This is a genomic window from Novosphingobium sp. BL-52-GroH (assembly GCF_044813085.1).
Lineage (GTDB): Bacteria > Pseudomonadota > Alphaproteobacteria > Sphingomonadales > Sphingomonadaceae > Novosphingobium.
Genome location: NZ_CP171150.1, coordinates 226503 through 284173, shown reverse-complemented (window position 1 = coordinate 284173; position 57671 = coordinate 226503). Strand labels below are relative to the sequence as shown.

Below are 57671 nucleotides of genomic sequence, written 5' to 3'. Positions count from 1 at the left end.
CCAAATGCGCATATCGTGCAGTCGTTTCCGGAAGTGCGTGACCGAGCAGCTTCCCGATGGTCGTGAGCGGAATTGAAGCCGCGATTGCCACCGACGCAAAACTATGGCGAAGGTCATGGAGACGAACATCGGGTATTGCCGCCGAGCGACGCTCACGAAGCCATTCGGGGGCCAGGTTGATAGATCGATCACACTGCTCGTGGGGGAAGACCAGACCTTGTGTCGAATTCCCCTGAAGCGTCGCCAGCACGGTGACGGCGGGTGCGTTCAGCCAGACGGTTTTCGGCCCAGTCTTGCTGTCCGGAAGGCAAAGTCGGTCAGAGCGGACATCCTCCCAGCGCAAACCGGTGATCTCGCCACGGCGCGCCCCTGTAAACAGCAGAAGCCTGATCGCACCCACGAAGCGGTGCGTGGGCCTCCCGTGCCGCCAGCACCTGCCACAGGCGCCGGTATTCAGGCTTGGAAAGGTAGCGCTCGGGAAGCTTGCGTTTGTAGCGTGCGACCCCCTTGCACGGGTTGCTACCCTTAGGCCTGTAGCGCAGCTTTTCCTCGTATCCCAGCATGACCGCCAGCAGCGGAAGGACGCGATTGAAGACGCCCTTCCGCACTGCCAGATCGTCGCGCCAGCGCAGAACGTCACTCCTTTCAATCGCATCCAGTCGCATACAGCCGAATTCAGGGATGAGTTCACGGCGTGCGTATGCTTGGTTGGTCGTGAGCGTCGAGGGCTTCCAGTGGACACCATAGTCGCGCCAGAACTCCGGCAGATATTCGACAAGTGTGGGAGATAATCTCGCCGCCTTCGAGGCATGTACAGACAGACCGGTCAGCGCAGCGCGCTCAAGGAGTTTACGAGCCTGTCTGCGGGCATCGGTAGCCTGCAGACTACTTGAAGGACCGAGTGTGACGAACCTTTGTCGTCCACGATCCTGATACTTGACGATCCAGCTTCTGTAGCCGCTGGGCCGTACTCGAAGGCCGAAGCCTGCAGCTCGGCATCCCATTCGATGGCCGATGACGGGGCGCGACGCCGAGCGATGTTTCCGTCCAGACGTTCCCTGCCAGAAGCGCGATTTTCAGCTACAGCCGGGCATTCGGCCACAGTCAACTGACGCGCGATTTCGACGCCAGAAATGGCAGATTTACGTGGTTTTTTCTTCATAATGCACCCTACCGTGCATAGGGTGCGCTTCGGGCAGCCGCTGCGGTTCCGGGCCGGGCAACGGTTTAAGTTTTCCGGCGGCCGGCCGCTGTTTCCGAATGAAACTGACCATCCGGCTATCCTTAGCCGGAAAATCGGGCCGGTGAAGCGCAGCACGGCTCCGAACGTGATCCTGCGCCGCGGCGCCGTGCCATTCCAAGGCGGCAGGTCAATCCAGGCCGAACAGCAGCGTGCTCTCGATGCGGCTCGCAACCTCCTGCCGGTCAAAATCCACCAACGGTGCGCGCGCATTGCCGCGAGCACAGCCTCCTCAGGCATGGCCAACAGGCCGACATTGAGCAGCAGCTGGTCCCAAAGCAGGCGAACGACCGCCAGCGTACCGGGCGTGGCGAAGTGCGAGATATCGACCGCGGTAGCGGACAGGTAGGAGATGGCTCAAATAGTCAGCGCAGGACCGCAGGAATGGCGACACGGATCGCGCGATGTTTCAAAGCAGTGTCGGCGAGGTGAGGTTGGCGGAAGAGACCTTAGCGCGCTGGCGCGGCTTCGCCCATGGCTCGGTGGTGACGTCTGCATCGAGCGGCCCGTCCCAGATCCGGCATAGCGCGAAAGCCTGCTCGGGCGTGCCATGTAGCCAGGTGTCCCAGGCGTCCCGCCGCAGGATCGTGGGCATCCGGTCGTGGACCTCGGCCATGAACGCGCAGTTGTCGACCATGACCATCGAATAGGCGTCGCCCCATTCGCTAGTCGGTCGCCAGATTCCCGCCACCGCAAACGGTTCGTCGCCGGGTACGGCATACCAGGTTCGGGTCATGCGCCCTTCCTCGCCTTGTGCCTCGGCCCAGGCACTGACCGGGATCAGGCAGCGCCGGTTGACGAAGCTGTCGCGCCAGAACGGGGTTGCCAGCTTGTCCTCGCGGGCATTGTTGACCGTGCGCGGCTTGATCGGAAGCCCGGTACGCTTGCTCTTCATCGCCCGCGGAAACCCCCATGTCATCGATCGGATCTGACCACCGACTACGACGAGGCCCGGATAGCCCGGGTAGATTTCCTCGGCTACGTTGGGTGCAGGCCCGGACCGCGCGGCGAACAGCCCTGCAATCGCGTCGGTCGGCGTGGTCAGGCGATACAGGTTGCAGATGGGCGTGCTCCTCTGGACAGGCAGGATAACCGTCGATTTCGGCTTGGCAATCGGGGCCGCTCCGGCCCCGGGTGATCGCAGGCAGGTTCATCGTCTTAGCGCCTTGGGACCGGGCAGGTCGGATCAAGCGGGCGAGACGCTTCCAACCGATTGCCGTCGCGATGCAGCTTTTGCTGCGAACCCAATCCTTTGCCGGACGTTGATCCAACCATGAAGACCATTGAATTTCCGGATGGAACGACAGTGCCTGCCCTGGGGCAGGGCACATGGATGATGGGCGAGGAGCGCGGCCGGCGGGCCGACGAGATCGCCGCGCTGCAGGCAGGCCTCGATCTTGGTCTGACAGTGATCGACACGGCCGAGATGTATGCCGACGGCGAAGCCGAACGTGTCGTCGGGGAAGCGATCGCGCACCGCCGGGACGAGGTCTTCCTCGTCAGCAAGGCCTATCCCCAGAATGCATCGCGGGCGCGCCTGCGCCAGGCGTGCGAAGCGAGCTGCAAGCGCCTGCGCACTGACCGGCTCGATCTCTACCTGCTCCACTGGCGGGGTAGTGTCCCCCTGGTGGAAACGGTCGAGGCAATGGAAGCGCTGGTCGCAGCGGGGCTGATCGCGCGCTGGGGCGTGAGCAACCTCGACACCGACGATATGGCCGAGCTCGAGTCGGCCGGGGGCCGGGCGTGCATGACCGACCAGATCCTCTACAATCTCACCCGGCGTGGTCCCGAGTTCGACCTGATCCCATGGCTGGGACGGCGCGCGATCCCGGTGATGGCCTATAGCCCGGTCGAGCAGGGCCGGCTGCTGGGACACGGGGCGCTGGCGCGGATCGCAGCCGAACACGGCGTGTCACCGGCGCAGGTCGCTCTCGCCTGGCTGCTGCGACAGCCCGGGATTCTGGCGATCCCCAAGACTTCCTCGCTGGCGCACGTGCGTGACAATCGCGCCGCCCTGGACCTCGATCTCACTGCGGACGACATCACGCTGCTCGACCGAAGCTTTCCACCGCCAACGAAGCGGCGGCCGCTCGAGATGCTCTGAGTGGCGAGCGCCGGGTAGCCTAGCGCCTGGTGGCGCCGCTGCGGGCAGGTTGGGTACCGTCGAAAATCCAGTTCAGGTAAGCCGCGATACGGACACCGCCTTGCTTCAGGCGATCGTCGATCGCGGTCCGGTGCTGGTAGGCATAGTCCCACGAGAGCGCGGGATCGGCCGGATAGATCGTCTTGCGCAAAGCGATGCTTTCGTGGATCCAGACAGAAGGATCGCGCTCATTCCAGGCAATCACCTGCGCGGGCGTGATCGAGCGCGATAGCCACTTGGCGTACTCGGAATACGACAGCGAACGCTGCTCGATCAGCCCCGAATCCCAAACCGAATGCAGGTTGGTCGGCTTGCCGAACCAGGTGACGGCGACGGTATTGCCGCCGCGATCGGTGCCGGCGCCATCGTGCAGCGGCTGATGCAGATCGCCGATGATGTGGACGATGAAGCGCAGCGCCAGGCGCTTGTCGTCCGCTGACGCCTTGGGATCGCGCAAGGTGGCGGTGAAGCGCGACAGCGCCGTCATCGCATCGCCCCCGGCCGGAGTATCGGAGGCCTGGTAGTCGTCGCCCGTCACGGTGACGTAGTGCCAGGGGCTCGCCTGCTTCTGCCAGAAGGTGTCGGGATCGGATTTCATATCGTCGGGCCAGGTCGCCGCCTCGGCCAGGTCTTCGGTCCCGAGCAGCAACCGGACATGGGCGCGGGCAAGCCCGCTCAGGTTCTCGTCGGCGATGGCGCCGGTGATACGGTGGCCGATCGGTCCCCAGGCATAGGCAGGAGAGGCGACGGCGAGCGACAAGGCAAGCAGGATCCGTTTACGCATGCATTTCTCATAGATGAGGCGAGACGGCTTGAAACCCTGCCTGTCGCGGCTTGCCAACAAGGTGCTAGCGATATCGCTCGCAGGCGGACTGAGGATGGAAGGCGGGCTCGCCGTGCCCGGCGTAGATGTCCTGCAGCAGCCAGGTCCGTTCGCTTTCCAGGTCTCCTTCGGGGACGGTCCTGCCCCAGAAGCGCATGGCCGCGTCCCAGCGATAGCCGCGCGCCTTTAAGGCATCCTTGCCTTCGAACGGGGCATCGACGGCGTTCACCCGGTAGCTCGGCCGCTCCGAGCAGGCGACCAGCTTGGCGAGGATCGTTTCGCCGTCCGGGGCTGCATGGCCGAGCAGATAGATGAGCGCGAGGATGTCGTTCTCGGCGCGATGGCCCTCGAAGAACCACCCGCACTGCGCGACGAGGTAGCCGAGAGCCTTCCCGTCGAAGCCCAGCTCCAGCCAGTCGAGTTCGGCCATGGAACAGGCCCAGGGCCGGCCGGCCACCGCCGGGAGCCGGCGATCGACGAAGGGCCGGTCGAAGGCGGCATTGTGGGCGACGATGAGGTCGGCGGAGGCGAGGATTGCGATGGCGGCGGACTCGTCGATCGCCTGACCTGCGAGGTCGTCATCGGTAAGACCGGTGAGCTGAGTGATGCGGGGGTCGAGGGGGCGCTGCGGGTCTTCGCGCCAGACCCGCGGCGTGCCGATCTGGACGATCCGGCCAAGTTCGTCGAAGCGGAAGCGCTGGACGGCCAGTTCGATGATCTTGTCAGTTTCGCGGTCGAGGCCCGTCGTCTCGACATCGAGTGCAATGCCGATCCGCGTTTTCCCCACGGCTGGCCCCGCGTGGAGGTGATCCACCGGCACCAGCCGCCGGAGCACGCGGAAGTCCGGGTGCGCGGCGAGGGCACGCGCGGCGTCTGCGAGCAGGTCGATCGGGGGAGGCGCCATGGGGGCGTGATAGCCAAGCCAGGCGCTGTGTGAAACCCCGCCCCGTTTACCGACGGGAAAACGCGGCATGTGTGGCTAGCGGCGTGCGGGGCGGCGCGGATCAATGAAAATCGTGGCTACGGATCGGCACGAGATCATCCGGGTTTGCCGCAGTGCCAAAGGGCGGCGAGCCCAGTGTCCGGCCCCGCGGCCACGACGGATCACGTGGGTCGGGCCCGCCGCCGTTGCTGGCACCATCGCCGCGCCCCGGCGCCACCGCGAAGTCGGCATGGGCGATCGATCGCAGCATGGCGTCGAGGTCGGTGATGCGGTCGCAGATGACGTGGATGATCTCACCCTCCTTCTGCAGGCGGCCGCGCATCGCGATCATCGAGGCGGACATGATCTGGCGGCGGTAGATCTCGAACTTGTTGGGCCACAGGATGCCGTTGGCGATCCCGGTCTCGTCCTCGATCGTCACGAACAGGACGCCCTTGGCCGAGCCGGGCCGCTGGCGCACGAGGATCACCCCGGCGACCTCGATGTTGCGACCATCAGGGACCAGGCCAAGATCGGCGCAGCGCACGATGCGCATGGCATCCAGTTCGGCGCGCAGGAACTGGAGTGGATGCCCGCGCAGCGACATCTGGAGCGAGCGGTAGTCCTCGACCACCTCGCGGCCTTTGCTCATCGCCCGCAAGGTCACGTCGGGCTCGACGCTCTCGGGCGAAAAGCGCGCCTCGCGCTCGTCGGTTGCCGCAAAAAGCGGGAGCGGCGCATCGCCCAGGCCCTTGACCTTCCACAAGCCCTGGCGGCGATCCTCGGCGATGCACGAGAAGGCGTCCGCCTCGGCAAGCCGCTCGATCGCGGCGCGCGGTACTCCGGCGCGGCGCCAGACCTCCTCGACGCTCTCGAACGGGGCAGGGCCACGCGCCGCGACGATCGAAGCGCCATGGAGATTGGCAAGGCCGCGCACCTGACGAAAGCCGAGGCGGACTGCCAGGTATCGGCCGCGTGCGTCCCGGGCGGGCTCCAGCGAGCAATCCCAGTGGCTGTGGTTGATCGAGACGGGACGTACCTCGACGCCGTGCCCGCGCGCATCGCGCACGATCTGCGCGGGCGCATAGAAGCCCATCGGCTGCGCATTGAGCAGGGCGGCGCAGAACACATCGGGGTGATGGTGCTTCATCCAGCAGCTGGCATAGGCGATCTTGGCGAAGGAGGCCGCGTGGCTCTCGGGAAAGCCGTAGGAGCCGAAGCCCTCGATCTGCTTGAAGGTGCGCTCGGCAAAGTCCTTCGGGTAGCCCCGCGCGACCATCCCGCCGACGAGCTTGTCGTAGAAGTGGCTGACACCGCCGGTCAGCTTGAAAGTCGCCATCGCCCGGCGCAGCTGGTCCGCCTCGGCAGGCGTGAAGCCGGCACCGACGATTGCCACCTTCATCGCCTGTTCCTGGAACAGCGGCACGCCGAGCGTCTTTTCCAGTACCGCGCGCAGCTCGGGCTTGGGATATTCGGCCGTCTCCTTGCCTTCGCGCCGGCGCAGGTAGGGGTGGACCATGTCGCCCTGGATCGGGCCGGGCCGCACGATCGCGACTTCGATGACAAGGTCGTAGAACTTGTCGGGCTTGATGCGCGGCAGCATCGACATCTGCGCGCGGCTCTCGATCTGGAAGACGCCTAGCGTGTCGGCCTTCTGGATCATCGCATAGACATCCGGATCGTCGTCCTGCAGATCGGCCATGCCGACCCGGATGCCCTTGTGCGTCTCGAGCAGGTTGAAAGCGCGGTTCATGCAGCCGAGCATGCCCAGGCCCAGCACGTCGACCTTCATGAACTTGAGGGCATCGATATCGTCCTTGTCCCACTCGATGATCTGGCGATCCTCCATGCGCGCGGGCTCGATCGGCACGAGATCGTCGAGCCGCTCCTGGGTCAGTACGAAGCCTCCGGGATGCTGCGACAAGTGGCGCGGCGTGCCGATCAGCTGGCGCGACAATTCCAGCGTCAGGCGCAGGCGATGATCATCGGCATTGAGGTTCAAGCTCTCGATCTGTTCGTCGCCGATTCCGTCCATCGACCAGCCCCAGACAAGGCCGGTGAGCATCTTGGTCAGGTCGCGAGGCAGCCCGAGCGCCTTGCCCACTTCCGCGACCGCGCCGCGGGTGCGGTAGCGCGTGACGACCGCGGTCAGCGCCGAACGATGGCGGCCGTAGGTGTCGTAGATCCACTGGATGATTTCCTCGCGCCGCTCGTGCTCGAAGTCGACGTCGATATCCGGCGGCTCCTTGCGCTCGCCGGAGACGAAGCGTTCGAACAGCAGTTCGTGTTTGATCGGATCGATCGAGGTGATGCCCAGCATGAAGCATACGCAGCTGTTGGCGGCCGAGCCGCGACCCTGGCACAGGATGCCGCGCCGCCGACTTTCCGCGACGATCGCATGGACGGTCAGGAAATAGGGTGCGTAGCCGAGCTGGGCGATCAGCCGCAGCTCGTGGTCGATCTGCTTGCGGTAGGCCTTGCCAAGCCCGTCGGGGAACATACGCGCAGCTGCCTCCTCGGTCAGGACGGCGAGCGCCTGCTGCGCAGTGCGTCCGGCCATGACTTGCTCGTACGGATACTGGTACTCGATCTCGCCGAGATCGAAGCGGCATTGGCCGGCGATGTCGGCGCTGGCCAGGATTGCATCGGGGAACGCCGCGAAACGGCGCTCCATCTCTTCCGGGGACTTGAGGTTGCGGTCCAGGTACCGCTCGCGCTTGAAGCCCAGCGCGTCGATGGTGGTCTTCTCGCGGATCGCGGTCATCACGTCCTGCAACGGGCGCAGTTCGGGTGCGTGGTAGAGCACGTCACCGGTCGCGACACTGCGGATCCCGGCCGCCCGGGCCAGGGCATCGAGGCCATGAAGCCGGGCCTGGTCGCCGGGCCGGCGGCGCAGCGACAGCGCACAGTAGCCGCGATTCCCGAACACGGCGCGCAGGTCCGCGAGGTGCTGCGCTGTTCGCACGTCCGGCATGTCGGGAAGCAGGATCGCGACCAGTCCTTCGCAACGCTCGGCAACGTCGCTCCAGGCGAGGATACACTTGCCCTTGCCGCCACGGCCCTTGCCCAGGGACAGCAGGCGCGTGAGCCGCGACCAGGCGGCGCGATCGGTGGGGTAGAGCAGCAGCGCGCGCCCGTCGGTCAGGTCCACACGCGAGCCCGCGATCATGCGTACGCCGGTCTCCTTTTGCCCCGCCCATCCGCGCACTACCCCGGCGAGTGTATTATGGTCGGCAAGGCCAAGCGCGGTGTGGCCGAGCGCCGCGGCGGCTGCGAACAGTTCCTCGGGGGCGGAAGCGCCGCGCAGGAATGAGAAGTGGCTGGTGACCTGCAGTTCGACATAGGTCGCCATCAGCCGAACACGCCGTGGAGATACCAGGTGAGATCGCCGGTCGGCGCATCGATGCCGTCGCCACGCCGGAACAGCCAGAAGCGCTCGCCGCCCCCGGTCTCGACCATGAAATAGTCGCGCACCGCCCACATTTCGCGCGCAGACCGCCACCATTCGCCATGGATGCGCTCGGGCCCTTCGCCCGCCGATACTTTGTACGCACTGCCGCGCCACGAGAAGCGGCGTGGCGGATGATCGGGCAATAAGGCGACCACATTGGTGAGCGGCTCGGGCCGATGCAGCAGGCGCACCGGGCGGCGCCAGGCGGGCCAGCCGGATGGCGTCGCCAAGGGGCCCGCCCGCCGCACCGCACGCTCGGGCACGTCGCTCTCGATCGCGCTGAGGCGAAACAGGGCCTCCTCCCCGGCCCGGCCTGCCAGCTGGTCGACGAGCGGGGCGACGTCGGGCGCGCGCCGGGTGTCCAGCAGGCCGCAATTGAGCGCAACCGGTTGCAAATCCTCGACGCGCGGCGCCGCGAGCTGCATCACCTCGATGCCGAGCCCGGGATCGATCCGCTCGACGCGCATTGCGAACATGCGCGCCAGGTGTTTGGCGTCCCGAGTGGCGCGCGCGGTGCCTACGGCGACGCGCTGGTCGATCCCGTCCACCCGCTGGCAGGTCAGCACCGCGGTGCGCAGGCCCAGCCGGCGGCCCTGCAGGTCGTGCACGAGGTCGGCGAGAAGGTCGCCGATGACGTGGTTGATCGCCTCGGCGGTGACGATCGGTTCGAGCAGCCGTCGTTCGGCGCGCGGCACCTCGAAAGGGACCACCGGCACGATCGGTTCGGCAATGAGGCCACGTGCCTGATCGAGTCGCTCGACCGCCTTGAGTCCAAGGCGTTTGGCGAGGGGGCCGCGCGGCATCGCGTAGAGATCAGCAATGCGTTCGAGCCCGAACCGGCTCGCTGTGGCCAAGGTGTCGGCGCAGAGCCGCAGCGCCGCAAGCGGCAGGTCGGCGATCGCCTGTGCTTCGGCGCGGGGCGGCAGGATCGTTATCGCGCTCCCCCCGAAGCGGGCCAGCGCATGTGCAGCACCGGGCGTTCCAGCGATGGCGATATGCGCGGTAAAGCCCAGGCGCTCCAGAAAACGCAGGAGCCGGCGGCAGAAGCGATCCTCGCCGCCGAACAGATGCGTGGTCCCGGTCAGGTCGAGCCAGAGGCCGTCGAGATCGTAGGCACTCGCCATTGGTGTCCAGTGGCGCACGGCGTGAAGCGCCAGACGGTCGAGCCACATCGCGTCGGCATCCTGCTCGGCATCGCGCACGTCGAGATCGCTCACCAGTGCCCGCGCATGGGCTGCAGCCATGCCGGGGCGCAGGCCGAGGTCGAGCGCGACCGGGCATGTGGCGGTCACGATGTCACGCTGGCCGCTGCGCGCGATGAGAATCATGGGCTTGGCCCAGGGATCGGTGCGCGGGCGCGCCACCGGCGATGGCCTGGCTGCACTGGCTGGCCCGCCATCGTCGGGGGCCATCGCGCGAAAAGGGTGATCGGCGGTTTCGCTGCGCCGCCCCATCTCGCGCATGGTCGGGCGCTGGTGCGCGGGTAGGGCATCGATGTCTGACGGCGTCGGCGCGGCGCCAAGCGCGCCTTGCGCCCAGCGTGCGCCAGGGCGCCAGCCGCCGCCACGCGGCACCGAGCAGGGGCCGGGATCGTCGTCGATCGCCTGCGCGAACCGAGGCGTCAGCGCGGCCGCGTCAGGCGGCGCGGATGGCCGCTCGAACCGGCGCAGTCGCTCGATCGGCAGCTGGGGCAGGTAGAGCGAGGCAACCCTGGTCATCGCAGGCCTCGACGCAAAGAGAAAAGGGATTGCCGCCGCGCTGACGGAAAAGCTCGACGGACCATTGCCCGCGGCCGACGCCCGGGTGTGGCAGCGGCAAGGACGGTGCAGTGCCTATGCTCCATCGGGTCATCGCTGCGGACGGCGAAGCGAGGGGGCTGCGCTCGCGCGAGCGATGCCGCCGGTAAAGCAGCATCGGCGTCATCCCATCGGAGGCGGCAAGCTGCAGGCGCCGCGTCACGGTTTGGTCGGCCGATTTGACCTCGGCGATCACGCAGGCCAGCGATCCGTCGCGTAAAGCGTCTTCGGCCAGCGCCAGGACCTCGGCATCCTTGGCCCCTTGCGCGTAGAGCACTTTGTCGGGCCCGAGGCCGACCTGCTCGAGGCCGGGGGCGTAGAGGTCGAAGCGGCTGAGCGCCCACAGCACGGTCATGCCTGCACCGGCGGCAAAGCGCGCGGCGAGGCCGGCAGCGAACAGCGTCGCGGCAGCGTCGTCGCTCCAGCTCGAGCTGGCGCCGGCTATCTCATGAAGTGCGGCAGCGTCGAGGCCGCCGCTGGCAAGCCGGGTGTCGATCTCCGCCACGCCGAACGGCAGCACCGGACCGCGCACGGCCTGGACTTGCGCAATCTGGGCGCGCAGCACGGCGAGCTGCTCGGCGGGCAGCCGCGAGGGAAGGGCGGTGTGCAGGATCATTGGTCAAGGGCGACTCATGTGTTCGCCATATGTTCTTATTTGTACCCTGTTCCGTCAAGGCGTCCGCTCGGACAACTCGGGGGATCGTACGCTAAGCAACGGGCTGAAAACGAAAAAGAATCTTGGAAAGGCGATATGCGCAGTTGTGCGCTCACAGCGGCGAGAAGCGCTCAGGAAGTGAGGCGGACCGGGGATTTCCCTGGTGTTTTGGCTCGCTTGCGCGTCACGGTGCGCTCTGACAGTTCGATGCAGAGCGGCGCATGATCGCTGGTCTTGTCCCAGCCGCGCGGACGCGTGTCGACCTCGGCGGCGATCAGCCGCTTTGCCGCAACCGGGTTGAGCAGGGCATGGTCGATCCTGAGGCCGGCATTGCGCTCGAAGGCGCCGCGCCAGTATTTCCAGAACGTGTAGATGGTCTCGTCCGGGTGCAGGACGCGCACCGCGTCGGCCCAGCCCTGGTCAAGTAGCCGTGCGTAGGCGGCGCGGATCTCGGGTGCGAACAGCGCATCATCGCGCCAGCGCTCGGGCGCATAGACGTCCAGATCGGTCGGCATGACGTTGAAGTCGCCCAGGCACACCACGGGGGCATCCAAACCGATCAGGGTGGCGAGGTGATCGTGGAGCCGTTCCAACCAGCGCAGCTTGTAATCGAACCTGGGGCCGGGGCGCGGATTGCCGTTTGGCAGGTAGAGGCCGCAGACCAGCATGCCATTCACCGCCGCTTCGATGTAGCGGCTCTGTTCGTCCGCTGGATCGCCGGGCAGGCCGCGGCGGGTTTCGTGGATTTCGCCGACGCGGCTCAGGATGGCGACGCCGTTCCAGCGGCTCTGGCCATGCCATATCGCCTCGTAGCCGGCATCGCGGATCGCATCTTCCGGGAAGTTCTCGTCTGGCGCCTTCAACTCCTGCAGGCACACGATGTCCGGCTCGGCGAGCGCGAGCCAGCGCAGCAGCACCGGCAGGCGGCCGTTGACGCCATTCACGTTGTACGTCGCGAATTTCATGACTTTCGCAAAGCGCGCGGGCGCCGATGGGTTCCTCGTGCGTTGAGCGGGGATGGCGAAGCGTCCCCTCAAGGTCTTTCGGACATCGATCGGATTTCACGACGTCTATGTCGCGACCACGAGCCGCAAGGCTGCATTGGAGGCGTGGGGCGCCGGCACGGACCTGTTCGCCAGCGGTGCTGCCGAGCCGGTGTCGGATCCTCGCCTGGCCAAGGCACCGCTCGCGCAGCCCGGCGTCGTCATTCGCGTCGCGCGGGGCAGCACGGCGCAGCATCTTGCGGCGGCAGGAAAGGGGATAAAGCGCGACGCCAAGGCCAATCGCGAGCCGCGCAAGACGGCGGCGCCGCCCGTTACGCCCCGGAAGAAAATGCCAGGACCAAGCCGCGCACGCCTCGCCAAGGCGCGAGCGGCATTGCAGCGCGAAGAGGAGAGGTATGCCGCGTCCGTGGCCGAGATCGACGCTCGGATCGAGGCACTTCGCCGCGAGCGTGATGAGCTTCGCTCGCAGCGGGATCAGAAGGTACGCGAACTTGACGAGCGCCGTGCCCGCGAAGAGCAAAAATACCTGCAGGCATTGGATCAATGGGAAGAGTGAGAGGCAACGGACAACGGGCTTCCGATTTGCTGGTTTTAGGCGTGTCTTGCGGGGGAGTACGTTCGGCGTCCCTGTCGGCGGCCTCTTGAACGTCGAAACGTTCCGCTCCATCTGGCTGGCGTAAGTCTGAAACATGTGAGCCGAAGAGACGATGACGACCGAGACGTTTGCCGCCCCCGAGACCCGCGCCTTCGAGGCCGATGTTTCCAAGCTCCTGCACATGATGGTCCACTCGGTTTATTCGGACCGGGACGTTTTCCTGCGCGAGCTTATCTCCAATGCTGCCGATGCCTGCGAGAAGCTGCGCTACGAAGCGATCTCGCGGCCCGAACTGCTTGGCGACGACCCGCGGCCGCGCATTACCGTGACGCTGGACAAGGACGCCGGAACGCTCACCATCACGGACAACGGCATCGGCATGACCGCGGCTGACATGGCCGAGACTTTGGGAACCATTGCCCGGTCCGGGACGAAGGCGTTCATGGACAGGCTCGCCGCCGACAAGAATGGTGAGGGGCAGCAGCTCATCGGCCAGTTCGGCGTAGGCTTCTACTCGGCCTTCATGGTCGCAGGCAAAGTCGAGGTCGTCTCCCGCCGCGCGGGCGAGGACGAGGCGGCCAGTTGGGCATCCGATGGTTCGGGCACTTACACCATAGCTCCGGTCGACCCCGCCAATGCTCCCGTGCGCGGAACGCGGGTTACCCTGACCCTGCTCGACGAAGCGAAAAGCTATGCCGAGCTTCACACCGTCGAACGGATCGTCAAGGCTCAGTCCGGCCATGTCCCGGTGCCGATTTTCCTGGAGGAAACCGGGAGCGAGGAAGACGCTCGGCAGCTTGCCGACGGCGCAGCGCTCTGGGCCAGGTCGAAGTCGGACATCAGCGAGGATGAGTATGCCGACTTCTATCGCAGCGTGGCGGGGCAGTTCGATAAGCCCGCGATGACGCTGCACTACCGGGCCGAAGGGCGGCACGAGTATTCGGTGCTGACCTTCATCCCGGAGAGCAAGCCGTTCGACCTGTTCGATCCCGACCGTAATGGCCGCATCAAGCTCTATGTCCGAAGGGTCTTCATCACGGACGAAGCCGCGATTCTTCCTCGCTATCTGCGCTTCGTGCGCGGCCTGGTGGACTCGGCGGACCTCCCGCTCAACATGTCGCGGGAGATGATCCAGGAAAGCCCCGTGCTGTCCGCCATCCAGAAGGGCGTAAGCAATCGCATCCTGTCGGAACTCGACAAGCTTTCGGTGAGCGATCCCGATCGCTACGCAGCGATCTGGGACAATTTCGGGGCCGTGCTCAAGGAGGGGCTTTACGAGGACTACGAGCGGCGCGCTCAGTTGCTCGGGCTTGCCCGCTTCAAGACCACGTCATCGAACGGCGAGTGGCGCTCGCTCAAAGATTATGTCGCGGGGCTGAAGGAAAACCAGACGGCGATCTTCTACGCCACCGGCGATGACCTCGAGCGGATCGCGACGTCTCCCCAGCTCGAAGGGTTCAAGGCGCGCGGCATTGAAGTCTTGCTGCTGCCCGACCAGGTTGACAATTTCTGGACAACGATCGGCGTCGATTATGAAGGCAAACCGTTCAAGTCGGTGACGCAGGGCGCCAGTGATCTCAGCTTGATCCCTCTGGCTCACGGCGACGCAGACGCATCGACCCCGGCAGAGGATGTCAGCGGGTTCATCGCCTTTGCCAGGGAAGTGCTGGCGGATCAGGTCTCCGACGTCCGTATCTCCGACCGTTTGACCACCAGCGCCGTGTGCATCGTGGCGCCGGACAACGCTATGGATCTTCAGCTTGAGAAGATGCTCGCCGCCGCCGGCCGAGCGCCCGAACGCGAAAAGCCCGTGCTGGAAGTGAATGCGCGCCATGCGCTCATCGCCAGACTGGAGCAGTCCACGGCGAGCGAGGATGAGCGGCGGGACATCGCATTCCTGCTGCTCGATGAGGCGCGTATTGCCGACGGAGAAGCTCCGGCCGATCCACGAGCCTTTGTCCAGCGGCTGGAGCGCTTGATGGCCAAGACCCTGCGATGATGCAGGGGAGGGGAGCCGATCGGCTCCCCCTTTGTTTAGCGGCGGCATCGAGATTGACTCCGCAGAGCGAACGAAACTGACTCGCCATTGCGCTCGGGACTCGTTGATGCGGCCTTGATTGTCGCGCTTACAGGTCGGCAAAGCGTCTGCCACGCGCACATCCAAGCCCTTCGATTGGGAAATCACCACGGCTCTGAGCTGTCAGTCCGCGTATGACCGGGGTTGGGACCTTCCCGAACGTCGGCTTCTGAGCGGCCGACTCAAGAAACCAGACACTCCCAGCGTTCCGCGTGCTAACAATCCTTGGACGGCGGCCGTCCTGGCGGGTGAAGAGCACGAAGGCATCGGCCACCCCTTCTTTGGAATGCCGGCTTGTCTGGGCCCAGCGAATAATCAGCTTATAAAAATCTCGGACTTCGGCGTAATTTCGGCTGCGGCAGCAGGCGATGACGACCTCGCAAACGTGATCAGCCGGTCCGTTGGGACATAGAGCGGTTACACCTCGAATATCACACCGCACCCGACGCCGGCCTATTGAGTCGCGCCGCAACAAGGTAAAAAGTATGGAAAACGTGAGAAGAATGCGTGATATACTCCAGTATAGACTATTTTTATTTGACATATCGCCGAATTACATAATCATCGGCGTGCCTTATGGGGATGGGCAGGCAGGGGGAATTATGTGGAAGCGCTGCATATGTTTGGTTTTTTTATCGGGCGCCCTAGTGGGCTGCGCGGTCAACGTACCTCACCTCGGAGGCAAGCCAGGATCCGAGAAATCTCAGGAAATCTGGGAAGGCGACCTCATCGAACATGTGGAGTGCGAACTGAAGACCGCCATAGTGGGCACGAGAGCAGAATGGGATGCCCAACATGGCAACACACTCAATAAGACCAATAAGCCGTTCTTCCTTGACGGCTGGGGCGCCAAGGTAAATCTCACGATGCAGGTCGATGTTAAATCGACTACCAATCCTTCGCTTACTTGGACCGATCCACTCCAGAACGCGCTCAAGACATTTCCCGAGAATGGTAACATCACGATCGCCCGTAGCCGGGCGTTCGGCATAGGCATCAACGCGTCTCGGCAAATCACGCGCGAAGAGGTGGTTGGCTATCTATACGACTTTGCGGATTTCAACTGGGCAGCAGCAACGCCGCTCAGTCCGGAAATGCCACCCAGCAAATACATAGCGCAGGAATGCAAGGCGACTGATCTCGTCCCGAACAACGATCTTCGCATCTATGACTTCCTGCATGCCAAGATGCTTCTCGCAGCGCGCGATGGAGCTTTGCCTGCAGCCGATCCGAAATCGAAGTACGAAACCTTGACCTTCCAGGTGAAATTCATCGTGACGCAGTCGGCGAGCATCAACCCATCATGGAAGCTGGTCGAGCTTGCGATAAACCCGGGCAACTCGCTTCTCTACAACGGCCAGCGGGTCCGCTCTAACACGTTGCTGATCACTTTCGGCAAGGTCAAAGCAAAAGAACCGGATCAATCATTGCGCGATCAGCATCTGGCCAACCTGATCGGGCAGGCCGTCGGCGATCAGCTCAAACAACAAAACTGAAGGAATTACAGATGACGGACGTGCCGCAGACTTATGCAGAAGCTCTGGAAAAGGGCTACCAACCAGTTCTTGAACTCCAGATCCTGCAGGAGAAGGACCGCCATTTCAAGTTGAAGGAGTTCCTAGAGGCAAAAGACCCGTGCGCTGTCGGCCAGGTCGGCCCCTGTTTTGACTGGACCTCCCTCGAAGGTGTGAGGACGCTCTGCTACTGCCGTGAAGACGGGAAGTGCAGTGACTGCGTCCAGAAGCACGTCTGACCGGGCAGGAAAACCGCCGGTACCGAACTTCTTTTCGGTGGCAACTTCCTATTCACACGCCGCAAGCTCGCGCATCTGCGATGCGCACCCAGGTGATCTTCTCCGTAAATTTTTTCGCCTTGGCGTGGGACCTTTACGACGGTCCGCTTCGGAGCGCTGGTATAGCTATGGCTGCCTTTGCCCCGCCGGATTCCTTTTTTCTCGTACGCGTACATCTCGGCCAGCCCATTGACGGCTTCATGGCCTACGCATTCGCACTATCGGCGTCTGCTCCCTTTTGCCTGTCGCCCCTCGGGAATGACAAGGACGGCAACGAGAATTGGAATCAGAAACACAATCGTGTCGGTTCACGCGGCCTTCTGGATTGGGGAAATGCCACGGCTGTAGCGGAACTTGGCGGAGGCAAAGAACCCGCCGCATTCGGCTTGGGCATCGCACCCCTCACACTCCGGCATGTATTCTTGCTTCCAGTCGCTGATCGAGCGACGAGAGAAGCGGTGCAGGGACGGTTTGAGGATGCAATGCTGGCTGTTGTAGATCGACACTTTCATGCCGGCGCGATCGAGAATGCCGACCGCGTCGGATAGCTCGGTCTGATAATCGACTGGGTCGATCCAGATCTTTTCAAGGTTGGCGCGCGCAAAACCGGTGAGTTCGAGGCCCATCAGCGCAACATGATCTACAAAAAGCAGGTTGCGGGCGAGAAATCGGGCAAGCGGTACCAATCTCGGAACAGTCTGCTCCTGCAGTACGACCCGGACCTCCACGCGGACACCCTGGGCCTTCAGGGCCAGGATGCCGCGGATCGTCTCGTCGAAGGCGCCATCGGCCTGCACGACGTGATCGTGAACGTGCGCCAAGTCTGCATAGACAGGTATCCCCAGCATGAGGTCAGGGTGCCGCACGGCGCCGAGGTCTCTAGCAAGGGTGCCTGTGGCAAAGCTGCGACCATTCGACAGGACATGCAGGGCCGTGTTCGGGAGATGGGAGCCGGCCGCCTGGACCAGTTCGATGAAGCGTGTTCCCAGCAGCGTAGGCTCACCGCCGGTGAACCCGATTTCTCTCGCTCCGCGATCCATAAGGGACAAGGCTTCGAGAACCTCGTCGACGATCCAGCCGTCATCGACGGCGCGTGGGGGCTGTGAACACATCAAGCAATAATTGTTGCAGCGCTCGGTGAGGAGAAAGTGATTGTAGGCAACTGCCTTGCGGAAGAGCGTGCGGATCGCCCCCTTTGCGGGTTCGAGCCGCACGACGTCCCCATCGCCCAAGTGATGGAAATCCTCGGACAAAACGGCAGCGGCTGCCCCCTCGGGGAGAAGCGCGAGGGTCCCGGCATCCTTGACCAAGTACCAGCCAAATCCATCGGGAACAGGCCCACCACAGTGAATGAACGCCTCGACGCTACGCAGCGGCGCAGGACGGTCTGTGCGATCTGAGAGCCTTAGGATCGCAGGTCCACGATCAATGGCTGGTGGGTTGAATTGGGTCAAGCGGCCGCGCAAAGCTATCATATGATATTGGCCCAGCGTTCGAAAATGTGGCGTACTTCGGGGTTGGCCTCCATCCTAGAGATCAGCCCGCGGAAGAGCGCCATGTTGCGTGTGCAGAAGGAGGATAGAGGCTTCTTGCCTACGAAGTCCCCTTGGGTTGCATGATGAAACACTGGTTCGGCTCCGCACCACGGTTCGAAGGCGCACCACGAGCACCCCGGCACGCTTGCGGCGAACGACTTTTCGAGGGGGTCAAGCAAAGCATCGCCCAGAAAGATGTCAGCGAAATCGTCGTCATGGACGTTGCCGAGAGCAAAGGTAGTGTCGCCCATCTCGGCCAGCATCCGGCTTTCATCAGAGGCGTAGACGACGCCGTCGTAATTGTAGACGACCGCGCCGATGCCGATCCCTGCCGGGCTCATAAGATCAACGTAGCTGGTCTGGAGGGGCGTAAGCATCTTTTTGAGCACCATCGCGGAATAGTGCTCGATGAACTCGAACCCGCTGAGATTGAGCTCGATGATATAGTCTAGGCCCTCGAAGAAGAATTCGAGCCACCTTTTCTGGTCGTACGACGCGTAGGATTTGGTCTTGATGGCGAAGCCATAGGGGGAAAGCGGCCGCAGGAAGATCCCGCCAAAGTCCATGCGGATATATTCGTCGATGATCGCCCTGACCTGCGGCAGGCTTGCCGCGGTCGTCGTCATCAGCGCCCCCACATTGTAATGGCCCAGCGCCGTGCGAGCGCGGGCGATACCTTCCACCGCCTTTTCGTACGAATTCTTGCCGGGCCTTGGCCGGTTGCGATTGTGGAGGTCTGCCGGGCCATCGAGCGACGTCGAAATCAGGATATTGTGCTCGCGTGCAAACTGCAGGATTTCGTCATCCAGCACCGCCAAGTTGGTGGCGATCACGAAGGCAAGATTGCGGCGTGCCGTCTCGTTTCGCCGCAGGGCTTCGGCAACGATGAACCGAATGATCGGCATGTTCAGGGTGGATTCGCCGCCCTGGAACTCGATCTTGATCGCGGTTGAGGGTGAGCGAAAAGTGAGGTCAAGCGAGCGCAATGCCGTCTCCTCGCTCATGTCGAATTCGCGCTTGTCGTCGTTGGCCCGCGACACTTGGCAATATGGGCAGCTGTGCTCACATCGTAGGGTGGTCACGAAGATGTGCAGCCCGGTGAAATTGGCGAGCGGCGCCAACTTCGTGCGGATCTTGAGGCCCAGCAGGTCGATTGCGACCTGGGTGTCGTCATCGATCAGGAAGTGCCGCGACTTCAGCTCATCGTAAATTGGCTGGTCAGGCCGCAATGCGCCGCCCGCGAAATCCGAGACTTCGCTTGCCGACAGCGTGACGTACTCGCCCGCCATATTGGTCGCGACATAACCCTCCTCTTCGAGGAGGGTGAAACGCCATGGCAGCATCGTGTAGGCTGATTGGGCGGACGCATCGAAATGAGCCTGCTCGCGGAACTTAGCCATCCTGGAGGCCTGTGCGCGAAAAGGCGAGGCCGAGTATGGCATCGCGGTAGGGCGCGGTGCGCTCCTCAATGGAGATGCGCAAATCCTGATCAATCACTTCGCGGCGGAAGTCGCGCTCCGCAGTTTCCATCGACACTGTTGAATTTGCCGGAAGCAGCTTGCACACGATGTCGTCACCGATGACAGCCACATCGACATCATAGCGTGCCATCAGGACATAGGCGGCCCGCTTTGCAGCGTCCACGGAAAGGGCGGCCCGGGACAGGGTCACCGTCCGGGCATCGCCAGTGGCAATAGTCATGGTTTTATCGTTCTTTTGAGGCTGGCTCAGTACGCGCTGGAAGAGTGCGAACTGTGGCTCGAGTGCGAGCTGTGGCTGGAATGACTCGAATGGCTACCATGTGCAGCAAGCTGCACGGCCTCATCGGCCTTGGTCAGAACAAGATCTTTCGTATCGTCAGCTTGGTTGGCGAACTGTGCCACGGCAGCCGGAATGGTCATGGGAACGGTCGCGTGCACCTGAGTGCCAGCGACAAGCGTCGCGAGCGATGCTGCGAACGGCTTTAAAAATGAACGACGTGCCATCATAAACCCCTGTTGAGATATTGCTTTTGCCAACCCCTGAACCGTGGTTGGTCGGTTTTTTGGCGACACCGAATTGGTATTCCAGTTAAGTCTTAAAATTCTGTCGCGCAACGACTTTCGCATGCCGTTGGCTGATCTTGGTTTCCCGCGGTGAGTGCCGCCAATCCGACCCTTTTTGATGGATGGCGGCTTTGTCACGATTCGACGATTGTCACCAGGCTGGAAGATCTGCTCGGCAATGGCGTTCGAGCGGTCGACTGAAAGTGCTTCGTCGTAGTCACACGCCCCCCGCGCATCGGCATGTTCTGTGCCGAAGAGAGCTACAGCTGGCGCGACCTTGCGCAAGTTTTCCGGCTATCATGGCAACGAGCACCCGAGCTATAAATCGGCCTCGAAGCGGGCCGCGGCCAGTGGGCAGTCTTGGGCATCCGGTGGGGAAAGCAGACCGGCCGGATCTGGGGATTGAATATTCGCAGCTGAACGCCCAGAAAGGGTCGTTTCGCCGGGATCAACCGCCGGGTCTGGGACGAAGCCGTCGTTCACCAGCGACATGCCGAACGGCAGATGCTGTCAAACGCCGACATTCCGCGCTTGCCACTCTGGCCTCGCGCCCGACAGAGATGTGGCCGCGAGCTGCCGGACAAGCGGACGGTCAGCACCTGGGGACCAGAGATTGACCGCTGAGTGTTTCAAAAAGGGGCGGACTATGCTTGGGCATCCGACTTCAGCGTAACGGCCGCCAGAGCCTGCGTTCTGCCGGTTCCTTCGGCAGGTGATCATCGATCGAGAGTTGAGCCCGATCTCGCTACTGCGCCGTTCGAAGGTGCTGGCTCGAGGGCAGACCTCAAGCAAAGGGCCACGTATCAGGGGTGCTGCGCGCATCCAAGGTTAGTTGCAGAAAGGCAAGGTCGAGCCATTTGCCAAACTTCATACCGACCTGCGGCAGCAGACCGACATGTTTGAAGCCATGCTTCTCATGTAGGCGTATGGAGCCAGTGTTGCCTGCTTCAATGCCTGCCACCATGACATGCTTGCCGATCAACCGGGCGCGTTCGATCAAAGCGATCAGGAGCGCCTTGCCAATGCCGTGTCCGCGTTGATCAGCGCGGACATAGATCGAGTGCTCGACCGTGTGGCGATAGCCGTCCCACGCCCGCCAATCGCCGAAGGAGGCGTAGCCGACCACTGCGCCGCCGCTGTCCAAGGCAACCAGCACCGGATAGCCCTGCCGCTCGCGGTCGGCGATCCACGTCAGCCGGTTGGCGGTGTCTACGCGAATATCGTTCCAGATCGCCGTGGTGTTGACCACGGCGTCGTTATAAATGGCGGCGATCGCTTCGGCTTCGCCCTTAATTGCATCGCGATAATCATGCCTGCTCCAGATTGGTTTCAAAAGCGCACATAGACAGCACTCCGGATCGACGGCACGTTGCCATGGCGTGGGCTTGGTTCATATACTTCGAGGCGCATCCTCTGAGGAGCGGCCGCGTCCTTCTCAATCAGCCCATGAATTTGCGGGCGCCCATACGCTGCACCTGACATTGCTGCACCGTAAGGCCTTGCGCCATGGGGTCATAGTCACCTGCAAGCTGCTTCTGAAGAAAGCGGGCCAGCATCGCCGTCTTGTTGCCAAATGTCTGATCGGCTGCAGCCTCGTCAATGATCGGCAGCGCGACCCTGGCTGCCGGACCGATGTACGTGAGCGCGTTGAACGCCTGTAGGCGGACTGCTTCGGGTTGGTCAGTCGCGGCCAATTGCGCGAGCACGTCCGCTGCGGATGAAGCGTCTCCGACCATCGCGGCCGCTTCCGCCGCCGCAATCCGTACCTGCGGGCAGGGATCGGCATGCATCATATCCAGGAGATTGGCCCGTGCCGGGGCAGCTTCCTGTCCAAGCATCAGAAGGCCCAGCGTGGCCCAGTAGCGGATGACTGGGACGTCACTGCGCAACAAGCTGACGAAACGATCGAGGTTGCGTGCTTCGCGTCGGGCTGCAGCAGAGGCCAGCGTCATCAACCGTCGCAACGGGTACCGGCTGCGGTCGCGGCTAGCGAAATATCCCTCCCCCTCCATTCCTTCCGCAAGGAAGCCATTATCGTTGACCGACACCATGTGGGCGTCCAACGCCCTGCTCAACCGCCTGTTTATTGCACCGGCTTGCGGATTTCCGATCAGGTTCACGACCTCGTCGGGATCGGATGTCAGGTCATATAGTTCCTCATAGGGTTTTTGCTGGAAGAAGCGGTCCTGAGTGGCGGAGAGCGTGCCGGACAGATGCGCCGCCTCCCAAGCCCGATATCCGGCAACCGTCTGCCACTGAAACTGCACATGCTGCGCCCAGCTTCGGTGCGGCATATAGTTGCGGATATAGCGCCAGCGGCCATCCGTGACGGTGCGGATCAAGTCATATCGTTCATCCATTCGGTCGCGGCAGCCGAAGGCAAGTGTCTGCGGCGCGCCGATGTGAAGGCCCAACAAAGCCTTCCCCGTCATCTGCGCAGGTTGTCTGACATCAGCGATCGACAAAAGCGTCACCGGAAGGTCGAGCAAGGTGACAGGCGTTTCGACCACGCTGCCCGGCTTCTGGTTGCTCAGATGCTGCCACTTCGGCGGCACGGAGATGACGAGCGCCACCCGCTGACCTTCCTCATAGCAGAAGCGTTTGGAGCGCGGCAGAACGCCACCATTGTCGGAATAATAGAAAATGATGGTGTCATCGGCCAGTCCTGCGGCCTCCAGCTCCGCCAGATGCGCGCCGATCTCCACGTCCATCTTTTCCATGAGATTATAGTAGCTGGCATAATCCTGCCGTATCTCCGTCACGTCAGGCAGGAATGCCGGGACCCGCACCTGATTGGGCGTAACCCTGCCTGAAACTGGACTGCAAAGCTGCGATTCGTGCGTCGCGCCTGTGTTGATGACGCAGAGAAACGGCTTGTCCCTAGGGGCGTTACGCCAATGTCCTTCAGGCCCCATGACGTCCCAGATCGCCTTTGGATCCACATCGCAATTATAGTCCGTCTTGTAGAGGTTGGTGCAGTGATAGCCGGCCCCGCGCATCAGTTCAGGATAGGTCTTGAGTAGCCTTGGCAGTTCTGCACGGGCGGTCATGTGCTGCGCCGGCGCACAGCTTTCGGCGTTGATGCCGGTCAACATGGCGAACCGCGACGGCGCGCAGACCGGCGAAGTGCAATAGGCATTGCGGTAGAGAATGCCCCGGCGAGCCAGCGCGTCGATGTGCGGCGTATGCGCCAGCTTGTCGCCATAGGCGCCGATAAAGGGATTATTGTCTTCGCTGACCAACCAAAGAATGTTCGGGCGCTTCGACATCACCGTTTTTACGCCCGGTACCGGGGATGCAGCGCTGACAAGCCCCGCACCCGCAGCAGTCAGCATTGCCCGGCGTGTCAGGTCACTGCGGTCGTGGATCATCATTTGCTCCCCGGTCGGAAAATCGCTTCGCAGCCGCCTTGCCGGTATTTCCATGCGAGGCGTCGGTATCAGCCAGTTCGCAGATCGACAGGTCCCTGCCTACGTCCCGGAGAGCTATGCCACTCATATACAATAGGGTATGGCTTGTGGATGCCTGGAACATTCCGTCAGATCCAAATTTTCGCGCTTGTCTGTAATCACGGCAGCGTATCCGCTGCGGCCGAGGCTCTTGGCATTTCCCAAGCGTCGGCCAGTCGGCAAATCAACGCACTGGAGGTGGCTCTCGGCCAATCCTTGTTCGACCGGCGACCCGGCCGCCGCAATGTGCCATCTCAAGCCGGGCGGGCCATTCTCGACCATGCCCTCGCGACAATGGAAGAACGCGCAAAGATGGAGGCAGCACTCGCGTCGTCCGCCCGAACGCTGCGGGTGGGCGCGGATAATATCATCTACAATCTGATCTTCGCACCAGCGCACGCGCATCTTACCGAGGAACTCGCCCCGGATCGGGTGGACTTCACGATCGTGGAAGCTGGAGCCGATCCTTGCGAAGAACTTCGCCTACTGGACCTTGATTTGTTGTATTTCACGGCCGGTCCCGATGAGCAACTGCCGCGCGATGCGACCCGCGTAGCCGTGGGGTATAATGATCTCTTCGCGGCGCCATCGCTTCTGAACAGCCTCGGTGGTGGCGCTGCTCTGCCGATCATTCTTCCCTCGCCATCAGAGCGTGTGCGGCAAGGGATATTGAATGTCATCAACGAACGGTTGCCGATAGCATTCAAGCTGATCGCTGCAGATGTGGATCCGAGCGCATCGATGGAACTCATGATGAGAGGACTGGGAGCAGGACTTGTGAGCCAGCGTCGCGCAGCCCCATATGTGGCCGCTGGCTTACTCCAGCGCGTAGAAGCGTTCAGCGAACCAGTCGAGGTTGGTCGATATCAACTGGCGGGACACGATTATGGATCGGTTGGGGCGAAGGTCGGCGCATCATTGCGTCGTCTGATTGAGGAATGGAGCGCCGACCCAATCGACCGTGAGAAGTGAAAACGGGAGGTGTCGAACTCCTGATGCCCGTCCAGTGCTTCTTGCGTTGATCGGGCAAAACCGGACGGTCGGCACTTGAGAATCCAACATCGGCCTCTGAAGGGCCGCTTACTCCCTGTATATGGCGAACGGGCAGACTTCGCTCGATAATGTCCAGAACGGTCGCTACCCCGATCTACGGCTCCCGAGCTTCGAGGCCTATCTCGGGACGCGCTTGGGATGAGTTTTGCCGGGCTGGCGATTGCCGGCCCGGCGCTTCACGCGAGGCGCGTCAGCCGTCTCTTTCCTCATCGAGCGCGAAGGTCGGCTTTGCAGCCTTGAGCGGTCATTCGATGAGGCATCCGGAATGTCGACAGTTGGTCGACACCTGCCAGGAAAGCAGACCGTCAGCACTTGAGGATCAAAAATTAGATGCTGAGCGACCGATAAGGGTCGGCAGATGCCTCGGTCTCGAACGCCGTGAACTGGGATAAGGCCGTCCTTCCCTGATGCCGTGTCAAACGGCAGGGCGGACTGATTGACTGCTACCATCGAAATGCTATGGTATTCCAAAGTTCCTAGGGGGTTAAGTTCCTGCACGTTCGATAGGTGGGGTATGAACGAGAGGTCGCGCGTCGACACGACAAGCGCAGAAGACAAGTCAATCGGCTTCGACTATCAGTATTATTATTTTCTGAATGAGCTCCTGAACCTGAAAATCGGCCAAACTGCGGGCTACGAAGTGCTGGATGATGTTCACATCGAGCAAGCAGACGGCAAAACATTGCTCGTTCAATTGAAACACACCGTCCAGACAAATGCGCAGGGCGACCCTATAAACCTCACAAAGCTCGACGCCGATCTCTGGAAGTCGATTTCCAACTGGTGCAAGGTGATTGTTGATCCGGCAGACGGGCGGGCAGCTGTGGCTGACCAACTCGCATTTCTGAGAAATACCTCATTTTTGCTCGCATCCAATAAATCTGGCAACGCCCGGAACTCCTTCCTGTCTTCGATTGACGAGTTCTCGAGTGGCACCAAATCGCACGCTGGTTTCATATCGGATATCCACGCGCTCAAGGCCAAGGCCAAAGACGAGACCATCCGAGGATATATCGACGATCTCCTGAACCTTGATCCTGGTGTATCGGAGGCGTTCCTTCGGAATTTATCGTTCGGACTGGGTCTCGATGAGATCATCGCCCGGTGCAAAGCCTCGATTTTGGAAAAGCAAATCCACCCCACCAGGGTCGATGACGTGTTTCACGCCGTGGACTCCAAGCTCCGAGCAAACTCCTTTGCGACGGTGAAAGCGGGAGGAAAAATTAGCTTCAGCTTTGACCAATTCAACGTCGAATACCGGCGAGACTTTGACAAGGCAAGAAGTGCGGGATTTGTGATTAGAGAACTTACCCCAGCCCTGCCTGCAAATCTTTCAGACCAGACCTTCATCAAGCAGCTAGTGGATATCGACGATATTGCGGCCGATGACGTCGAAATCCTGATGAAATTGACCACCATGCGATTGAACTTCCGCGATAATGTCGAACAATGGATCCAGGACGGCGACATAACGCAGACCGATGTCGATTACCTTGAGCAAGAGGCCGAAACTCACTGGGAAAACGCATTCTCGGAGCACTACCCCGGCCGCCGACCACCACCAGATAAGGCGGCGGGGACGATAGCGGCGCGAGGCGTCGTTAAAGAACTCCGCAAAGTCAAACTCCCCCTCGCCACGCAAGAATTGCCCATCAGAATGAGCAACGGCGGCTTTTATGAATTGTCCGATTGGCCCGTATTGGGCTGGCTGCACAACTGGAAAGATCGCTACAATTGAAACTCAGCAGCTTCTATAACAATCTGGGTATTGATGCTTTCGCGATCTCAGCCGTCTTGGAGAAGGCTGAATTTCTGACGTTCCCGCGATTGATGTTGATCTTGCCGATTGTCGCGCATCGCGATATGGTAAGGCAGCTCGCAAATGCCCGATTTCAGGTCGTCAGTTTTGAGCAGTACTTCATCGAGAAAACTCAATACTTCTACAACTTTGCCGAACGCTATCAGGCTTGCCTGGCACCCACGGTCAATGCACTTCAGCTGCTAAACGAAATCGGCTCCGTTGAACTTCACGCCGACGGCGCCGCCATTGCCGCGCCGATGCCGATCACCGCGGCGACGGGCAACCGGGTCGATCGAATTAATCGCGCCTCGTCCAATATCGCCACCCTCATCGCGGGCAGTGCGGACGTTTTCTACCTCAATGCGAGGATCGAACTGTGAAATTCCATATCGAAAGCCTTCATCTATGGCTGGCCAGTGGTGAAACCCGGACCCTGTCGTTCCTTCCCAACAAGGTGAACGTCATAACGGGCGCCAGTCACACGGGTAAAACCGCAATCCTTGATATCTTCGATTACTGCTTCTTCGCCAGCCGGCACCGCATTTCGGAAAGCATCATCAACGAAAACGCCCTGTGGTATGGCTTGAAATTCCATGTGAACGACAAGGTCTATACACTGGCAAGAAGGGCACCTAGCGGCCCAGCTGTCTCAAGTGACTATTTCTTCTCGTCCATTGGTGAGATCCCCAACGAAGCCCCGGAGACAAACATCCGGGAACCGGCCCTGAAGGTGCTGCTCGGCGCTGATTTCGGTATCGATCAGGATGTCAAAATCCCATTCGGCGGGCAAGTCCTGCGAGCGGGTTCGCGAATATCGCTTCGCTATTTCCTGCTGTTCAACACAATCTCGCAGGACATCATCACCCACAGCGAGCAGTTTTTCGACAAGCAGGATCAGCCCCGCTCCCGGGAAGCGTTACCGCGCATATTCGACATCGCGGTGGGGATCGACACTGTCGAAAATATCCTCAAACGCGAAAAGCGCGCGGAGCTCGAGAAGAGCTTGGCGCGCCTGCAGAAGCAATCGGCAAAAACAGAGGAAAATCGCGAGGCGTTCTACGGCGAGCTTGCCGAGACGACCGCCCGGGCAATGTCCTACGGCCTCATCGCCGACAATTCGGATCCTGAGCAAGCGGTGGCGACTTTGCAGCTGATGGTGGCCGAAAGAGAGACGGGTCCGGAATTGTTTGTTTCGGGGCGACACGAGGAGATCTCTGCCGAACTCTATCGGGTTTCCCGAAAGATACGGGGCCTTCGCAAATTCCTGGGCGAATATACCACGCACAAGAATATTCTGTCCGAAACCGCCGACAGCCTAAAGCCGATCGCCTCTCTCCAAGGCAATCACGCGGATACCATTCGCACTTCCGTCTTTTTTGAAATCCTCAAGCGATTGGAAGAGGGCTTGCAGGAGATCAAGACAGAGATCTCCCGGAAAAACCCTCTGGACAGCAATGTCGGAGAGTTAATCAAAGAACTGGAAGGCCAGCGCGAGCAGCTGCAGGGCGAACTTCAAACGCTGCCTTCGGGTAGCGCGGTCTTCGAAAACGAAAAAGAGCGATATATTTTCATTGGCGAGACGAAGGCCAAGCTTGAACTGTTCGCGGGGTCGGATAAGAAAAGTCCGCGCAATTTCGAAGCTGATATCGCAAATCTGGAAAGACAAATTGGCGAACTCACTGTCCCGTCACCGGAGGAACGCCGGAAGCATTTCACCAGCGTTCTCGACGAGACAATCCAGGAATATATCGCCTTGTCTAACGTGGCTCTGGGCAATTATGGCGAATATCGTTCTGCATTCGACTACAAGGAAAAGAAGCTTCACCTAAGAAAGCCAAAGACTGCGTTCATCGAAAACGTCGGCAGCAGCTCAAACCACATGTTCCTTCACCTGTTTCTTTTCCTCGGATTGCACGAGGTCATTATGGCGAATGGAGGGCAACATGTGGCGCCATTTCTCATCATCGATCAGTTTTCCAGGCCATACTGGGGAGATGACGAGAACGGCGGCGCGAAGAGTGAGCAGCCCGATGACGGGGATCGGGACGTTAACGAGAGCGACGTTGCCAAGGTCCATTCCGCCCTCAAACTGCTCAACCATTTCATTTCCCAAGCGAGCAGTATGGGCAAGGAATTTCAAATCATCCTGTTCGAACACATTAATCCGAAATATTGGGAAGGTCTTGAGAATTTCCATCTCGTCGAGATATTCCGGGACGGCAATGCGTTAGTTCAGGGCGTGCAAGCCATCAGCTAAGTTAGCGCTGCCTGCTATTCAGTCTACGCGGCTGTGAAGCTGCCGTCCCGGATCGTCCAACCGAGGTGTCGAGGATTGCCGTCCCTGAACGGAAGTCCGCTCTGCACGGTCTGGGCCTTGGTCCGGAAAGTCGCCAACATCCGACGCAGCGGTCTCGACATCCTGCTCCCAATGCCGAAATGAATCCCATATTTTCGGCTACTTAGCTCTAAAAAGGTGGCGTTTCGCGGTCAATTCTTTCAGTCCCTTATGGGATGGAGTGTAAAAAGTCTTCGGGCACGGCGCGGCGCCCTCTTCACCGAGCCGACCGCGCTCATGATGACGATGACCAAGATCGCGGCCGAGCCTGTGGCCGTCCCGTACCCACTCCCACACAGCGCGGATCATGCCGCTACCCGGGTTCGCATCAGGCCGAACGTGAAGTCCTCGTTCGATTCCTTGGCGCGGATGATCTTCTTGTAGTGGGCGGCCTGATCGGCGTTGAGCGCGGCAAGCATGACTTTTTCCGCTTCGGGCCCGCGCTTGGCGAGGTATGCCTTGAAGTTCGCCAGGGTGGCCGGCCCGATCTGACCGTCTTCCTTTATATCGGCGTACAGGCGGCCATGCTGGTTGAAGGCGTTAAGCCATTCCTGAAACCAGATAGGCGGCCGGCCAACGCCGCAATTCACGCCGCTATCGAACAGCTCGGCACCAATCACAGCTGGGGTCTCGGCGATAGCGGCAAACCCAGGCTTCACCGCATATTCGGTGTAGTAGATCCTGACGGCGATATCTCGGGGTATCGCCTTCATCGGCCCGGTCCATCCGTTGGCGACGGCGGTGGTCTTTATGATGCCCCATATCGTTTCTCCGCCGGGGTCTGATGTATGGTTTGAGTAGGCGCCTTCCTTGCCAATGGTGGTGTTCACCATCCCAAGAATGAGCGGGTTCATCGGCGCGTTCATGGGCGCTGTCCCTTTTTGGAAGAGACGTCGCCGGCGCCCTGGTGGAGGTGCTTCTCCAACCGGGTGCCGTGATATAGGGCCATGCCCAGGGCAGAGACGAGAAGGACGATGGAAGCGCCCAGGACGCATGCGATCGTGTCAGGCAGCTGCCGCACTCCCATGGGGGGTGGGCATTCCCAGCCGCTTGCGGAACAGCCATTGCGCACCGTCGAGGAACAGCGGGAAGCCGATCGCGCCCAGCGCCATGGAGATCAGCACGCCAAGGATCGGGTTCAGGTCGCCATAAGCCACGGCCGTAACGCCGATCGTGCCGAAGGCCGGCAGAGCCGACACTTCGGAATATGCCAGCCAGCGCCGGCGCCGGCGCCAGTACATCGAAGCGGCAGGCTCGGCCGGTGGATCAGGGGGAGGCCCCAGACATACATGCCGATCTTGCCGCCTACGATCGTCGCAGACGCTAGGATAGACAGCACGCAGAGGGGAAATAGTCGCGCGGCTCCACTACAGAAGCCGCGCAACAAGGAGGGAATGGATTGAGATCGCCATGAGCTGTCCTGTTGGACGACACTCATGCGCGATATTATTGATTACCCTTCATAAGCGAAAGGGTGAACGACTGCAAACCACCCCCGGATACGCGGTTTTATCGCTTCACCAAACTGGCGCTCGGCTCAATCAGCATGGCGTAATTAAGGCATTTTACAAGGTGGTGTAAGCGATGAACGTCCCGAAAAAGAGCTAATAGGCGGTGCATATAGTCAAGAAGGTAAATCTCTCTTTTTTTCTCGCGCTCCATACCCTCTATCTTCGGGTAATATGTTATGCATTGCGTGATGTCATTGTAATCAATTTTATTGTGAGCGATTGCGTTCCGCAATTCATTGTCGTGAGAAATTTTATCAATGGTATGCCACGTACTATCGAGATCCTGAAGTTTATTTCCAAGCGCTACGTCTGCGTATTGATTCAAAGAAGATGGTGACAACTGTTTGCCAGATTGGCTCGTTCTCACAAAGAAGGCGTTATGGTCGCCACGTTCAATGAGATTACCCATGCCTGCAAGCAGTACGAGTTGTCGGCTCAAGACCTCTGCCATGTCCTTGTAGACCTCGCGATACTCTTCGAAATCTTGCGAACTCACCCGCATGGCCACTTTTCCCGTGCCGTAGGTGCTATCAACATCCAGAAAAAGGGCAGGCCGAAGAGGTAGTTCAGCATTGAAAATCGGCTTGTAGATTCTCAAACAGTCACGCTGGAGGTTGGCTAGAAATTTAGTGTCGAAAAGCTCTTGCATGAATTCGGCCATAGCCGTCTTTTTCGTGGTCACTAAATCGATAATTGTTTTTGTATATTTATCGACCAACGATTGAGTATCGCCGGCTAGAAGAAAAGGTCCAGTATATCTGCTTACCACAGTGTACAGGGCGGCGTTGATATCTTCCTGTTTCTTTGATTTAACATTCACCTTAAAATGCTTGTCTGCATATGCGATGAATGGGTTAACAAGCCCCTTGGTATATTTAGATATTAGCTCAACGACTTGCGGGTATTTGGAATATTGCCTATTTATTGTTTCAAGACGATCGCGATGGAAAGTGGCCTTCTCTCCGCCCGATCGGCCAACCGCTTGCATGTAAGGCGTGTTCCCCATGACATATTTTCCGAATACCACCGGAAAATCGAGATGAAGATCAACGAAGTCTAATGCAGGGTCGAACATTCCTTCTAAAGGAATTTCAACCGCTCCATTAATTTTGTAACTTAGGCCGTTATTTTTGTATAAATTGGCAATGTTTGTCTTTCCAGCCATCATCGCGGCCGTGATTTTATTATCAAGCCCCATTCCGTCTTTATTGACGACCCAAATTCCAATTCGACTTTCGCACTTTTTACAAGAAAACTTTAGCGGCTGCACATCGCGATTGCTCATTCCAACTCGGCAGTTGGTCAAATTTGCACATTCGTTGCAGCGTAGGCACATATTGATATTCAAAGCGTCCCCCCTCGCGTATTAAGCGATTGTCCACTACGCGTGAAATATCGTCATCGTCAATTGCAAGGGGCCCGCCTAAGTATCCTCAGGCGGGTTACTCTTCCTCATCCGCGTAAAGGAGCGCCGGCGCTTCTTCATGCGCTTTTCAACCTCAGTCGCCCGCTTGAAAAGCAATTCAGCATGCACCATTCTGCGGTTCCAATGCTTATCGGATCGTTAGGGGACTGTCTGCTCCTGAGGACCCAAAATCGGCCTCTGAACGGCCAACAAGGGTCGGGAGCGCAGTGGACAATGAAATTACCGATCAGCGCCGAGCGCTTGGTCAAGATCGCCATTTATGCCCTGAAATCTTGCAGATCACGTGCCTCGCACCGTCATGTGATCCAGCTTGAAATGGTCTCAAAGTGCCACTCTTTGCCGTCAAGCCAGAACAAGATTGTACCGCCGGTCCAACCGGTCGACCAAATCGCGTAACCGCGCGACTTCTCACGGTTCATGACCAGTGCGGGCAACTCAATTAGACGGAAGTCGGGCGATCGCCGTTGCAGGGCCTCTTCGCCTTTCTCACCGTAGACCAGCACGGGCATCGGCAAAGGGATCATGCAAGCCAAGTCAGCGGGACGTCCCTTGACGAACAGCGGCCATTTCTCGCCAGTGGAAACGCGCGTGATCCCGGAAAGCAACGGTGCATCGGGACTGCGGTCGATTGGTTCGCGGATCGCGGCCTCATCAATGCCGCTGAGCATCAGGAGAACTTTTCGACGTACCGTTGCTACCGGATCAGTAGCTTCCTCCTTGCAGGAGACCACATCCGAGCCGACCACGAAGGGAGCTTCATCTACGGCTGCATCGACGCCCAAATGAGCGGAAACAAGATCGGAAATGCCGTCGCCATTACTGTCTTTGCTCAGCATTTCGATAGGAATATCCAGCCATAGGTTCGCCTCTTTTCGCAAGGTGCGCAACCCCACGGGGGGATAGGAAATGCTGGAGGTGTCCAGCAATGCGTAGGTGACTTCGATGTGAAGGTGATCGCCCTTCAGCAGTGGCAGCTTAGATGCCGCCGTTATCACGTAGGGGAAACGGACGGAAAGCCCGGTGTAGAGCGCCTCTCCCCACGTCTTGCCACCATCGTCGCTAAGGTGCACCCAGTACCCGCCGCCGCCAACCTCACCGCCGCGATCGAAGGCACCGGACTGGCTGAGGGCAACGGCACGAGTTCCTTCACTCTCCCAGCGCACGGGCTCGAATCCTTGGGGCAACGCGGCCCAGTGCTTGGGCAATTTGCCTTCCCCTGCTTCGGCCACTTGCTTGACTGAACGGGCAGTGATCAGTTGTGAAGGCAGTTTATGCTGAGTGAACGCCGGATAGATCGGCTCGATCGGTGGCCGGTCCATGTAGGCGACATTGGTGTCACCTGTGTCGAAGGCTGCAAGGCTGGCGGTGCGTTCGTCTTCGATTAGTGTCGCTATGGAATCCCATTCGGGCAGATTGAGCGCCTTTAGCGCATTTCGCGCCGCGACTTCCTCATCGTCTCCATACGACGAGGGTTTCAGGTCATAGGCGACCGAACGCTTGGCATTGGCACAGACGCTGCCGGCCACGCTGACGTCGAAGAGCTTACAATAGAGCCGGGCAAGCGGTGCATTCGCATTGGAACCGCTCGTGCTGAAACTGGTTTCCAGCATCGGATAAGGATCGCTTCGCTGTCCATCGATAGCCCACGACAAAATCAGATTGCCGATGTCCGGATCGCGTCCGGGGGCATTTTCGCTTTCTCCGCACCCCTCCGCGGCCTTACTTGCATCCTTCGCCGTTCGGGCCGCAAAAAGACAATCAACCAGCCTGCGTTTGACCGGCAACTGCGGATCGGTCTCGATGAGCACGCGAGCCTCATCCTTGCGATCCGCCAAGTACAGCGCGGCAGCAAGGCTTGTGGTCAAGCTGACGTCGCTGGCAGGGGCGAAGATTACGGGAATGCCATCGATCGTGGCGGAGAAGCCTGCTTGCGTATCATCCTGCATCGCTCGGCGCCCCGCTGGATCGAGCGCATCATATAGCGCAAGTCCACGTGCGTCGGAGCCTCGCGCAAACGCATCTGCAATTGCGTCGCGCGTAAGCGCCAGCGTGAACGCGCGCTGATCGGGCTGTGCGAGATGCTGTTTGAGCTCAGGCCGGAGAAGCCATAATGTCAATGCGCTTTGCTTCTGAAGCAGGCTATCCAATAGGGCGAGATCGGCGACCCGGTGTGGGGGATCAGTTCGGATCGTTTCCAGCAACGGCCCGCTGCAACCGGTTATGGCGGCAATCGAACGCAAGGTTGCGGGTCGGTTCGCGCCGGTGCCGGGCAGCGTGAGAAGGCTGTTGTCACAGACATTGGCTTCGTCGAGGGTAAAAGCTGCGAATTGCACCAAGAGGGGATCGTAGTTGGCCTGATCAAGCGCCTTATTGATCCCGGTGATCAGGCGGGCGCGGTTGCGAACGTCTGCGGGTTCATCTCCAAAAAATTCATACTTGTGTGTCCACACCAAAGCCCAGCTACGCACCAACTGGCGGACGGGACCATCGGGCAGTCCGAAACGCTGCGCCATTTCATGGCCGGCAGCATCAAGATCATTTTCGCCAAGCGAAGCGAGCAGAGCACTCGTCCAATTGCGAAATGCGTCTGGTGCCGTTGTTCGAATGCCTTTGGCAATATCCTTCTTCGACGCCAGGAGGCCTTTACGAAGCGTCTTATTATCGACTGCAAAAAGATTCTTGGGTGTGTCGAGACCGGCATCCCCCGTCATCACTTCCTCGGAGACGACATCCACGCTCACATCGTCCTGCGCGGTTCCAGATGACGGCAAGCCGGCGGCAAACATCAAAGCGAGCAGACGGAGGCTCGATTTCAAATTTGATCTCTGCAATTTGCCCCGCCCATCTTATCCCACGATTCAGTTCGTACAGACTAACGCGACGCAATCCGATGTCGAGGTCACGGATAGAAAGATCCGATGTTGCCTAGAGCGTACTGAGCATTAGCAACACGTTTTGACAGTATTCCCCCGTAGCCTCAAACGCTGTGCGTCCGTGACCGACCTGAGTTGGTGGCCCGAATCCGAATACCGGTCGGTCTGCCTCTTAGGAATGGAACTCGGCATTTTTGCGGTCGGCCAGGTCGGTGAATGACCCTTTCGGCAGCGGGCCACGGTTGCGATGGAATGTGGGCCTTGCGTCTATCGACAATCTCCAATAAATGGGCGCCAGCCAATATCGGCCTGTTTTTGAACAAGGAAAGGAGAATACCATGCGCGCAGCATTTGATCGCGACAAAAACAACTTCTCATTTCCCTGTGTTCAGGAACAGATTGCATGGGCAATTGCCTCAAGGGCGACACCTCTCGCCTGATTGCTTTTCGCGGCTTTCGCGCCGCTGATTTTTCCAGACTTTCCGTCTTTGCCACTCCTCTTTTTGGGGAGGCTTGTCATGCGTGATGACATGTTCAAGGTGATCGTCGAACGCCCCCGCTGGGGTGCGGGCCACGCCGCTTCTCCCAAATTGAAAAGGATCCCTCAGACCGACGCACGCCATATCGGTCTCAAGCGCCATGCCGGCATCGGTGCGCCCTACACCAAGTCATTGAACGAGAACCTCGCCCCCTTGGTCCGCTACCTGCGGCGCCAGCGCGGCCGCCGGTGGGACGCCGTCTTCAGCGAAATCTGCGCCAAGCTTGACACCGGCAGCACGGTCAAGATGCACGTACGCGAACATCTCGAGGATTTCGTGCTGACCCGCATTTCGATCGGGCGTTATGGCGAATGGATGTTCGAAGGCCATGTTCTAGGGCGCCGAGGCCAGTGGTTCCGACGTCGTGAGCTGTTCGTCGATCCGCGTGACGGGATTCTCAAGGACATGGCCGTGCTTGAGGCGATGCTGCTCTCTGGAATGGTCAATGAGCGGGGAGGCGCGCGATGAGTTCGATCTCCCTGATCGCTAGCGATCCATCGCGGTTCGATCCGCTGTCGCTCGACCAACTCCTCGCAACGGCAGATTACGAGGGTATGGTCCGCGTTGTTGGCCTACCTGATCTCCACGCCGGCAATGGTATTGCCGTGGGGGCGGCCTTCTGGTCACGGAATCGCATCTGGCCCCATCTGGTGGGCAGCGACATCGGCTGCGGCATGGCCTTATGGGAGACCACTTCGCCATTGCGCAAATTCCGGCTCGGCAGCGTGGAGCGCAAACTACAAGGGTTGGACGCTCCCTGGTCGGGCGATGGCGAAGCGGCCCTGAAAGAGGCCGGATTGCTGCCCGAACTGGCCAGCTCCGCACTGGGCACCATTGGCGGGGGCAACCATTTCGTCGAATTCCAGCGGATCGAGACGGTGGCGGACGAGGCGCGCTTTGGCGCCCTCGGCTTGCGGCACGACCGGGTCTGGATGATGGTGCACAGCGGCTCGCGAGGCCTTGGGCAAGCCGTCCTGCAAGCCCATCGCCAGCCGGAAATCAGCCATGGAATACCTGCGAACAGCCCGGAGGCTGCAGCTTACCTTGCCGAGCACGACGTTGCGTTGGGATGGGCGGTTGTGAATCGTCAGATCATCGCCCGGCGCTTTTGCGAAAGTCTCGGCATCGGTGGCCGGTCGGTGCTGGACATTTGCCATAACAGCGTGACGCCGCATCAAGGCGGATGGCTGCACCGTAAGGGGGCTGCGCCTGCTGATCGGGGTCTGGTCACTATCCCCGGCTCGAGAGGGGATTTCAGCTATCTGGTGGAGCCCATAGTGGACGATGCCGACAAGGCCCTCCATTCGCTGGCCCATGGCGCAGGCCGCAAGTGGAGCCGCAAGGATGCCCACGCCCGCCTCTCGCGCCGTTTCAACGTCGCGGACATGCAGCGCACCGCGCTGGGCAGCCATGTCATCTGCGAGGATCGCCGATTGATCTTCGAAGAGGCTCCCGATGCCTACAAGGATATCGCCATGGTCATCGCCGATTTGGAGGGAGCAGGCTTGATTCGTGTCATCGCCAAGCTTCGTCCCCTCCTCAGCTACAAGACGAGGGCGGCATGAGCGAAGTGATCCTGCACATCACGGCGGGCAAGGGCCCCAAGGAGTGCCAATGGGTAGTGGCACAACTGGCGCGCGCTTTCGCGAAGGAGGCCAGGGGCATGGGCCTTGAATGCGAAGCACTTGATGGTTCGGAAGATTTGCCGTCTTCTATAATCCTGCGCATCGTGGGCGAGGCGGCATCGGCCTTTGTGGCGAAGCGCATAGGTCCCAACCAGTGGATCGGGACCAGCCCCTTCCGCCCCCGCCACAAGCGGCGGAACTGGTTCGTCGGCGTAGCGCTTGCACCCGAGCCTGATGCGATCATCGATCTGAAGGATGAGGACATCGATTATCAGGCGATGCGTGCCAGCGGCCCAGGTGGCCAGCATGTCAACAAGACGGACAGTGCGGTTCGGGCCACGCATCGGCCAACTGGTCTTGTGGCCACGGCCCAAGAGCAACGATCCCAACATGCCAACCGGAGGCTGGCGCGGTTGAAGTTGGCGATCATGCTGGAAGAACGGCGTGGGCAAGTCAATGATGACGCAAGAAGATCCCAATGGCAGGCCCATCAGGACCTCGAACGCGGGAATGCGGTAAGGGTCTATTCTGGGGATAGATTCGTGCTGAAGGAATGAAGGTCGCTGAGCCGGGCGGCATGCCCGCCCGGCTCAGCGACCTCACCTTTAAAGCGGGTCGAGTACCGCCTGAACTCGTATCTAGGACTCGCAATGAGTGTCCAGCATGGAGGGCTTCCATTAACTAGGAACTGTCGGCATAGCAGAACGTCTGCACCTGGGGATTGGAAATTGGCTGCTGAGAGTCCTAAAAGGGTCGACATCCGAAGGGGGAGAACTGGGACATTCCCGCCATCCTCGAAAGGCTTCCCGAACGGCCGCTTCAGCCGCTAGCGGTCAATCGCTCTAATCCGAAGCAGCTACGCGAGCCCATACCGAAGCGCCAACAGTATAAAAGCGCGACATCGAATACTTGTCGAGCATCTGCGCCCGCCCCTCTTCTCCCAATGCCTGCAATCGGTGAGGGTCAATCAGGGCCTCGCGGAGCGCCGAGGCCAATGCAAGTGGGTCGTCCGGCTCAGCGAGCCAGCCATTGATCTGCGGTTGAACAGTGAAGGCCAACTCCCCCACCCGTGAAGCCACGACCGGCAAACCGGCCGTCAACGCTTCGTGAGCAGCAATACAAAAGCCTTCACGTCTCGATGGCTGGACATAAAGATGCAATTGCGCCAGAAACGCTGGCGCGTCCGGCACATAGCCTTCGAGCCGCAGTTCTCTGACCCCTGCTTCGCAGGCCAATGCCGTCAAACGCTGGCGTTGTGTTCCATCCCCTCCGATGGCGAACTCGAAGGGAACTGGAGCCCGAAAGCCCTCCGCGCGCAGCCTTGCCAGCGCCGCGATCAGTACGTCGTAGCCTTTGGCGGGATGGAGCCTGCCTAGACTGCCGATGCGCAGGACTTCGCCAGGTTGCCATGGCCGCGCCTGCGCCATGCCGGGATCGGCGGCGTAGATCGGCCATGTCGCAAGACGATCCAGCTCCACGCCCAACCTCTCTGCGGTAAGCTCCGCCACGACACGCGAATCCGCGACCCACAGCGCAGCTTGCCCCTGCAGCAGCCTAAGCAGCCGCTCGTTCCATGGTTTCAGGAAAGCATTGTGCTGCCACGACACTACGGGAACACCCAATCTCGGGCCGATCAAGAGGCCCAGGATCGTCGCCCGGGTGAGAGAGGTCCACAGATGTGTCGGACCCCAACCGCGCAACTCTCTGTCAAGCCAGCGGGCTGCGGCGAAGTGGTCGGTTTCCCCGCCCTTGCGGACGACGACGTCGAGATCGGCCGCTTCCATGGCAGGCTGTGCCCGTCCATCGCGTCGCGTCAGCGCAAGGACGCGAACTTGCGCGCCGGCGCCGCGGAGCACATCGAGGATCGCGGGGACAGGCAGCGCCGCCCCGCCCCCTTCAAGCGAATTGATGACGTAGGCAACCCTTGGCACGGTGCTCATTCTCCGCTGGTCCGCCAGACGAAGATCGCAAGCAGGGCGCTGGCGACCATTGCCTGCGCGATCGCCTGGATGCCCGCGCCCATCAGCCCGAAGTGCCGCAAGAGCCACGGCAGCAGCGGCAGGAAGGCGAAACTCGACAGCAAATTGGCGCACATCGAACGAGCGGGATGCCCAAGTGCCGTAAGCGCGGAGGTGCACGGCGGCCCGGTCAGCGAAATTGCACGGGCCGCGACCAGCGCGATCATCACGCCTGCCGCCGCGTCAAAAGCCGAACCGGCCATGAGCTGGATGATCTGCGCGGGGAAGAGTGTGACGATCAAGACCACCGGCACCGCGGCAAGAAGCGCGACGCCAACGACCTTCAGGAGCGTCTGGCGCAGCGCCTTGCCGCTGTGCCCAACCGCGACGATGTGAGCCAGCTCGGCGTAAGAGGTATTTCCCAGAATCTGCGCCGGCTGCGCGAGGATCACCGTGGCGCGCTGAGCCACCGCGAAGAGTCCGGCCATCGCCGGGCCCATCACCCAGCCGATCACCAGCGGCGCGACACGGCCCGTCAGGTCACCGAGCGTGACATCGGCATTGCTGGCGAGCATGAAGCGCCAGATGCCGGCGTTGTCGGCGGTGACGCTGCCAGCCTCGGGTCGAATAATTGATCGTCCGAAGCGGCGCCCCGCCATCCAAAGGCCCAGCCCCCACATTGCCGCGAATTCAGCGAGTGCGGCCAGCAGCCAAGCGAACATGAACGACTTCACGCCCCATCCGCAGCCGATGACGACCAATGTACCGATCAGGCGCATCGTAGGCTGGACAAGGTTATGCAGGCCCAACAGATCGAACCGGCCGCAGAGTTGCAGGAGACCTGCCGGCGTTGACCGCACCGAGCCCAGCACGGCAAAGGCATAGTACGGCGCGAACGCCATGGCCTTGGGCGACCAGCTAAGATGCGGGCCGACGACGGGAACGAGCGCCATCGCGGTGATGACTGCTATCGCGCCGCCGGTGAGTTCGACCTTGGCCCCGAACCACAGCAGCCGCGACAGCCGGTGGGTCTCGCCCTTGCTGTCGGCCTCGGCGCCGTAGCGCACGATCGCCTGCCACGACGGAAACTCGATGATACCGCAAACCGTCGTTACGTAGGCGTGAACAAGGACGAGGACGCCGTAGTCCTTGGGGCCGAGATACCGCGTGGCCAGCAACAGGTAGCCAAGGCTCAGAATTCCCGCACCCGCCTTGCCTCCCAGCACGAGCCCCAGGCTCGCAAAGATGCGGCCGACCCTGCCGGTCGTTACATTCGTCACGAGCGAGCTGCCCGAGGATTTTGCACGAAGTGCGGCCGCCCGATCATCCTGCACTTCTAACTGCTTGCTACCCGGCATGACCAGTCTGCTCAGGCGGGGACGAGTGTTAGATGGCGGTTCGTGCGGCATTGCCGTTCGGCAAAGGACGCGACGGCGTAGGCTGCACGGATGGACGAGGGCGTGTCCTCGAGGTCGAAACTCTGCGCAAACAGGTCTTCCTGGACTGCCCGGTAGCGGGTCGCATGGAGTTCGTCCGCACGCTCCAGCGCAAGTGGTAACTGGTCCGGGCAGGTGATTACCTCCCCGGCCCTCCAGTGCTGAAAATTGGGATCGCCCTGCCAAACATGCCCGTGGCTGTTGAGGAAGATACAAGGGCGCGGCTTAAGGAGGAATTCGTAGACCTGGCTGCTGGCATCGCCGAGGTAGATGTCAGCGGAAAGCGTATAGCTCATGTCGGTCGAAGCGCGACTGCCGAGGTCCACCTTGATGTTATCTCCGCGAAGGAAACGCGACGGTATCTCTCCCGCTTTGTCTACCGTCAGCCGGTCAATCGTGACGACGAACTGGCGCTGGAACAGCATGACGTGCGGCGCGAACAGCAAGCCGTGGTCACTGCGCCCGAGGAACTGTTCGAACACGGCGTGGCCGTGCCGATACCACGAGGACAGATACGGCGAGGGATGCGGATTGTAGAGCACAACTTGCCCGGCCGTTGGCAAGAAGCGCACCCTGCTGCTTTCGCGTATCAGGTCGAACTTGGGATAGCCGACGATGGAAATAGCATCTCGGTCCAAGCCCGCCTCGGCGATGAGCCGGTCGCGGATCTTTGGCCCAGAACACAGCACATGGTCGAAGCAGGCGCTGGCCTTATTGAAGCCGATCGCCCGGTCGCCGGCACCGTGGCGGGTATGAATGATGCCCAGGTTCGTCAGCCCATAGCGCTTCTTGAGGATCAGCGACGTCTTCTCCGCCACGACGAGCACGTCGAGGCTGCGGAAAAAGGCAAGATTGTCACGATAAATAAGCAGCTTGCCCGCCGGAACCACTTTGCCGAGCACCGCATCCATGCGCCGGGACAGCGGCGAGGGCTGCAGTTCCACATGCTCGATGGCCGTGCCGATATGAGCGCCGCCGATACGGCGCACCTCGGCCGCCAGCGCCGCGTTGGTCGTGGCGACCACGATCTCCCCGCCAAAGCCGATTTCCACGAGGGCCAGGGCGATCGGGAGACTATGGGCGACTTGATGAATCTGGTCGTGGTTGAACAGAAATCCGATGCGCATGACGCCTCGACTCCACGGCGCTCGGATACCCGCACCTCCTCGAGCAGAAAAGTTTACACTTTCAGGCCGCCTGGGGGTTACGAACGACTTGGCCGTAGTCCGCGAAAAGCCCTGCGAAATGCTGGACATTGCTGACGACGCCGCTGGCGCCTTGCGCGTAGCGAGGTTGCTCGCAGAACGTCTTGATCGCGCTGGTCAGGGAGAAAAGGTTGCCAGCCTTGTAGGTGAACCCGGCGCCGCCCCCAGCGTGGTCGGCCGCACCGCCGCTGTCTGGAACGATCACGGCAGTACCGCTCGCGCGCGCTTCGGCGCCAACCATGCAGAAGGTTTCCGCCTCGCAGCCGTGGACCACTGCATCGGCGCTGGCCAGGATCGCGGCAAAGGCGACACGGTCGCGCTCCGGCTTAAACAGGCGGACGTGCGGATTGCCGCCGATCGCGCTGCGGATGGACCGCCTTTCGCGGCCTTCGCCGAACAGCACCAGGCCGACCGGCGTGTGGAGGCTGGCGGCGGCGACGGCATCGACCACCATTGGCCAGCGCTTTTCCGGAGCGAGGCGTCCCGCGGCCACCAGCAGGCGCGCATTTTCGTCGAGGCCGCAGGAAGCTAGCAGCCGGGCACGCAGTTCCGGGTCGCGGCGTTGGGGCGAGAAAACGCCGGTTTCCACGCCCAGCGGATGGACCCGAACCCTCGCCACGCCGCCATCGCGGAGCCGGCCGGCGAGATCGTGGTTTGCGCAGACCGTCATGTCGAAAGCCTGGCCGAGATGGCGCAGATGCTCCCAATAGCGCTCGAAACTGCGGTCGATGGAGGGGCGGGAGAGCATCGGTTCGAACCAGCGGTAGGCATAAGCGGAGAGCGGATCAGCGTGCATCACCAGGCTGCGGCGGGCTCTGCCATGCCAGCGGGCGACCATCGATGGGCTGCGCCAGGGCGAGGAAACCTCCACCACATCAGGCATTTCGGCGTCCAAAGCCGCGTGCAGCACGGTTTCGTCGGCGAAGTAGCCGTACTTGCGATCGAGGGGGAAGCGGGGGGATGGGAGGCTTATTATGCGGGCTCCGGCGCCACGGTCGACGGTCGAACGCGTTTCTCCTGGGACGATCACGACGATCTCGTGGCCCAGTTCGGGGCCGATTCGGAGCTTCTGCTCGATGTAGGTGCGCACCCCGCCGCCCTGCGGGCTGTAGAAGGCGCAGACGTCGACGATCTTCAAGGATATCGGTCCTTTACTTGAGTGGCGCGACGCCGAGGCCGCTGCGATAATTCAACATGATCCGGAGCCTTGTCGGCCCCGGTCCCGCCGTGAAAGCGACCTTGGCGGCCTTGGGCTTGCTCCAGCCCAGCTTCGGGTTGGACGAGAAGCCGATGCCGTCGACCCGCCAGCCGAACTGGCGGTTGCCGTCCCGGTCGTGGAGCAGCGACGCCGCGTAAATCCCAGGTTTCGGGACACGAATGCACAGCTCCACGGGTCCCGAAGGCGGCACCGGCACCTCGATCCTGCGAAAGACCTTGCCCGCGCCCAACAGGACATTGTCGTCCGCAAGGAAGTCCTCGTCGTTCGCGGGATAGACCTCGAGCTTCAGGTTGCCCTCGCGGTCCTTGAGCCCCGCAACCGAGACCAGCAGCGAAGGGCCCCGCTCATTCCGGCCGCACTGCCCCTCCTTCTTCCCGAGATCCGGCGAGGAGGGCATCGTCGCCGCCGACAGCATCAGGGCGGCCGCCGGCAAGCCGAGCCGCATCATCACGCGGGGACCACGCGGCGGACCAGGTCCGATGCCACCAGCCCCAGACCGAGCAGCAGGTGGACCAGCAGGATGGCGGAGGCCATCATCGTCATCAGCGCAGCGATGTCCGTCTCGTGGCCGAGCGTGAAGACGGCGACGCCTGCGAAGACGACGTCCTTGTTGGGGATGAACGGCAGGCGCGAGATCAGCAAGCGCAGCGTCGCCAGCAGCAGCCACCACATCACCGGGACCGCCGGCAGTACCATGTGCCACAGCACCGCCGAGAGGATCGTTGTGACGACGATACGCAACAGGTGCATCGCGGTGATGAAGCCCAGTACCTCGCGACCCAGCGAGAAGATGCGGCGCCGCAGCGCCATAGCCGCGATCGATGTGGCCAGAACCACCGACAGCGAGAACATGACGGCGCGGTTCTCGAAGCCGATGGCGGTGGAGCCGAGAAAGGGCCACAGCCCGACCAGCAGGACCAGGGTCACCCCGTTTCCGGCCATGGCCGAGAGGATCGACACATCCTTGATGGCCCCGAAGGGCGCCGCCGTCATCATGCTGCGCTGACGCGCCCAGGTGTAGAAATAGGCCTCGCCCAGATAGCCGAGCAGCAGTTCGTTGCAGACCAGCTTGCGCAGCAGCGCGGTGAACCCCTCGACCGGAAGCTGCCAGAGGCGGCGGTAGATGAGCCATTCGCTGGCGGGACCCGCGAGGTAGCTCCCGGCGAAGACCATCCAGAACCCGGCGCCGCGTGGCACCATGGCGAGGATCTTCGCCATATCCATGCCGCGTAGTTCGAGGACCACGCCCAGCGCGATCAGGATCGAGAAGACCACCGGCAGCAGTGCCGTCCCGCGCCTCCACGAAAACGTGTCCTGCGCACGCAACGTGACGGTGGGTCGGTCCGGGGCCGGGTCGCCGACGGGCGCCGCGGTCAGGAGGGAGGCGGTCTGTAGCACAAGGTTTTCCTTGAGATTGAACAGGACGTCAGGGGTGGCTTGCCGCTACCGAGCCGTCGAAGATGCCATCAGGATGCGCACCTGCCGGGCCGAGGCGACCGCCCGGCGCATCACCGCCACATAGGCGCCGGCGGCGGCCTCGACGGTGAAGCGCGCCGCATAGTGGCGCTGCGCAGGGCCCGGCTTGGGGAGCTGATCGACCCGCGATATCTCGTGGGCCAGCGAGTCGACGTCGCGCACCGGGACGAGCGTGGCCCGTGCGCCGCACCCGGCGAGCGCCTGCATGCTGGAGGAACAGTCGGTCGCGATGATCTGCAGGCCCGCCGCGATGGCCTCCAGCACGACGGCGGGTACGCCCTCGTAGTTGGACGAAAGCAACAGGCAGTCGGCATCGCGCAGGTATGGGTCGGGATCGGTGACATGGCCCACGAACCGGACCTGGCCCTCGATGGCGAGGCGCTGTGCGAGCGATTCCAGCTGCGCCCGTTCCCGCCCGTCTCCGGCGACCGTCAGTTCGTCACCGGGTCGGAAACCCGCGGCGAAGGCGCGCAGCATGAGTTCGAGGTTCTTCTGGGGCACGAGGCGCGCAAGGGCGAGGAAGCGATAACGATGACGGTCCGCCCGCTGCCGGGGTATTGCGGCGAGACGGTCGAACCGCGCTCTGGTCATCGCCGGATCGTGGATGGTCATGACGCGGTGCGAGCCCACGCCCATGGCATCCACGATTTCGCCGTGCATCGGCTCGGCAAGCGCCACGAAGCGGTCGAAGACCATGCCCTGCGCGCGCAGCCAAATATGATAGATCCTCCGGCGCAGCGCCGACTTGTCCGCGCGCACGAGGTCGTTGCTGATCTTGCTGACGACCGGCGGACAGCTGTCGCCCAGCAGCAGCCGCAAGGCAACGCAGACCACGGCATACGTATTTCCGGGGCAGAAGATCACATCGACGCGCTCGCGCGTAAGGAACAGGAAGAAGGACCAGATCATCCACAGCGTTTCGAACCGTGCGGTGGGCACGCGGCACGGGCGGATGCGGTAGGCCAGGCCGGTCGAAGCCCGCCCGCGGTCAAGTCCTTCGTCCCGCCCCAGAACGATCGTGACCTCGTGGCCGGTCTGCTGCCAGTGCTCAGCCAGGCCAAGTGCCACGCGCTCGACACCGCCGGGCTCGAAGCTGTGGATGGGTATTGCGATCCGGAGGGGCAATGTCATGCCCACAAGACTCCGCGTAACGGCCATACCCACACTGCCGATGCGCCGGGGAAATGCGATTTATTTCAGCAGGTCGGAATAACGGCCTGGAACGTGGCGACGCGAGAAGGCGCGCAGGGTGGCGTCGACGCTGGCCAGGATCGACGGTTTGGTCACGTCGCCGGGATGGACCGCCAGCCGCAACGTCTTCAGCGGCTGAAGCGCCGGCCGCGCCAGCGCCGCGAAGGCGAGCGAGGAGGCCGTGCGCATCGTGCTTCGCGAAGCCCAGGTCACCACCGGGCCTTTGGCTAGCGGTGTGTCCTCGTGGCCCGGTTGCCAGATGCGAAAGTGATCTTCGGCCAGCGCGAAGCCGCACTCGCCCAGCGCGTGCATGGCGCCCGGGCCGTAGAGCCAAGCGGGCGCGATGAAGCCGGCCGCCGGCATGCCGATCACGTCCTCGACCAGCGCCTTGCCGTCACGCATGCGCTGCAGGGCTTCGGCGTGGGACAGGCCGAGGAATTCCCCCTCGCCGGCCGTCATGTGCCTGGCCTTGAAGCCGGCGGCGCCCTCATGCTCGGCCGTGTCGCGGTGGAACCAGCCGTGGACGAACATCTCGACGCCTCGCTCGGCCCAGGCCCGTAGCCGCGCCTGGAACGCGGGGGCCTGGGATAGCGGGGCGCGACCCCAGTGATCGGGCACGACGAGCATGGCGTAGCGCGCAGGGCCAAGCCGCGTCTCGATCAGGTCCGCCAGCCGGTCGATCTGGCTTTCGAAGCAGGGTGCGACGTCATGGATAGAGGCGAGCAGGCGCCTGTCAGAAGCTGGCATCGAGACCGATCCTGATCGAACGCGGCCGCATGGGCGTCTGCTGCTGCCCCTCTGCAACCGAGAATGGATTGCCGAGCGAGAAGGTGTTGGCGCGCGTGTTCAACAGGTTGTCGATATCCATCGCCACACCCCACTTCCCGAACCCCAGGCGCGCGCCGGTTGAAAGATCATAATAGCGTCCCTGACCCAGAGCGAAGGGCGCTCGGATCGCCAACTTCGAGTAGCCAACATAGCGCACGGCGGCATCGAATGTGACTTGCGCCCATGACAGTTGTCGGTCGTACTTTGCTGCAAAGCGGCCGCCCTCGTCGGCGATGTTGGGCAGGTCCCGATCGCTCGCGTCGGCAAAGGCCGGTGCCGGTTTCGACAAGTCGCTGGAATTAAGGAAGCCGGCTGCCTCGAACGAAAGGAAATCGCGTGGGTGCCATGCAAGCGAGAACGCGAGGTTGCGAACCCGGCCTGAGCCGATGTTGGCGATGTAGGGCAGCCCATCGAGACCCACGAGGTCAGCCTGTACGTCATTCCACCGGGCGAGCGAAGCGACGAAGCTGCCGGACAGGCGGGCACCCTGGTCCATCCCGAAGCGCAGGCCCGCCTCCATCGTACCGATACGGTCTGCCCCGAACCGTTCCGCGCGAGGTGCTGCGGCGGATCCGGTGACCTGCAGTCCGCCAGGACGGTAACCCTGCTGGAACCGGCCATAGACGAGTAGTCCGCGCGCGGGCCGCCATGAGAGGCCTGTGGCGGGAAGAAAGCGCCTTTGAGTGCGCACAGGCTCCGATGCTTCGGCCTCCGTATGCCCGGTCAATTCACTCGATTGACGCACGTAGCTGAAACGCCCGCCCGCCGTCAGAATCAGGTTCCCTGTGAGTGGCACGCCGGCCTCACCGAACGCAGCAAGATCGAGCGTCGAGTTCGACAGGCCGGCAATCAGCGCCGGGGCAGCGGGCGTGCCCATTTGGCGCTCGACCCGGTCGTCATTGTTCACGAGCCCGATACCGGCGAGCCAGCTGCCCGATCCTCCCAGTGGACCGGACAGCCGCGTCTCGTGGGAAAACAGCCGAACGGTGATGTCCTCGGTAAAGGCGACGGGGGTTGCGATGGGGCCCATGGTCGTCAGGGTCGCGTCGAACGTCGAGCGGATCACATGGTGGGTATAGCCCGTCGCGGACACCAGTTGGACCGGGCCCCAATCGCGCCGCACGGTGAGATCGACGAGGCGATAGTCGTTGTCAAAAGGCTGGGCGATGGCGGAGCGGCGAACGAGATCCGGCTCGCCGCGCAGGGTATACTGGCCATCGCGCGAGGCGATGTCCTGGCCGACCACTGACACGTCCAGCGTCCAGGCCCTATCCGGCTGCCAGCGCAAGCTCGCGCGCAAGCCGGAGGTCCTGTTGCGGTTGATGTCCCGCAGGCCGCGCTCGGTATCGTCGATGTAGCCTCCGTCGATCGTCTCATAGCCCACGATCCGGAGCGCCAGCCTACCCTCGACGAGCGGAACGTTGACCGTAACGGCCCCGTCGCCACCCGGTGCACCGTCCTGCGTAGCGCGCAGGCCCGCCGACAGGTCGATGCCCCAGGAATTCAGCTCCGGCGCGTGGGGCACGATCCGAATGATCCCGCCGAGTGTTCCGGCGCCGTATAGCGTGCCTTGCGGGCCCTCCAGAACTTCGACGCGCGCAATGTCGTACAACGCGAGATCAGGATCGGGCGCACTGTAGATCAGGCGCGTATCTCCCAGGTACTGGCTGATCGTGGATTGGCTGGCACCATTGAAGCTGCTGTCGGCGATGCCGCGAATGAAAACCTTGTTCCGACCCGGCCCCAGGTTGGTCGAGGAAAGCTGCGGAAGCTTGCCCAGGATGAAGGCGGTGCCCTGGCCACCCGCCCGGGCAAGCTGGGTGCGATCGGGCTCGACTACCGAGATGCTGGCGGGGTAATCCAGCAGCCCCAGGCGCTGCTTGGTCGCGGAGACGACGATGTCGGGGCCGGCCCCGTCCGGCGGAGGCGCCGGACGGGGCCGCGGCGACGGCAGAGGCTGGCGGGCAGGCCCCCGCGTCTGGTGCACCAGCCGCACCGTCCGTGGATCGACGAAAACGAAGCCGTAGCCACTACCCCGCAGCAGGCGAGCTAACGCCTCGGACAGTTCGTAGCGTCCGCTAATGCCATCTGTACGCAGGGCATTGAGGCGTGGGTCATCGATGGTTATCGAGATTCCTGCCTGCTCCGAAAGGGCGATCAGCGCATCCGATAGCCGCCCTGCCGGAACAGCGAAGGACTGCGTCGGCCGAGCCTGCGCTGGCACTGCGGCGGCAGCGAGCACGAACGCTGCGACGGCCCATGCTCCTTGCCGCCCATTATCGCGTAATCGACCAACCATCGGCAGTTGCCGTCACCTTCACGCCAAGGAGGGATGCGATCCGCTTCTGCAGCGCCGGGTCGCTGCCATCAAGCTGAATGACGCCGGAAAAGCGCCGACCCGAAACATCCGGGCCAAGTTCTATTCCTACGCCGCGGGCGCGGGTTATGTCTGCAGCCACTTCCAACAGAGGGACATCATGATAGACAAGCCGTCCACGCGTCCATCCGCCGATATCCGCGATCGGCCTGTTACCTTCGACGATCCTGCCGCTGCTGGCGTCGAGCGTGTCACCGGCGCCCAGAAGCAGACGGGTCACGCCGGCCTCGAAGCGCACCGCGCCCTCTGCCACCTCCACCCGCAGCGCATCCTTGCCGCTACGCACGTTGAACACGGTGCCGACGTCAACGATGCTCTGGTCGCCCACGGTCAGCCTGAAAGGGCGCGCGGCATCATGATGAACGGTGAACTGCGCCTCGCCCGCCTTGAGTTCGGCCACGCGTGGATCGGATTTGTCGAGGACGATCTCGGTCGCGCCGTTGAGGACGATCCGGGTGCCGTCGCCCAGCGCGAAGGTACGGGTTTCTCCCGGCGCGGTGCTGACGGTGTACTCGCTTGCAAGCCCCCCCGTGAGCGCCCAGGTGCCGAGAGCCGCGAAGGCAACCGATGCGGCCATCGCTGGCCACATCCAGCGGCGCGTGGGGCGAGGTTCCTGCTCCGGCACGAAAGCCTCAGCTTCAAGGTCCGCGGGAGCGCAGCGGGCAAGTTCGACGGCAGGTTCCAGCGCCAGGTCGGCATCGCAGACCGCCTCGTAGATGTCGTTGTGGCGCGGATCGGCTTCGAGCCAGCGGGCGAACCCGTCCCAGTCCCCATCGGAACCGTCGCCGAGCCGCAGGTGCCAGGCGATCGCTTCCTCGCGCATGGTGTCTTCAGCGCGCGATTGCATCGGAGCCTCCTGCATCCCTCGTGGCGCCCGCGTCGAGCCGGCTGCGAATTTCGAGCACCGCATTATAGGCGCGCTGGAGATGTTTTTCGACCGCGCTAAGGCTGATGCCCAGATCGCGTGCGATGGTCTTTTGCGACACGCCTTCGATCCGGTACTGCCGAAAGACATGGGCGGTCCGCTCCGGTAGCGACGCAAGACTGGCCTCCACCCGCGCCAGATGGTCGCGCGCGAGCAAGGTGATCTCGGGATCGGGAGTCAGGTCAGCCAGATCCATTTCCGCTCCTGCAGCCCCTGTCGGCGCATCGAGCCATTCGGCATCGCGTGCCTGCTGGCGCGCTTCGGTCCGGCGGCGGGTATGCGCCATGTTGTTGAGCATCTGGTAGAGATAGGCCCTGGGTGCGCGTACCGGTCCGGTCACCACTGTCTCGACCCTTACGAAAAGGTCCTGCAACAGGTCATCGGCATCCGCTTCGCCAACACGGCGCGAGAGCAGGAACCGACGCAGCTCGGGCCGCAGCGCGAGACACAGTTGACGCAGGCCGCCTTCAACGGGCACTTCCTGCCCATCCGACGTCATCGCCCGTTCTCCCTGAACAAAGATGCTCTCCCTTACCCGGCTGTGCAGGTCATTGCGGCTTTGCGCTCCTGGCGTCACGATGGCCACCTCAAAACATTGCCGTCAGCGCCAGGCCGACGTCGCTGGCGTGGCGCATCCCTGCACCCAGGCCCAAAGCACGACTGCCCTTGCGCGCTTCCAGGGTGAGCCAGGTATGTGCATCGTCCCGCCCACCACCGAGACCCAGCCTCGCGGCGGCGCGCATACCGCTGGCCGCCGCCAGTTCGCCGTTGCCCATGCGCACTACGTCCAGGTCCATGCGCCGACTGCCCCACCCGTCCTGCCGGAACCATCCTGTCGAGACCGTCCAGCGGTTCGCCCGCTCCCACGCCAGTTGCACGTCCGCATAGCCAGCCTTCGACTTGGCAGGAAAGACGACCGGCGAAAGGTCGCGCCTGCCGACCTTGCCGATCCGGGCGCCGAGACGCAGGACATCACGCTCCCCGATAGCGCGCCACATCTGTACCCCCGCCTGGCTGTCGGCAAAATGGGCGCGTGACCCGCAGCACGGACGATCTTCCGACCACGAAGATCGTAGTGAGAGCAGATCGACGCTCCATCCAATATCGCCACGATCGACCGCCAGTTTCACGACCTTCGAGCGATCTATGGCGGCACGGTCGCCGCCACTCCATTCGAACTGCTCGGGCAGGGCCATGACCGCACGCGCACCTTGTTCCCTGTAGGAAGGTGCCCTTTCGGAGCGCACGTCGGCCCCGGCCGGGGCCGCGACCGTCAGCGCCCACACGAGGCTCAAGGTTCCGGTTCCGCGCATCCCCGCCGCTTCCCTCTACTGCCACCCCCAATTCGGGGGCCATCACTGGGACTCCACGCCCCGCGCGGAACCGCACCTGTAATTTCCCGATGCGGGTCTGCCGGTGCAGCGGGGTCTACCGCACGATCCTATGGGAGTACCTTGCGTGAAGCGTCTGCGCCTGTTGACCTTCGTTCCTCTGGCCGCGATCGTAGCTTTGAACCTGGCACGTCCATCGCCGGCGGCCGTTCTGGATCAGCCTACCCCGGTGCAGACAGCGGCTGCGAGCGATCTCTCGGTCATGACCTACAATATCAAGGGGCTTCCTTTCCCCGCGGCCTACGGCCGTGCCGACGAAGTCCGGCAGATCGGCGAACGCCTGAACGAGTTGCGGCGCGCCGGAACCCAGCCGCACATCGTTCTCCTGCAGGAAGCCTTCATCCCGCAGGCCAAGGCCATCGCCCGTGCCGCCGGCTACGCCCATTTTGCGCTCGGCCCCGAGGCCAGTGATGCCGCGGCGTTGCCGGCTGGAGGCTCCGCCGAGCAGACGTCATGGCTCAACGGCGAGGATATCGGCAAATGGGCTGACAGTGGGCTGGTGATCCTGTCCGACTATCCTATCATCCGCACACGCAAGATGGCATTCCCCGCCGACATGTGCGCAGGCTACGACTGCCTTGCCGCCAAAGGCGTGCTGGTCGCCTGGGTCAAGGTTCCCGGCCAGGCCCGCACCATCGCCATCGCCGATACCCATCTCAATTCGCGCAAGGCCTCGGGCGTCAACGTAGAGCGGGCGAACGCCGCATACTTGCGCCAGGTCGCCGCCACGCGCGAGTTCATGCGTGCCATCGTCGGATCCGATAGCGATGTCATTTTCGGCGGCGATTTCAACGTCGGGCATGACCGGGGCCGTATCGCGGCCCAGTCTTCGGGCGGAGGCCTTCTCGCCGGCAGCATGGAAGCCACCGCCGTTGACCGGATCACTCCAGGCTTCCCGCAGAACGCCCGGGCCGTCGCCGCGGTGCGCAGGCACGCGAAGGACAAGCAATATTTCCGCGCCGGGAGCGGCCAACACCTGGCGCTGCGAGACCTGAGGGTTCCTTCCGGTTTCCGGGACCGTAGCGGTGCATCATTGTCTGACCATCTGCCCTACATCGCCGATTACATCCTGCGATGACGCCGTCCGTCAGCACCGTCTGCGACGAGACTGGATCGCCGTCCGTCACTCGAAAAGTTTTGTCGAAGGTGCCGCAAGTCACCTTCGGATTCTGGATCATCAAGATCCTCGCCACGACCCTGGGCGAAACCGCCGGCGACACGGTCAGCATGACGTGGAACCTGGGGTATCTTGCTGGCACCGTCATCTTCGCGGGTATCCTGCTGGTGCTGGGATGGCGCCAGATCGCGGCGCGACGGTTCCACCCCCATCTCTATTGGGCCACGATCATCGCCTCGACGACCGCCGGCACTACGATGGCCGATTTCGCCACCCGCTCCATGGGTATCGGCTATGCAGGCGGCTCGGCCCTGCTGCTGTGCTGCGTGTTGGCATCGCTCGCCGTGTGGCACCGCGCGCTCGGTTCGATAGACGTCCAAAGCGTGCATGAGCCTCAGGCAGAGCGCTATTACTGGATCACGATCACGTTCTCACAGACATTGGGCACCGCACTGGGAGACTGGACCGCGGACACGGGCGGGTCGGGGTATTCAGGCGCCGCGCTTGTCTTCGCCGCGCTGCTGGCTGTCGTTTGCCTGCTCTACGTTCGCAGCCGTGTCAGTCACGTCGGCCTGTTCTGGGCTGCCTTCATCCTGACGCGGCCGCTGGGCGCCGCCGTGGGAGACCTTTTGGACAAGCCGCTGGACGATGGTGGACTGGCAATCAGCCGCCCTCTTGTATCAGCGGCCCTGGCCTTGTCGATCCTGCTGCTCGTCAAGATCTTGCCGCAGAATGCCGGAAGGGTGATCGACAGACAGAGTCGCATCGCCAAGGTCCAATAAATTTTCTCCGGTCGATGCGGGAATTGCCGGTCAGCACAGTCCTATCGTCGACAGCCAAGGAGTTGAGAATGGCCGAGACATCTGCCGTCGAACTGGTTTCCCGGCGCTATCGAGAGATGCATGGTGCCCAGCTACGGCCTGCCTATCCGCAAGGTTTGCATGTCTCACGCGATCACGCGGTCCGGGCCAGCGTCGGCTATCGGCGGGCTGGAGATCAGCCATTGTTCCTGGAACGCTATCTCGATCGCCCGGTGGAAGCGCGCCTCGCCGAAGTGCTGGGCCGCTCGGTTGCGCGCGACAGCGTGATCGAGATCGGGCATCTCGCTGCCGACGATGCCTTCGCCATGGTCTCGCTATGGGGACTGGCCGCCAACGATTTGGGCGGGCAGTGTGAAATCGCCGTCGCGACTCTCACCGCGCAGGTCCGCAGCATGTTCGTGCGCCTCGGCGTTCAACTCCACGTGCTTGCAGCCGCGCGCGCAGACCGGGTAGGCGATGCGGCCGCGTGGGGCCGGTACTACGAGAATGACCCGCAGGTTTGCGCTGGCGGCATCGCGCAGGGGCAGCAGGCCATCGCACGTTTCCTTGCCCGGCGCGGAAGGATCACAGCATGAACGGGCTTCTCGAAACTATCAGAAGCCATACCCTGACGATGCCGGACGCGATTGCGATTGATCCGGTCTCCGGGCCGGCGCTCACCTGGCGTGCGTTGGCGGATCGCGTGGCGCATGCGGTGACCATGCTGGACGGCGAAAACCCTACAACGCCGAAGGCGCTGCGACTCGATCACGGTGTGGAGGAAGCGGTCCAGGAACTGGCTCTACTCGAAGCTGGAATTCCGGTCCTTTCCCTCCCGGCATTCTTCACGGACGAACAGGCCGCCCATGCCGTTTCTGCCTGCGCAGGGGCCGGTCCTGTACCACCCGCTGCGCAACCCGCGTCGTCCCTCCTGCCCCCTGGTACGGCGCGGATAACTTTCACCTCAGGGTCGACCGGCGCTCCCAAAGGTGTGTGCTTGTCCGCACCGCATATGCTCGGCGTGGCCCGATCCGTCGTCGATGCCTTGGGCACGGAACATGCCGGCAGGCACTGCGCGCTGCTGCCGCCAGGCATTCTTCTCGAGACGATCGCGGGGCTGTTCGCCACCATCCTCGCCGGTGGCACTTATGTCTGCCCGCCGCAGCAAGAGATCGGCCTCGCAGACCCGTTCCGACCGGAGTTCGGGCGCATGGCACGCCGCATCGCGGATTGGCGTATCACGTCCTTGATCCTGGTGCCGGAGTACCTTGGCGGCCTTGTCGGAGTGCTGGAACGCACAGATCTTCGCCTGCCCGATCTAACCGTGGTGGCGGTTGGCGGGGCGCGCGTTCCCGTCGAACTCCTGGCACGGGCTCGCCGGGTCGGCCTGCCGGTGCGCCAGGGCTACGGCCTGACGGAGTGCGGATCGGTGGTTTCGCTCGAAGCGGCGAATGAAGAAGTAGCGGGGTCGGTCGGACGGCTTCTTCCTCACGTGCAGGCCCGCATCGCCGGGGACGGGGAAATCCTGCTGGAAGGCGAGTTGTTTCTTGGCACGATCGGCGAACCGAGAGCCGCGGGACATTTCGCCACCGGTGACATCGGCCATTTCGATGAAGACGGCCGGCTATGGGTGGACGGGCGTAAGTCCGCGCTGATCGTCACCAGCTTCGGGCGCAACGTCTCGCCCGAGTGGGTGGAGGCCCAATTGACGGCCCAGCCAGCGATCCTTCAGGCGCTGGTCCACGGTGACGGACTACCGTCTCCCGAGGCGCTCCTGGTGCCAGCCACCGCCGACGCCGACATGTCGGCCGCAGTAGCCGCCGCCAACGCGACTCTGCCCACATATGCCCGCATCGCGCGGTGGCGCGAGGTGTCCCCCTTCACCATCGCCAACGGCATGCTGACCGGAAACGGCAGGCCTCGCCGCGAAGTAATTGCGGCAACCTGGCTCCACGGTAACCCGACCTTCTTCGACGAACTGGAGGCCGCTACATTCCGCGACCGGCTGAGCTTTCTCACGATCCCGCAGGTACGCGCGGGGCTGGACGGCACGATCTCGCGCCGTGCGTATATCGATTATCTCGAGCAGGCGTTCCATCATGTTCGTCACACCGTGCCGTTGATGCAGGCTGCACGCGCGCAGTTGCTCGACCGGCCCGAACTCGTCGCCGCGCTCGACGACTATATCGAAGAGGAGACCGGCCATGAGGAATGGATCCTGGCCGACATCGCCGCCGCCGGCGGAGACGCCGACGCGGCTCGAACCAGCGAGCCGCACCCGTCGACGCGCATGATGGTGAGTCATGCCTTCGCGCGCATTGCCGATGGCGATCCGGTGGCCTTCTTCGGCATGGTTTACGTGCTGGAAAGCATCAGCGTGGCGCTCGCGCAGCGCGGGGCCAGCGCGGTTGCAATGCGGCTTGGCCTACCGCCCGAGGCTTTCACTTACCTCACTTCGCACGGGGCGCTCGATCAGGATCACATGGCGTTCTTGGCTGGGCTGGTGAACGCCATGAGCGAAGCCAAGGACCGGGCATCAATCCTGTCTATGGCGCGTGAAATCTTCGCATTGTTTGGCGGCGTCTTTGCCAGCGTGCGACTGGAGGATGACCATGTCGCGGCTTGAAGGCGCCCGCGTGGCAATGACCGGCGCGGCCGGCGGCCTGGGCTCGCTGCTTGCAGGCCTGCTGCGCGAGGCCGGGGCGCATGTTACGGGGATCGATCGCGGTGAATGTGCCGCCTGCGACAGTTCCATCGTCACGGACCTGTGCGACGATGCCGCGCTCGCCGCACTGGCGGAGCGGTTGAAAGGAGAATGCCCGGACATCCTGGTGAACGTTGCGGGCATGATGCGCTTCGGGCTGCAGGAAGGCCAGCCCATCGACGCACTGGCAATGTGCTACCGCGTAAACCTGATGGTCCCTGCGGTTTTGGCTGGGGCGGTTGCCGGGCCCATGCGAGCACGAGGCACCGGCCAGATCGTCAACATCGGATCGGTATTGGGCGCCATCCCGTATCCGTGGTTCGCCGCCTACTCCAGCAGCAAAGCAGGCCTCGCCGCCCTGAGCTTGGCTCTCAGGCGCGAATTGATCGATAGTGGTGTGTGCGTGACCCACGTGAACCCGCGTGCGGCGCGTACGCCGTTCAACAATGGTGAGGTCAACCGTTTCCTGGCGTTCACTGGGATGAAGGCCGACGAGCCCAAGTGGGTAGCCAGACGGATCGCCACAGCCATACTTGAACGCCGCGAAACAGTTAGCATCGGCGTGATGGAGCGCATTTACGCTGTGCTCAATGCAGTCGCGCCGAAGCTTATCGACACCGGGCTAGCCAGCCAGACCCGCAAGGCTCGCGTGGAATTTTCGTGAAGCTCAAATGCCCGCAACGATATGACAGGAGAGAAGACCATGACGACCCGCGCTTCTGCGTGCCGGTGCTTCGTCGCCGCACTGGCTCCGCTGCTGATTGCACTCGCTCCGACTGCCGCTCTTGCCGACATGGCGAGCGACGTCAAATCCGTGAACGATGGCTGGGCGCATATCACCTACGAGGTGAAGGGATCCAGCACTCAGACCAAGGCGCTCGACCAGTTGGCCGCGCAAGCGCGCAGCGTGGTCGCGCGCTATCCCGGCAAGGCCGAACCGCTTCTGTGGGCCGGCATAGTCACCAGTGAGCAGGCGAACCGCGCCAACTTCTTCCACAAGCTGGGCCTTGCCACCAAGGCCCGCGACCTGATCGCCAGAGCCTATGCCATCGATCCGCGGGCGGCCAATGGAGGGGCTGCGCTCAGCCTTGGTGTCCTCTATTACAAAGTGCCCGGCTCGCCGCTGGCATGGGGCGATGAAGACAAGGCAGTGAAGCTGCTCAAGCAAGCTTTGGCCGTCGATCCGAACGGCCTCGACACCAACTATTTCTACGGTGACTACCTGCTGGCCCAAGGAGACAAGCCCGGAGCGCGCTCGTATCTCCAAAAGGCCCTTCGCGCCCCCCATGACGCGGGTCGTCCGGTATGGGACATGGGGCGCCGCCGCGAGGTGCGCGACCTCCTTGCCAAGGCAACCTGAACGGAGGGCTCGCAATGACCTTGGCCCGGCGCCTTGCGAACCAGCTCGCGCATCCTCGTGGCCGCCCTGGCCGTCTGCTCGGCGCGGCGATGGAGGTCGTCAATCGCCGCCCGATGCGTCTGGCTGTGGACCTTCTAGGCCCCCTTTGCGGTGAAGAGGTGCTGGATGCGGGATGCGGGACCGGCGCGGCGATCGCAGAAATACGCCGCCGCGCCGATTGCCAGGTTACCGGTGTCGATCGCTCCGCCACTATGCTGGACGTTGCCAGGCGATCGGTGGTCAGGGATGCCTCATGGCTACTTGCCGATCTGAACGCCGTGCCGCTCCCCGACTGCTCGTTCGACGCCGTGCTTGCTCTGAACTTGCTTTATTTTGACGGCCCGGAAGGGCTGATTGTCCGTGAAATGCACAGGCTCCTGCGCCCGGGCGGGCGGCTGGTAGCCTACGTAACGCATCGCGAGTCCATGCAAGACTGGAATTTCGCTCGCGAGGGTTTGCATCGCCTTTACGACGCAAAGGCCTTGCGGGAGGCGCTCGTGGACGGCGGCTTCGGCGACACCCGCGTGAAGCTGCAAGAGAAAGCGCTGACGCGAACGGTTCGAGGCATACTTGCGCTGGCCGTGCGGCACGAATGATCATTGCGAGGGCGTAACAGCATCAACCCTCTACTGGCCGATGATCGGGTTCGTCGCCGGCACCACACAGGCCGACGGATGTGATCCGGGGGAAAACGCGCGTGAATTTTTTGATTATCGACGCCATACGTTCCTAGTTAGGCGCCCCACTTTCAAGCGGATGGAGCGCGACGGGGCCCGCGTTCACCTAGTTTTCAGTATGTTGTCGCCGATCCCTCTGAATTATATGCTGGAAGGTAGGTATTTGAGATCTGTCTGACGCCCACGGACTTCCTAAACTCCACTCTTCATATTGTAAAACTGGTTGGATATAATTTACTGTGTCAATCAATTTAGCTTCGGATTGTTAGCTTTGGACA

General features: G+C 62.2%; 50 protein-coding genes (1 of these 50 only partly in view). 19 read left to right on the top strand and 31 right to left on the bottom strand.

Going from position 1 to position 57671, the window contains the following annotated elements; translation table 11 throughout:
• The 3 genes from ACFFDA_RS09005 to ACFFDA_RS08995 form a co-directional block, all read right to left on the bottom strand.
• Window positions 1-400: the 5' portion of a site-specific integrase gene (locus ACFFDA_RS09005; protein ID WP_404478354.1), read on the bottom strand. Its footprint begins 74 nt before the window's first position; only the first 400 of its 474 coding nucleotides appear in the window; its start codon is at window positions 398-400; its stop codon lies beyond the left edge, outside the window.
• Entirely contained in the window at window positions 318-1004 is a 687-nt protein-coding gene (locus ACFFDA_RS09000; RefSeq protein WP_404478353.1) for an integrase arm-type DNA-binding domain-containing protein, read from the bottom strand. The genes ACFFDA_RS09005 and ACFFDA_RS09000 overlap by 83 nt, the downstream gene beginning before the upstream one ends.
• A gap of 645 nt (window positions 1005-1649) precedes the next feature.
• Window positions 1650-2255 (bottom strand): SOS response-associated peptidase, encoded by a 606-nt coding sequence (locus ACFFDA_RS08995; protein WP_404478770.1) that lies wholly within the window; start codon window positions 2253-2255, stop codon window positions 1650-1652.
• A gap of 258 nt (window positions 2256-2513) precedes the next feature.
• Between ACFFDA_RS08995 and ACFFDA_RS08990 the strand changes: the two genes are divergently transcribed.
• On the top strand, window positions 2514-3344 hold the full coding sequence (locus ACFFDA_RS08990; RefSeq protein WP_404478352.1) for an aldo/keto reductase: 831 nt from the start codon (window positions 2514-2516) through the stop codon (window positions 3342-3344).
• 19 nt (window positions 3345-3363) lie between these two features.
• Here ACFFDA_RS08990 and ACFFDA_RS08985 read toward each other — a convergent pair whose 3' ends face one another.
• The 6 genes from ACFFDA_RS08985 to xth form a co-directional block, all read right to left on the bottom strand.
• On the bottom strand, window positions 3364-4167 hold the full coding sequence (locus ACFFDA_RS08985) for a S1/P1 nuclease (protein WP_404478351.1): 804 nt from the start codon (window positions 4165-4167) through the stop codon (window positions 3364-3366).
• Between the two features lie 64 nt (window positions 4168-4231).
• Entirely contained in the window at window positions 4232-5110 is an 879-nt protein-coding gene (locus tag ACFFDA_RS08980) for a 3'-5' exonuclease (RefSeq protein ID WP_404478350.1), read from the bottom strand.
• 100 nt (window positions 5111-5210) lie between these two features.
• Window positions 5211-8480: an error-prone DNA polymerase gene (locus tag ACFFDA_RS08975; protein WP_404478349.1), complete on the bottom strand. Its 3270-nt coding sequence runs from the start codon at window positions 8478-8480 to the stop codon at window positions 5211-5213.
• Window positions 8480-10297, bottom strand: a complete 1818-nt coding sequence (locus ACFFDA_RS08970) for a DUF6504 family protein (RefSeq protein ID WP_404478348.1) — start codon at window positions 10295-10297, stop codon at window positions 8480-8482. Before ACFFDA_RS08970 ends, ACFFDA_RS08975 begins: the two co-directional genes overlap by 1 nt.
• Entirely contained in the window at window positions 10215-10991 is a 777-nt protein-coding gene (locus tag ACFFDA_RS08965) for an ImuA family protein (RefSeq protein WP_404478347.1), read from the bottom strand. Before ACFFDA_RS08965 ends, ACFFDA_RS08970 begins: the two co-directional genes overlap by 83 nt.
• A gap of 170 nt (window positions 10992-11161) precedes the next feature.
• Window positions 11162-11995: an exodeoxyribonuclease III gene (gene xth / locus ACFFDA_RS08960; protein ID WP_404478346.1), complete on the bottom strand. Its 834-nt coding sequence runs from the start codon at window positions 11993-11995 to the stop codon at window positions 11162-11164.
• Between the two features lie 52 nt (window positions 11996-12047).
• Between xth and ACFFDA_RS08955 the strand changes: the two genes are divergently transcribed.
• The 4 genes from ACFFDA_RS08955 (at window position 12048) to ACFFDA_RS08940 (ending at window position 16459) form a co-directional block, all read left to right on the top strand.
• Window positions 12048-12590, top strand: a complete 543-nt coding sequence (locus tag ACFFDA_RS08955) for a hypothetical protein (RefSeq protein WP_404478345.1) — start codon at window positions 12048-12050, stop codon at window positions 12588-12590.
• 151 nt (window positions 12591-12741) lie between these two features.
• Window positions 12742-14628, top strand: a complete 1887-nt coding sequence (gene htpG / locus ACFFDA_RS08950; RefSeq protein WP_404478344.1) for a molecular chaperone HtpG — start codon at window positions 12742-12744, stop codon at window positions 14626-14628.
• Between the two features lie 581 nt (window positions 14629-15209).
• Window positions 15210-16202, top strand: coding sequence for a hypothetical protein (locus tag ACFFDA_RS08945; RefSeq protein ID WP_404478343.1), 993 nt, complete (start codon window positions 15210-15212; stop codon window positions 16200-16202).
• 11 nt (window positions 16203-16213) lie between these two features.
• Window positions 16214-16459 (top strand): hypothetical protein, encoded by a 246-nt coding sequence (locus ACFFDA_RS08940; RefSeq protein WP_404478342.1) that lies wholly within the window; start codon window positions 16214-16216, stop codon window positions 16457-16459.
• A gap of 347 nt (window positions 16460-16806) precedes the next feature.
• Here ACFFDA_RS08940 and hxsC read toward each other — a convergent pair whose 3' ends face one another.
• The 6 genes from hxsC to ACFFDA_RS08910 form a co-directional block, all read right to left on the bottom strand.
• On the bottom strand, window positions 16807-17808 hold the full coding sequence (gene hxsC, locus ACFFDA_RS08935; protein ID WP_404478341.1) for a His-Xaa-Ser system radical SAM maturase HxsC: 1002 nt from the start codon (window positions 17806-17808) through the stop codon (window positions 16807-16809).
• 161 nt (window positions 17809-17969) lie between these two features.
• Window positions 17970-19433: a His-Xaa-Ser system radical SAM maturase HxsB gene (gene hxsB, locus ACFFDA_RS08930; RefSeq protein WP_404478340.1), complete on the bottom strand. Its 1464-nt coding sequence runs from the start codon at window positions 19431-19433 to the stop codon at window positions 17970-17972.
• Entirely contained in the window at window positions 19426-19734 is a 309-nt protein-coding gene (locus ACFFDA_RS08925) for a hypothetical protein (RefSeq protein ID WP_404478339.1), read from the bottom strand. The genes hxsB and ACFFDA_RS08925 overlap by 8 nt, the downstream gene beginning before the upstream one ends.
• Window positions 19735-19760: 26 nt before the next feature.
• Window positions 19761-20363 carry a hypothetical protein gene (locus ACFFDA_RS08920; RefSeq protein ID WP_404478338.1) on the bottom strand — a complete coding sequence of 201 codons (603 nt, stop codon included), beginning with the start codon at window positions 20361-20363 and terminating at the stop codon, window positions 19761-19763.
• Between the two features lie 499 nt (window positions 20364-20862).
• Window positions 20863-21411 carry a GNAT family N-acetyltransferase gene (locus ACFFDA_RS08915; RefSeq protein WP_404478337.1) on the bottom strand — a complete coding sequence of 183 codons (549 nt, stop codon included), beginning with the start codon at window positions 21409-21411 and terminating at the stop codon, window positions 20863-20865.
• Window positions 21412-21517: 106 nt separating this feature from the next.
• Window positions 21518-23452 (bottom strand): sulfatase-like hydrolase/transferase, encoded by a 1935-nt coding sequence (locus ACFFDA_RS08910; RefSeq protein WP_404478336.1) that lies wholly within the window; start codon window positions 23450-23452, stop codon window positions 21518-21520.
• Window positions 23453-23599: 147 nt separating this feature from the next.
• On the opposite strand from ACFFDA_RS08910, the gene ACFFDA_RS08905 reads away from it, so the two are divergent.
• The 4 genes from ACFFDA_RS08905 (at window position 23600) to ACFFDA_RS08890 (ending at window position 28638) form a co-directional block, all read left to right on the top strand.
• Window positions 23600-24499 carry a LysR family transcriptional regulator gene (locus ACFFDA_RS08905; RefSeq protein ID WP_404478335.1) on the top strand — a complete coding sequence of 300 codons (900 nt, stop codon included), beginning with the start codon at window positions 23600-23602 and terminating at the stop codon, window positions 24497-24499.
• Between the two features lie 595 nt (window positions 24500-25094).
• Window positions 25095-26318, top strand: coding sequence for a hypothetical protein (locus ACFFDA_RS08900; RefSeq protein ID WP_404478334.1), 1224 nt, complete (start codon window positions 25095-25097; stop codon window positions 26316-26318).
• The gene (locus ACFFDA_RS08895; protein WP_404478333.1) at window positions 26315-26761 is read left to right on the top strand and encodes a three component ABC system middle component; all 447 of its coding nucleotides are present in this window, start codon (window positions 26315-26317) and stop codon (window positions 26759-26761) included. Before ACFFDA_RS08900 ends, ACFFDA_RS08895 begins: the two co-directional genes overlap by 4 nt.
• Window positions 26758-28638 (top strand): DUF3732 domain-containing protein, encoded by a 1881-nt coding sequence (locus tag ACFFDA_RS08890; protein ID WP_404478332.1) that lies wholly within the window; start codon window positions 26758-26760, stop codon window positions 28636-28638. The genes ACFFDA_RS08895 and ACFFDA_RS08890 overlap by 4 nt, the downstream gene beginning before the upstream one ends.
• A gap of 383 nt (window positions 28639-29021) precedes the next feature.
• Here the strand turns inward: ACFFDA_RS08890 and ACFFDA_RS08885 are convergent, their stop codons facing one another.
• The 4 genes from ACFFDA_RS08885 to ACFFDA_RS08870 form a co-directional block, all read right to left on the bottom strand.
• Window positions 29022-29582, bottom strand: a complete 561-nt coding sequence (locus tag ACFFDA_RS08885; RefSeq protein WP_404478331.1) for a glycoside hydrolase family 108 protein — start codon at window positions 29580-29582, stop codon at window positions 29022-29024.
• Window positions 29583-29720: 138 nt separating this feature from the next.
• On the bottom strand, window positions 29721-29915 hold the full coding sequence (locus ACFFDA_RS08880) for a hypothetical protein (protein WP_404478330.1): 195 nt from the start codon (window positions 29913-29915) through the stop codon (window positions 29721-29723).
• 310 nt (window positions 29916-30225) lie between these two features.
• Window positions 30226-31512, bottom strand: a complete 1287-nt coding sequence (locus ACFFDA_RS08875) for a hypothetical protein (protein ID WP_404478329.1) — start codon at window positions 31510-31512, stop codon at window positions 30226-30228.
• Between the two features lie 437 nt (window positions 31513-31949).
• Complete coding sequence (locus ACFFDA_RS08870) at window positions 31950-34469, bottom strand: hypothetical protein (protein ID WP_404478755.1); 2520 nt, start codon at window positions 34467-34469, stop codon at window positions 31950-31952.
• 575 nt (window positions 34470-35044) lie between these two features.
• On the opposite strand from ACFFDA_RS08870, the gene ACFFDA_RS08865 reads away from it, so the two are divergent.
• Genes ACFFDA_RS08865 through prfH form a run of 3 tightly spaced genes read left to right on the top strand, consistent with a single transcriptional unit; the run spans window position 35045 to window position 37247 of the window.
• Complete coding sequence (locus ACFFDA_RS08865; protein ID WP_404478754.1) at window positions 35045-35533, top strand: hypothetical protein; 489 nt, start codon at window positions 35045-35047, stop codon at window positions 35531-35533.
• Window positions 35530-36630 (top strand): RNA ligase RtcB family protein, encoded by a 1101-nt coding sequence (locus tag ACFFDA_RS08860; protein WP_404478753.1) that lies wholly within the window; start codon window positions 35530-35532, stop codon window positions 36628-36630. Before ACFFDA_RS08865 ends, ACFFDA_RS08860 begins: the two co-directional genes overlap by 4 nt.
• Window positions 36627-37247, top strand: coding sequence for a peptide chain release factor H (gene prfH / locus ACFFDA_RS08855; protein ID WP_404478751.1), 621 nt, complete (start codon window positions 36627-36629; stop codon window positions 37245-37247). Before ACFFDA_RS08860 ends, prfH begins: the two co-directional genes overlap by 4 nt.
• 285 nt (window positions 37248-37532) lie before the next feature.
• Here the strand turns inward: prfH and ACFFDA_RS08850 are convergent, their stop codons facing one another.
• From ACFFDA_RS08850 to ACFFDA_RS08795, 12 genes are all read right to left on the bottom strand, one after another.
• Window positions 37533-38630 (bottom strand): glycosyltransferase family 4 protein, encoded by a 1098-nt coding sequence (locus tag ACFFDA_RS08850; protein ID WP_404478750.1) that lies wholly within the window; start codon window positions 38628-38630, stop codon window positions 37533-37535.
• On the bottom strand, window positions 38627-40006 hold the full coding sequence (locus tag ACFFDA_RS08845) for a lipopolysaccharide biosynthesis protein (protein WP_404478749.1): 1380 nt from the start codon (window positions 40004-40006) through the stop codon (window positions 38627-38629). Before ACFFDA_RS08845 ends, ACFFDA_RS08850 begins: the two co-directional genes overlap by 4 nt.
• An 11-nt stretch (window positions 40007-40017) precedes the next feature.
• Window positions 40018-41211 carry a hypothetical protein gene (locus ACFFDA_RS08840; protein ID WP_404478748.1) on the bottom strand — a complete coding sequence of 398 codons (1194 nt, stop codon included), beginning with the start codon at window positions 41209-41211 and terminating at the stop codon, window positions 40018-40020.
• Window positions 41212-41272: 61 nt separating this feature from the next.
• Window positions 41273-42427 carry a glycosyltransferase gene (locus ACFFDA_RS08835; RefSeq protein WP_404478747.1) on the bottom strand — a complete coding sequence of 385 codons (1155 nt, stop codon included), beginning with the start codon at window positions 42425-42427 and terminating at the stop codon, window positions 41273-41275.
• Between the two features lie 13 nt (window positions 42428-42440).
• Window positions 42441-42956 (bottom strand): DUF2141 domain-containing protein, encoded by a 516-nt coding sequence (locus ACFFDA_RS08830; protein WP_404478769.1) that lies wholly within the window; start codon window positions 42954-42956, stop codon window positions 42441-42443.
• Complete coding sequence (locus tag ACFFDA_RS08825; RefSeq protein WP_404478746.1) at window positions 42956-43906, bottom strand: hypothetical protein; 951 nt, start codon at window positions 43904-43906, stop codon at window positions 42956-42958. The genes ACFFDA_RS08830 and ACFFDA_RS08825 overlap by 1 nt, the downstream gene beginning before the upstream one ends.
• A 45-nt stretch (window positions 43907-43951) precedes the next feature.
• Window positions 43952-45115, bottom strand: a complete 1164-nt coding sequence (locus ACFFDA_RS08820) for a glycosyltransferase (RefSeq protein WP_404478745.1) — start codon at window positions 45113-45115, stop codon at window positions 43952-43954.
• Window positions 45116-45175: 60 nt separating this feature from the next.
• Window positions 45176-45922 (bottom strand): DUF2334 domain-containing protein, encoded by a 747-nt coding sequence (locus tag ACFFDA_RS08815; protein WP_404478744.1) that lies wholly within the window; start codon window positions 45920-45922, stop codon window positions 45176-45178.
• Window positions 45909-48245 (bottom strand): TonB-dependent receptor domain-containing protein, encoded by a 2337-nt coding sequence (locus ACFFDA_RS08810; protein WP_404478743.1) that lies wholly within the window; start codon window positions 48243-48245, stop codon window positions 45909-45911. Before ACFFDA_RS08810 ends, ACFFDA_RS08815 begins: the two co-directional genes overlap by 14 nt.
• 34 nt (window positions 48246-48279) lie before the next feature.
• Window positions 48280-49227, bottom strand: a complete 948-nt coding sequence (locus tag ACFFDA_RS08805) for a FecR family protein (RefSeq protein ID WP_404478742.1) — start codon at window positions 49225-49227, stop codon at window positions 48280-48282.
• Window positions 49211-49891 (bottom strand): RNA polymerase sigma factor, encoded by a 681-nt coding sequence (locus ACFFDA_RS08800; RefSeq protein ID WP_404478741.1) that lies wholly within the window; start codon window positions 49889-49891, stop codon window positions 49211-49213. The genes ACFFDA_RS08805 and ACFFDA_RS08800 overlap by 17 nt, the downstream gene beginning before the upstream one ends.
• 1 nt (window position 49892) lies before the next feature.
• On the bottom strand, window positions 49893-50618 hold the full coding sequence (locus ACFFDA_RS08795; protein ID WP_404478740.1) for a hypothetical protein: 726 nt from the start codon (window positions 50616-50618) through the stop codon (window positions 49893-49895).
• A 145-nt stretch (window positions 50619-50763) separates the two neighbouring features.
• Between ACFFDA_RS08795 and ACFFDA_RS08790 the strand changes: the two genes are divergently transcribed.
• The 7 genes from ACFFDA_RS08790 (at window position 50764) to ACFFDA_RS08760 (ending at window position 57312) form a co-directional block, all read left to right on the top strand.
• On the top strand, window positions 50764-51774 hold the full coding sequence (locus tag ACFFDA_RS08790) for an endonuclease/exonuclease/phosphatase family protein (RefSeq protein ID WP_404478739.1): 1011 nt from the start codon (window positions 50764-50766) through the stop codon (window positions 51772-51774).
• Entirely contained in the window at window positions 51771-52595 is an 825-nt protein-coding gene (locus tag ACFFDA_RS08785; protein ID WP_404478737.1) for a hypothetical protein, read from the top strand. The genes ACFFDA_RS08790 and ACFFDA_RS08785 overlap by 4 nt, the downstream gene beginning before the upstream one ends.
• A 68-nt stretch (window positions 52596-52663) precedes the next feature.
• On the top strand, window positions 52664-53209 hold the full coding sequence (locus ACFFDA_RS08780; RefSeq protein ID WP_404478736.1) for a thermostable hemolysin: 546 nt from the start codon (window positions 52664-52666) through the stop codon (window positions 53207-53209).
• A complete protein-coding gene (locus ACFFDA_RS08775) occupies window positions 53206-55239 on the top strand; it encodes an AMP-binding protein (protein WP_404478735.1) in 2034 nt (677 codons plus the stop codon). Before ACFFDA_RS08780 ends, ACFFDA_RS08775 begins: the two co-directional genes overlap by 4 nt.
• The gene (locus ACFFDA_RS08770) at window positions 55226-55981 is read left to right on the top strand and encodes an SDR family NAD(P)-dependent oxidoreductase (RefSeq protein ID WP_404478734.1); all 756 of its coding nucleotides are present in this window, start codon (window positions 55226-55228) and stop codon (window positions 55979-55981) included. The genes ACFFDA_RS08775 and ACFFDA_RS08770 overlap by 14 nt, the downstream gene beginning before the upstream one ends.
• Before the next feature lie 39 nt (window positions 55982-56020).
• Complete coding sequence (locus ACFFDA_RS08765) at window positions 56021-56677, top strand: tetratricopeptide repeat protein (RefSeq protein ID WP_404478733.1); 657 nt, start codon at window positions 56021-56023, stop codon at window positions 56675-56677.
• A 14-nt stretch (window positions 56678-56691) separates the two neighbouring features.
• Window positions 56692-57312, top strand: coding sequence for a class I SAM-dependent methyltransferase (locus ACFFDA_RS08760; RefSeq protein ID WP_404478732.1), 621 nt, complete (start codon window positions 56692-56694; stop codon window positions 57310-57312).
• The last annotated feature ends 359 nt before the right edge of the window (window positions 57313-57671 follow it).

What these genes read in the sequence shown, in the direction of transcription:
- ACFFDA_RS09000 (WP_404478353.1), bottom strand. Translation starts at nt 1,004, where the DNA reads ATGGGATGCCGAGCTGCAGGCTTCGGCCTTCGAGTACGGCCCAGCGGC.
- ACFFDA_RS08990 (WP_404478352.1), top strand. Translation starts at nt 2,514, where the DNA reads ATGAAGACCATTGAATTTCCGGATGGAACGACAGTGCCTGCCCTGGGG.
- ACFFDA_RS08985 (WP_404478351.1), bottom strand. Translation starts at nt 4,167, where the DNA reads ATGCGTAAACGGATCCTGCTTGCCTTGTCGCTCGCCGTCGCCTCTCCT.
- ACFFDA_RS08980 (WP_404478350.1), bottom strand. Translation starts at nt 5,110, where the DNA reads ATGGCGCCTCCCCCGATCGACCTGCTCGCAGACGCCGCGCGTGCCCTC.
- ACFFDA_RS08975 (WP_404478349.1), bottom strand. Translation starts at nt 8,480, where the DNA reads ATGGCGACCTATGTCGAACTGCAGGTCACCAGCCACTTCTCATTCCTG.
- ACFFDA_RS08970 (WP_404478348.1), bottom strand. Translation starts at nt 10,297, where the DNA reads ATGACCAGGGTTGCCTCGCTCTACCTGCCCCAGCTGCCGATCGAGCGA.
- ACFFDA_RS08965 (WP_404478347.1), bottom strand. Translation starts at nt 10,991, where the DNA reads ATGATCCTGCACACCGCCCTTCCCTCGCGGCTGCCCGCCGAGCAGCTC.
- xth (WP_404478346.1), bottom strand. Translation starts at nt 11,995, where the DNA reads ATGAAATTCGCGACGTACAACGTGAATGGCGTCAACGGCCGCCTGCCG.
- ACFFDA_RS08955 (WP_404478345.1), top strand. Translation starts at nt 12,048, where the DNA reads ATGGCGAAGCGTCCCCTCAAGGTCTTTCGGACATCGATCGGATTTCAC.
- htpG (WP_404478344.1), top strand. Translation starts at nt 12,742, where the DNA reads ATGACGACCGAGACGTTTGCCGCCCCCGAGACCCGCGCCTTCGAGGCC.
- ACFFDA_RS08945 (WP_404478343.1), top strand. Translation starts at nt 15,210, where the DNA reads ATGCGTGATATACTCCAGTATAGACTATTTTTATTTGACATATCGCCG.
- ACFFDA_RS08940 (WP_404478342.1), top strand. Translation starts at nt 16,214, where the DNA reads ATGACGGACGTGCCGCAGACTTATGCAGAAGCTCTGGAAAAGGGCTAC.
- hxsB (WP_404478340.1), bottom strand. Translation starts at nt 19,433, where the DNA reads ATGGCTAAGTTCCGCGAGCAGGCTCATTTCGATGCGTCCGCCCAATCA.
- ACFFDA_RS08925 (WP_404478339.1), bottom strand. Translation starts at nt 19,734, where the DNA reads ATGACTATTGCCACTGGCGATGCCCGGACGGTGACCCTGTCCCGGGCC.
- ACFFDA_RS08910 (WP_404478336.1), bottom strand. Translation starts at nt 23,452, where the DNA reads ATGATGATCCACGACCGCAGTGACCTGACACGCCGGGCAATGCTGACT.
- ACFFDA_RS08905 (WP_404478335.1), top strand. Translation starts at nt 23,600, where the DNA reads ATGCCTGGAACATTCCGTCAGATCCAAATTTTCGCGCTTGTCTGTAAT.
- ACFFDA_RS08900 (WP_404478334.1), top strand. Translation starts at nt 25,095, where the DNA reads ATGAACGAGAGGTCGCGCGTCGACACGACAAGCGCAGAAGACAAGTCA.
- ACFFDA_RS08885 (WP_404478331.1), bottom strand. Translation starts at nt 29,582, where the DNA reads ATGAACGCGCCGATGAACCCGCTCATTCTTGGGATGGTGAACACCACC.
- ACFFDA_RS08875 (WP_404478329.1), bottom strand. Translation starts at nt 31,512, where the DNA reads ATGAGCAATCGCGATGTGCAGCCGCTAAAGTTTTCTTGTAAAAAGTGC.
- ACFFDA_RS08865 (WP_404478754.1), top strand. Translation starts at nt 35,045, where the DNA reads ATGCGTGATGACATGTTCAAGGTGATCGTCGAACGCCCCCGCTGGGGT.
- ACFFDA_RS08860 (WP_404478753.1), top strand. Translation starts at nt 35,530, where the DNA reads ATGAGTTCGATCTCCCTGATCGCTAGCGATCCATCGCGGTTCGATCCG.
- prfH (WP_404478751.1), top strand. Translation starts at nt 36,627, where the DNA reads ATGAGCGAAGTGATCCTGCACATCACGGCGGGCAAGGGCCCCAAGGAG.
- ACFFDA_RS08850 (WP_404478750.1), bottom strand. Translation starts at nt 38,630, where the DNA reads ATGAGCACCGTGCCAAGGGTTGCCTACGTCATCAATTCGCTTGAAGGG.
- ACFFDA_RS08845 (WP_404478749.1), bottom strand. Translation starts at nt 40,006, where the DNA reads ATGCCGGGTAGCAAGCAGTTAGAAGTGCAGGATGATCGGGCGGCCGCA.
- ACFFDA_RS08840 (WP_404478748.1), bottom strand. Translation starts at nt 41,211, where the DNA reads ATGCGCATCGGATTTCTGTTCAACCACGACCAGATTCATCAAGTCGCC.
- ACFFDA_RS08830 (WP_404478769.1), bottom strand. Translation starts at nt 42,956, where the DNA reads ATGATGCGGCTCGGCTTGCCGGCGGCCGCCCTGATGCTGTCGGCGGCG.
- ACFFDA_RS08820 (WP_404478745.1), bottom strand. Translation starts at nt 45,115, where the DNA reads ATGACATTGCCCCTCCGGATCGCAATACCCATCCACAGCTTCGAGCCC.
- ACFFDA_RS08815 (WP_404478744.1), bottom strand. Translation starts at nt 45,922, where the DNA reads ATGCCAGCTTCTGACAGGCGCCTGCTCGCCTCTATCCATGACGTCGCA.
- ACFFDA_RS08805 (WP_404478742.1), bottom strand. Translation starts at nt 49,227, where the DNA reads ATGCAATCGCGCGCTGAAGACACCATGCGCGAGGAAGCGATCGCCTGG.
- ACFFDA_RS08795 (WP_404478740.1), bottom strand. Translation starts at nt 50,618, where the DNA reads ATGCGCGGAACCGGAACCTTGAGCCTCGTGTGGGCGCTGACGGTCGCG.
- ACFFDA_RS08785 (WP_404478737.1), top strand. Translation starts at nt 51,771, where the DNA reads ATGACGCCGTCCGTCAGCACCGTCTGCGACGAGACTGGATCGCCGTCC.
- ACFFDA_RS08780 (WP_404478736.1), top strand. Translation starts at nt 52,664, where the DNA reads ATGGCCGAGACATCTGCCGTCGAACTGGTTTCCCGGCGCTATCGAGAG.
- ACFFDA_RS08775 (WP_404478735.1), top strand. Translation starts at nt 53,206, where the DNA reads ATGAACGGGCTTCTCGAAACTATCAGAAGCCATACCCTGACGATGCCG.
- ACFFDA_RS08770 (WP_404478734.1), top strand. Translation starts at nt 55,226, where the DNA reads ATGTCGCGGCTTGAAGGCGCCCGCGTGGCAATGACCGGCGCGGCCGGC.
- ACFFDA_RS08765 (WP_404478733.1), top strand. Translation starts at nt 56,021, where the DNA reads ATGACGACCCGCGCTTCTGCGTGCCGGTGCTTCGTCGCCGCACTGGCT.
- ACFFDA_RS08760 (WP_404478732.1), top strand. Translation starts at nt 56,692, where the DNA reads ATGACCTTGGCCCGGCGCCTTGCGAACCAGCTCGCGCATCCTCGTGGC.